Consider the following 57,671-nt stretch of genomic DNA (forward strand, 5'->3'; position numbering starts at 1 on the left):
GACAGTCGCACCGTCGCAGGTGGCTCTGGCAACTCCGCTGAACACGTGAGGAGCTAACCCACGCCAACATCGGAGGCCAGCCCAGTCATACTTTCTAGGGCGCCAACGACCATTCTCTTCGGTCAAGAGGTCGATGCAAGTATATCTCGAGAGCAAACTGGGCGCAGGTTCCTTCGCTGATATCTGGCGCGGGCGTGACGAGATAGCCCGGCCGGTGGCCGTGAAGATCGTTCGTCCGGATGATGCCTTTGGAACGCAGGCGGTAGCCCATGCGCGCGCACTGGCTCAGGTTGATCATCCCAACGTTGTCAAGGTCTTCTCGATCGAGCGTGTTCCGGATCCTGAGCGCCCGGAGAACGACGTCACATGCGTCGTCATGGAACTCATCGAAGGGGAGACTCTTGGCAATAGACTGTCCGAAGGCACATTGACCGCCGATGAAGCCGCGTCGATCGGGCGTCAGCTCGTGGAAGCGCTTCGACACATGACGACTCGAATGGTTGCTCACGGTGATCTCCATACCGAGAACATCATGCTCAGCGGCACAACCGTTAAGGTGATCGACATTCTCTATCTCTCGGGCACTGGCCAGCTGTCGGCTTCTTCTTTCGACAAGCGCGTTCGGCGAGACCTACTTAGTCTTCGCCTCGTGCTGTCCGAGCTCCTACAGTCGCTGGAGCACGGCGCTTCGGCGGCCGCGAGGTTTCACGCACTTCTCGGCGCGGACGCGGATCTGGATGGCATCGCAGGCGCATTCGATCAGGCCGCCGGCAGCCCTCGGTTCGTAGACGTTGAGCACGAAGTCTGGACGGCCCTCAATCGCATGAGTGATTCCGCCTTCGTGGATACTCCTGAGTACGCTGAAGCACTGGCCGAAGAGATTCCTAGCGAGGCGCACGGGCCATTGCTTCGACAGATCGTTGCACAGGGTACGTGCGGTCAGCCTCATCGCGCGTTCGTGACAACTCTCTGGCGGCAACTGCAGCCGAGTGCTCGGCAAGGGGTGCTTGAGGATCTTCAAGTCGCGCTGGACGAGCGACTACCCAAGGGGCGGTGGTGGCCACTCCTCCACGTGCTTGCTGCCGTTGGTGCTGAGGGCTGGTCAGGTCTCCGCACTACCACGCGCCTGAGAACTGAGAAGCTCATCGTAAACGACGTTCTCGCAGGACACGTGGACATTTACAAGCCGGGGCCGAGTCGACTAAAGGGTGGCCAGCTTGGCACATGGGCCCAAACGTTCTACCGGTATTTCTCTGATCGAGAGCGCCTTGTCAGTAACCTCGCGTCTCTGCTGCGCCAAAGTTGGTACACCCAGAACTATGTCGCGGAGTATTTCATGCACATTCTGGCATCGGTGGCGACATCAGATGCTCAGCGCAAGCTACTGATCAGTGCCCTCGTGGTGGCTGTTCGCAACGACGCACGTATCGTCATCAACAGGCTCAACCTTCTGCCCGCCGAATGGTCGCGCGCGGTTCAGAAGGAGACCGCGCCCTAACTGGCGCTGGAGCAGACAGCCGATCTACTGTGTGCTCGCTTCGCTCGCTCTATTGCCTTCGGCCGCAGCTGATACTCAACGTTGGGCGGACGATTCGGCATGCTGGGATTGCAATGCTTCACTTCCTCTTCCGTCTTGTCCCGATCGGGATCATCGCTAGCTCCCTCGCGCTGGCGGGCTGCCGTGGCGCTGCAACGATCCGATCACCCCAGGCTGGCAGCGCGCCCATCGACAGGCGCTTGGCTCATGGTACTGCTTACGCCCTATGTCTCGACTTTACTCGGGACTCGGCCGCGTTGCGATCGTCTATGGGGCGCTTGCTTGTCTTGTTCGACTCCGTACCAGCACGAGACACGCTACAATACGGCTTGAACTTGCTTGCAGAGTGGTGGCGCGATACAACTGATCGGATTCCGGCAGCTATCGGAGCATGGAGCGGCAACCCAATTGGTGGGAAGTACCAGCCCACGTATGCGGTCTATACGAGGACGGATTCGGCGCAAGTCATGATGGGCATCAACGTTGTTGATGGCAGACTCGTCGCGCTCGCGAGAGTGTACCCTCCGCACGCCACCTCTGGCAGCGGCAATGACCAGCCGCTCCTACACGGTACTCCACAGCGTTGTCGCCGCTCACCCTATGCCGCCTAACGTGCGTTGCAGCGGCCGGCGGAGCCTTGGAATGCGCGCAGGCACTCGCTCCGCTCGTCTCCAGCGCGCAGTCCTATTGGTTCCGCCGCAGCTGAACGCCATCCGTTAGGTTGCGCACGAAGGAGGGTGCACGATGAGTCTTTCGCAGCGACGCCGGTCCATCGGAGTATCGTCGCTTCTCTGGGGCGGCGCGTGGGCCGTCGCGTTCACAGCAGTCGAGTCAGTTGCTGTGCTCGGAACGGCCCCCAGCGGGTCGGCAACCACGCAGCTCGTCGACGTGCTGTCGCGTGTCGCAGCATCCGGCGCAGCCTGGGGCCTAGTCGCGGGTGCAACCTTCGGCGTCGTGTTCGGTTGGATGCAGCGCGGGCGACACCTTGCTCACCTGTCGCGAGGCAAGGCGGCCCTGTGGGGTGCGGTCGCTGGAGCCGCGGTACCTGCGCTCGAGCTACTGAACGCTCTATCGCGTGCAGCGGGACCCATCTCATTCCGATGGGGCGCGGCGGCGCTTGTTCCTTGTCTTGGCGCAATCTCCGCCGCAGCCGCCGTGCACGTGGCCACTCGTACTTCCCGCTCGTCTCCCGATCCAGACGTCCTCCCTGCTTCCCTGCGTTCCGAACTGTCCGCCGGTCTTGCGAACTTGTCCGATCTGGCGGCGAGCGCGACAGAACGACAGCCCGCGATGCGACCGCCCGCAACCTAACTCTAGTAAGGCGCGCCACGGTCGATGCGTCTGCCTCGCTCAATCTTCACCTTCCCGGGATGTGGCGTGCCATATCGTGCGGCAAGCGCAGCGACAAGAGGGGGCGTCGCGCAGTGACGGATCCGGCTATCGCGAGGTCCGATATTGCATGCACTGGCCCTCGATGCGAATGGTACGCCGCCTGGGATTCGGTTGGGCGCTTGGTAGCCTCGCAATCGCGCCGGCGTCGGTGTCCGCGCAGCGAGCACGGTACGTCGCGCTCGACGCCACCGCCGGGGTTGCGAAGGGGTTCGGGGGCGGGCCAGCGTACACCGCTCGAGACTTCCTGGCGGGAGATCTGCTGCTCTCGCTCCGGTGGCGCGGCAAATCGGGCCATTCGCCCGTGGTGGCGGTGAGTACGGGCATTGCTACGCGTAATGGTGATGAGGCGTGCGCGGTGCCGTGCCCCGTTCCCTATCCGCGTTTTCGGTACCACGCAGTACATGTGGGTTGGGAGCTGTTGAGCACACGTGGGGCGAGCCTCCGGACCCTGGCAGGAGCGAGCTGGGACGCAAACAGATACCACGTCGAGGACAGACGTCCGGGCTGGCATGTCCGAGGGGACGCCGCGAGTCCCGCCGTCGGGATCGTCTCGTTGGTCGCGTACATCCAGTCGCATGCCGCGACTAGCGGTCCGTCGGGACTCGGGATGTGGGGTGGGGGCGTCGGCCTTCGGCTTCGGTGACCGCCGAACCGGGGGGGCGGCTCACCCCGCGAGCTTTATCGAACCGCGCCTATCTGGCGTTGCAGCAGACGCCGCGTAGCTTCGGATGGCTCTCCGCTGCGCTCCGGGCGTCATTGGATGCGGCGCAGTTGAGCTTGGGCGTGACGCTGATCGTCGCTGCGGCATCACACAGCGTGCTCACCTGCGAGGCGTCGTGACTACTCCTGCCGTGTTCTGGCCGGTTCTCCTAGGCCTGGGATGTCTCATCGCCGGAATCGGCTTGGCCCGGCGACGTGGGCACGAACACGGACGGCGCGAGCCTTCCCGGCTCTCGGCCTTCGGCCCGACATTCGTCGGGGCAGCGCTGGCGGCGTTCGCGGGAGTCCACTTCACCGCCGCCGCAGCGATCGCCCAGCTCGTTCCCGCCTTCCTCCCCGCGCCGCTTGCGATCGCCTACCTCGTGGGGGTCGCGCACCTGGCCGCCGCGCTGAGCTTCGTCACCAGGCGATACGTCGTCTGGTCGTCGATCGGTCTCGCCCTGATGTTCGCGCTGTTCGCGCTGCTCATGGACCTGCCAGCAGCGATGGCGCGGCCGTCGGGTCGGCTCGGTTGGATTCTCGCGGCTCGCCAGTCGATATTCGCGGTAGGCGCGTTGGCGCTCTTTGCAACCGAAACGAAAGGACGGTGGCCACACGCGTCCCGTCAGGTAGCGATGATCGCCCGGTTCTGGACCGCAGCTGTGCTCGTTTTCTACGGCACCGATCATCTCCTGCACCCCACGCTCTCACCTGGCGTGCCCAGCACGATGCCCATCGCCGCGTGGATCCCGCTACCTCACGTGATGGGGTATGGGACGGGCATCCTGCTCTTGGCCTGTGGTATCGCCATGCTCATCACACGCTTGGCGGGCGCCGCCGCGGCGCGGTGCGGCGAGTTGATGACGCTGCTCACCGTCGTTCTCTACGTGCCGCAGTTCTATATCGCGCGTGACGTCGGGGCACGCGTGACGGCGATCAACTTCGTGTTCGACACGCTGCTGTTCGCCGGCACGGTGCTCATGATCAGCAACGCGATTCTCGCGACGAAGGTGCATGACACCACGGACGCTTAGCCGGACCCTATGGGACGCCTGACCATTCGCCGCCAGATGACGCTCGACCGTGGCGGCGACCATCAGAAGTAAAGCGCCGCCAACGAGACGCACGCCTTCTTCACTCGACTGATGGACCTGAATGGGGCGATGTTGTGCGGCGGCGTCACTTACGAGATGATGAGGAGCTACTGGCCGGCGGGCACCCGCGGCGACGAGGGCACGCGCCGCCCGCGATGTGCGAGCGGGCGGTCACGCTTGACGCCACGCCGAAGTACGTAGTGTCATCGACGCGAGCCGTCGTGCTGCTCGGGAACGGCAAGCTCGAGACTGCACTGGACAGGTTGGATGTGATCGACGAATGATGGGTCGTCGCGGCGGACGCGGACCACGGCAGTCGGCAGGTCCGGGGGCAACTCGCTCCGCCTGAGAAAGCGTGACGCGGAAGTGCAGCCTAACCGATGGAGTCGTTGCAGCGAGGGCATCGAGATGCCGGAGCCATCAGGACCTGCTGACCATCCATTCCGCGGTCGGGCCCCTACCAGTCACGAGCGGCTGGCGGGACGCCCGTGGGACGCGTCGTATCAAGAGGGAACGCCGCCATGGGAGATTGGCCAGCCGCAGCCCGCAATGGTTCGTTTGGCAGCTCGGGTCCGATTCGCCGGCCCCGTCCTCGATGCTGGCTGCGGGACCGGTGAGCACGCGCTCTACGTGGCGTCGCTCGGACTCGCGGTGTGGGGCGTCGATGTGGCCGAGACCGCGCTGGAAGTCGCGCGGAAGAAAGCGCATGACCGTGGGCTGCAATGTACGTTCGCGCTGGTGGACGCGCTTCACTTGGAGCGATTGGGGCGCGAGTTCAAGACGGTGCTGGACTGCGGACTCTTTCACACCTTCGACGGCGAGGAGCGACTGCGGTACGCTGCGAGTCTCGCCTCGGTGACGGCGCCTGAGGGAACCCTCCATGTGCTGTGCTTCAGTGACGAGGGTCCCGATCCAGGCCCGCACCCCATCAGTCAGGAAGATCTGAGAACGGCGTTCTGTCCCGGCAAGGGATGGCATGTGGCCGAGGTCGAGCCGGAGCGAATCAAGACGCGGGATCCTGGCAACCGCGGCGCGCCGGCTTGGATCGCGACGATCCAGCGAGTCTCGACCGAGGATGCTGCAGAACGGGTTGGCGGATGAACGAGCGTGTGCGGCCTGGACCGCAGACGGTGTAGAGTGGACCCGACTTGATGGACGCCGATCGACCCCTGCTTTGGGAGGGGCGGCAGTCCATGAGCAAGCGGCGGAAGCCGGCCAGCGCCACGCCGTGCGAGCGGCGGAGCGTCACGGACGCGTTCGAGCAGGAAGCCGTCCGCCGGCTGCATGAGCGGCGCGCGGAGGGCGGGACCTTGGCCGACGTGGCGCGCGAGCTGGATCTCGGAGACAGTCTGCTCCGGGGCTGGGCCCAACCGTTCACCGCGGCGGACGATACACTGGCGGCGCTCGGGAGGGTGATGGTGCGGCGTCGACCACCGGCGGGACTGAGCCATCACTCCGACCGCGGCGGACAATATGCGTGCGGGGCATACCAGGCGATGCCGACGCGGCACGGGATGCGGGCGAACATGAGCCGCAAGGACGATTGCTGGGACACTGCGGTGGCGGAGAGCTTCTTCGCTACCCTGGAGAACGAAGTGAGCCCGCGGCGACATTGGGGGACCCGCCGCGACGCCCGGCAGGCGATCTTCCGTAACATCGAGGACTGGCACAATCTGCAGCGGCGGCATGCGACCTTGGGCTATCTCAGCCCTGCGGTCTACGAGGCGCAGCGGGGCGTGACCATCATCAACCCGGTGTCCACCGAACCGGGTCAAGTCCACATGCGGCCTTCGGCCGCACTCTATTGCCCTCTGCGGCAGCTCTTCCAATGCACTAAGCACCCCCTTCCTATACACTCACACCCATGCCCAAGACCTTCGTCAACATCGGCCTCAGCCTCGATGGCTACATGGCACCGAAAGGCATGTCCCTCGAGCACTGGAGTACTCCTGACCACGAGAACTGGGGCGCCAAGTGGGGGGCGCTCATGGCCTGGATCCTCAGCCAACAGTACTTCCGCGAGACGCTCAAGTTCGGGACCGGGGGAGAGACGGGTCCGGTCAATGACATGGTGCGTCACACGATGGAGCGCACCGGCGCCAACATCATGGGCAAGCGAATGTTCGAGCAGGGCGAGATCTCGTGGCCCGAGGAAGCCCCGTTTCACACCCCGGTCTTCGTCCTCACCCACGAGAAGCGCGAACCCTGGGTCCGGCCGGGGGGGACGACGTTCTACTTCGTCAACGACGGCCCGGCGCGCGCCCTGGAGCTGGCCAGGGAGGCGGCGGGCGGTCGCGACATCCGCATCTCGGGCGGTGCGGACGTGATCCAGCAGTACTTGAACATGGGTGTCGTCGAGGAGCTGGAAATCGCCCTGGCACCGGTCTTGTTCGGCGGCGGGCGGCGGCTCTTCGAGAATCTCCGCGAGCCCGGGCCGCAGTTTCGCATCGACCGAGTGCTGGATGGACCAGCCGCGACGCACGTGCGCTATGTGCGCCAGTGACGGCGGCCGAGCCACCGAATGCAGCTGACGGTCCCTGGCGCACCCGCCGATGCACCCGTGGCGACGGAAGCGGACACTTCGTGGTGGCCGCGCCGGGCCAGGTTTAGAGCCGCGTTAGGCTTCGAGAGGCGAATGGTGATGCTGAAGCGATCCCTATCCCTGCTGTCGCTCGCCCTCTGCTTCGGGGCGGGCTTCGCCCCGCCCGCCCCGGCGCAAGGGCGGATCGTCGTCGAGACGCTCCACGCCCAGGCGCTTGAGGGGAACGGGATCGGCGACACGCCTGACCGCAAGATCACCATCTACCTGCCGCCCAGCTACGATCGCGACGCCACGAGGCGGTATCCCGTCGTCTACCTGCTGCACGGCGTCACGTCGGACCCGAACGAATGGCTGGACGGCACGTATCAGGGGCTGAATCTCGGCGAGGCGCTCGATGAGCGCGCCGGCCTTGCCGAGTACATCGTCGTGATGCCGTTGGCCGACAACCGCTTCGGCGGAACGTTCTACGTGAACTCGGCGGCATTCGGGCGATGGGAGGACTTCATCGCGACGGAGTTGGTGCGCTTCGTCGACGCGCACTTTCGCACCTTGCCGGTGCGGCAAAGCCGCGCCCTGGCCGGCCAGTCCATGGGTGGGTTCGGTGCCCTCTACCTGGCCGGTCGCCATGCCGACACCTTCGGTCACGTCTATGCGATGAGCCCCTGCTGCCTGGGGTTCGTCGGTGATCTCGCGGCCGAGAGCGACAGATGGCGAGGGCAGCCGCGTGGATTGCTGCGGACGATGGCGACCGCGTTCGCACCGGATCCTCTTCCGGACTCGGTAGCCGCCCCTGTGCCGTTCGTCGCCGGTCCAGACGGTCGGATGCGGGAAGTCGGCGCGGTCGCCCGCGCGTGGCGCGAGTTTCTGCCGCTGTATCGGCTCATGCGCGACCCCTCGCCGTATCGTCGCCTGTGCACGATCGCGCTCGAAGCGGGGCGGGAGGATGAGATTCCCCACGTCCCTCTTGGCACGGCGGACTTCTCACGCGAGCTGACGCGCGCCGGCATCGCGCACACACTGGACGAGTTCACAGGAGGGCACACGAATCGGACTCGCGAGCGGTTCGAGACGGCTGTGCTCCCATTCCTGGCCCGCGTGCTCGCAACGCAGGATCGTCGAGGGGCGTGCGATCGGAGCTAGGGCGCCGACCATGGCCGCGCCGGGTGCGCGCGCTTGCCACGGGCCGCAGCTGCAGCGCAACGTTGTGCACGCCGGAACAGTCTCCCACCTGCGCGAGTCCCCCACCCCGCATCGCTCGGAGCCCAGCATGTCCCTCAGCGTCGCAACGCACCTCATGTTCGTCGGCGTGGCCACCCAGGCCATCGAGCTCTATCGCTCGGTGTTCCCCGAGTTCGTCGTCGAGCGCATGGCCCGGTATGCCGCAGGCGAACCCGGCGCACCGGGGACGGTGAAGCGCGCCGACGCGACCTTCGCTGGCCACCGGCTCGTGATCATCGACAGCCCGGTGAAGCATGCCTTCAGCTTCACTCCCTCCGTGTCGCTCTTCGTCGATTGCCCGGATGCCGATGCGCTCGATCGCGCGTTCCAGGCCCTCTCGGCCGACGGCGCGGTCCTCATGCCGGTCGCCGACTACGGGTTCAGCCAGCGCTTTGGCTGGTGCACCGATCGCTTCGGCGTCTCCTGGCAGCTCAACCTGCCGTAGCGCACGGCAGCAGGATCCTTGCGGCCGCCAACGGCATCTTGGCGGAATCCTTGCGGCTCCCTGCCGTACGTTAGGCTCCGAGTACACTCCAGGGAGATCCCCATGCGCGATGATCAGACGGCCCCCGAGACCAGAGGCGTCACCGTGCAGCCGCTCGCCACCGTCGACCTCGGCCCCGAGATCGACGGCATGGCGGGTCGCCAGCTGCGAATGCGCCTGGTGACCATAGAACCGGGAAGCGTCTTCGGCCCGGTCCACGACCACAAGGACAGGCCGGGGATCGTCTACATCCTGCAGGGGACGATCACCGACCATCGCGACGGGATCGCCACGGACTACGGCCCCGGCGTGGGTTGGCCGGAGGACCGGAACACCCTACACTGGTTGGAGAACAGGGGGACTGTGCCGGCGGTGGAGATCTCGGTCGACATCGTCAGGCAACCGTAGGTGCACCCCCCGACCCCCGACACGACCGGACCCGACGTGATCGCACAATTCCAGCGCCTCGCCAGGCACGGCGCCTGGGCCGACGCCCGCCTCCTCGCGGCCGCCCGACGGGCCGAGGGCGACCGTTCCACCGTGCTCCGCGAGCTTGCGCACGTGCGCGGTGCGCAGGAGACATGGCTCGCTCGCATCGAGGGACGGCCGTCGACGCTCCCCGTCTGGCCGACGCTGAGCCTCGCGGAGCTCGAGACGGTCGGCCAAACGGTCGACGCCACGATGCACGCCGTCCTGGCCGGGCTCACAGCGACCGCGCTGGCAGGCGAGGTGGCGTACACGACCTCGGCGGGAGTCGCCCATCGCACGCCGCTGGTCGACGTCCTGCTCCAGCTCTTCACGCACGGCCAGTATCATCGCGGCAAGGCCAACGCCGCGCTCCGCGCGATCGGGGCAGAGGCGGCGGGCGTGGACTTCATCAGCTGGGCGCGAGAGGGCGAACCCAGCGCACGCCCTCCTGCGCCGTCCCGCTAGCCGCGACCCTGGTGACCTGCGTTCCTGCCGTCGTCATCACCCAGATCTCGCCATTGCGGTAGAAGACGATCCAATCGCCGAGGGGGGTGACGTCGGCGATGAAGTCGTCGTGGCCGGTGTCGATCGAGATCGGCGTGAGGTTGGTGCCGTCGGCGTCGATGCGGTAGATGCCAAAGGTCGTGCTCGTACCGACCTTGGCCGACAGATAGAACTGCGTGCCGTTGGGCGCCCATGTGATGCCGGCGCCGGCGGGGAGTGCGGTCACCAGCCGCTGGTCGGTGAAGTCGGTCCTCACGGTGTAGGCGTTGCCGCCGGCCGCAAAGAGGATGCGATCGCCGAGGGGTGACCAGCGGGGGGCTATGGACGTGCAGTAGCTGGAGTTCACTCCAATGATCCCTGCCCCGCTCGCGCTCGCGATGGCCAGCGGGTGACCGCCGGGGCAATCGCCATACATGAGCGTGAGGCGCGAGCCGTCTGGGGAGAGGTCCGGAAGGTACGAAGGTCCCGCTCCGACGATCTGCCGCTTGTTGGCCCCGGTGCTGTCCATGGCATAGATGACGTTCTCGCCGAAATACCCGCCGCGAGCGAGCATGATGTTGCCAACCACCGACGGCGCGATCCCGGTCTCGAGGTAGGTCGGGCTCGCGCCGTCTCCCCGCATCTTGTAGATGCGCGACGCCGAGCCCTCCCACCACGAGGCGACGAGCGCCAGCGACGTGAGCGGGACGGGGTTGACGTTCACGACTGCCGACCCGCTCACCCCCTCGCTGGTTGCGGTGATCGTCGCCCCCTGGCCGAGGGAGACTGCGTTGACCAATCCGGCCGCGCTCACGCTGGCGACGCCGGGCGTGGCGGCGCTCCATGTGACGGTGCGGCCGGTGAGGACGTTGCCGCGCGCATCCCTCAGCTCGACGCTGAGCTGCCGGGTCGCACCGATGGTCAGGTCCACGCTCGCCGGCGCCAGGGTGACCGATGCGACGGCGGCTAGGCTCACGGTGACCTGCCCAGTCGCCTGGAGCTTGCGCTTCCCCTTGCCGCTGACGGATGCGGTAACGGTCACCGGACCTCCCGCCGACACCCCGGTCACGACCCCGGAGTCCGAGACGGTGGCCACCGTGTAGTTGGGGGTGACCCCCCAGGTGACGGCGCACGGTGCGATGTCGGCCCCGGCTTGGTCTTTCACCGCCAGCAGTCGGGTGGCACCCACCTCGACGGTCAGTGCGGACGGGGAGAGCGCGATGCTCGTGGTCCACTTCGGGAGGGCGGGGCATGCACCGGGGCGACGGGCCGCCTCCATCGCCAGCGAGGGCTCCAGACGGGTGGGTGACGGTACTGTGGGCTCTGTGCACGCGGCGGCTGCAACGACGCAGGCGGCGAAGGCGACGGTAATGTGGCGGTAGTTCACGATGGCCCTGGAGGATGAAGGTCTTGGCCGGGGAACAACCCGCGTGGGTGCCGACAGGCGAATGCCGCCGGTGTCGCGAGTCGCGTCGAAAGAACGGACGGAGACGCTAGGCCACACGCGTCTATCGGGCGTTATGGCTGGGCATGCCACCCGCCCCGCTGGCGATTCCCCGATCCGATCGGCCCCGCACCCTGATTGCCGGCACGTACCCCCGCTGCCACGATTGACGCTCGGGACCAGCGGATGCACGCGCGCCCCGAACGCCACGGCCGGACACCATGTCGTACGAGTTGAGCGCCCCACCCAGCGTCCTCGACGCCACCCCCGCCGTCCCCACGACGCACTGGCACACGCTCGACGACGGCCGCGTCCAGTGCGACATCTGTCCCCGTGCCTGCAAGCTGCACGAGCAACAGCGCGGCATGTGCTTCGTCCGCGCCCGACTCGGCGGCGAGATCAGGCTCACCAGCCATGGCCGCTCGAGCGGCTTCTGCATCGATCCCATCGAGAAGAAGCCGCTCTCCCACTTCCTCCCGGGGACCCCGGTGCTCTCGTTCGGCACCGCCGGCTGCATGCTGGCCTGCAAGTTCTGCCAGAACTGGGACATCACCAAGTCGCGCGATGTCGACACGCTGGCCGATGCCGCCACGCCGGAGCGGATCGCGGCGGTGGCGGTCGAGCTGGGGTGCCGGAGCGTGGCCTTCACCTACAACGACCCGGTCGTCTTTCACGAGTACGCCATCGACGTCGCGCAGGCGTGCCGGGACCGTGGCGTGCGCACGGTGGCGGTGACGGCGGGGTACCAGAATGCGGCGCCGCGCGCCGAGTTCTACCGCCACATGGACGCCGCCAACGTGGACCTCAAGGCGTTCACGGAGTCGTTCTATCACGACGTCTGCGCGGGGCACCTGCGGCCGGTGCTCGATACGCTCGTCTACCTCACGCACGAGACGAACGTCTGGCTCGAGATCACGAACCTGGTGATCCCGGGGCTGAACGACGCGGACGCCGAGATCGATGCCATGACGCGGTGGATCGCCGAGGAGTTGGGCCCGGACGTGCCGCTGCACTTCACGGCCTTCCACCCGGACTGGAAGATGATGGACCGTCGGCCGACGCCGTCGGCCACGCTCGCGCGCGCCCGGCAGATCGCCATGGACAACGGGGTGCGCTACGCCTACACGGGGAACGTGCACAACCCCGAGGGCGAGACGACGCGTTGCCACGAGTGCGGCGCGGTGCTCGTCGAGCGCGACGGCTACACGATCGGGGAGTGGCACCTGGCGCCTGGCGGCCGCTGCGCGAACTGCGGCGCGCGATGCGCGGGGGTCTTCGAGGACCTCCCCGGAAGCTGGGGAGCGCATCGCCGCCCGGTGCGGATGAGCGTCACGGCGTGAGGCTCGTGGCTCGACCCCGGAGCGCCGCCCGCTGGATGCGGGGAGGCAACCGTGCGCCGTCCGTCCGTTGCGCGGGTGTGGCCGCGTTCCATGCGCTACAGCATTGTACGAGCCCTTCCCGCGCCGACGCCCACGAGTCTCGGCGCCAACACCGCCGGCTCCAGGTGGGCGGTCCTCGCCTTCCCCGTCAGAGGCAACCTGCCTTGCGCTCGCCTGTACGCCATCTCGGTCACCGCGCGCGAGTGCCGACCTCGGCAGCGCGTACGCCCGCGGCCGGCTGTAACGCCTGCGCAAGGTGCCGCCTGCAAGTTGAGGATGCACGGCCGCTCCGGTCAGCCCTCCGCTGACTCGCTGTACCGTCCGCTCCTGTCGTGGGTGCTCGACGATCGCAGGAGACTCATGCTCCCCTCGCGCCTCCAGTGGACCCCGGCGTCGCTCGTCGCCGCTGCCCTGCTCTTCGGTACCATCGCCGCGATCGCGCAGGGCGATGGTCGGGGTGTACCGCCCGACACGAGCGCCATCACTGAGGGGATGATTGCGGAGGGACGGGCCATCTATCGCGGCCATGGCGGCTGTCTCGTATGCCATGGGGCGAAGCTCGAGGGAGGCGTTGGCCCCACACTCCTGGCGCACCGGTGGAAGGACGCCGAGCGCGGCGAATACGCCGCCATCATCCGAGTGCTTTCCCGGGGTGTCCCGAATACGGTCATGGTGGCGCGCCCCAACGGCATCTCCAATGCCCAGGTCGTCGCGGTGGCGGCTTACGTGTGGGCGGTCAACCACGGCAGGGCCTCACCGTGATGCTGCCGCGCGTCTGGTGAGGCGGCCGGCCTGACGCCCCGGAAGGGAACGACCGCACGGCGCTCTTTCCAAGGAGGGATACGATGTCAGCCGCACCATCCTCAGCCGCTTCCGTCGCATCCGTCGGGCTCGCACGGTGGCGATACCGGCGCCGTTCCACGCGTCTCGACGTGATCCTCATGGCGCTGTGCGCCCTCCCGGCCGTGGCGCCACCGGCCGCTGCGCTCGCGCGCGGCGATGCCCCTCGCGCCCGAATGCTCGGGCCGTTCCTCGCCCACACCGTGTCGGCGACTCCGCGGCACTTCGCCACGACGTTGCTGCTGGTCCCCAGCTTCTCCCGGCAGACCGGTCTCGCCTGCAGCGCCTGCCACTTTCAGTTCCCGCAGCTCACTCCGTTCGGTCGCCTGTTCAAGCTCAACGGCTACACGATGACGGGGCTCAAGACGATTCCCGCCTCCGGCGATTCCTCGGCGCGACCGTCGCTCTCACTCTCGCCGATCCCGCCCATCTCGGCGATGCTGGTGGCCTCGGTCTCGCACGTGGGCAAGACGCCGGCCGGAACCCAGAATGAGGGAGCGGCACTTCCGCAGGAGGCGAGCCTCTTCCTGGCCGGCGCGCTCACGCCGAAGCTGGGCGCGTTCCTGCAGTACACGTACAGTGGCACGGAGGCGTCGTTCGGCATGGACAACATCGACATCCGCTTCGCCTCGCACGCGACGCTTGCCTCGCGCGATCTCCTCTACGGGCTGACCCTCCACAACAACCCAACCGTGCAGGACGTCTGGAACACGGTCCCGGCGTGGGGGTGGCCGTTCATGCAGTCCGAGCAGACTCCGGCCTCCCTTGCCGCCCCCGTGCTTGCCGACGCCTACTCGCAGAATGTCCTCGGCCTCGGCGCCTACGGGCTCTGGAACCAGGCGCTCTATGGGGAGATCTCGATCTACCGCTCGGCGTTGCAGGGCCGGGAACTGCCGCTGGACGGCAACGCCTCCGGCGTGCTCAAGGCGGTCGCACCGTACTGGCGCGTCGCGCTGCAGCGCGACGTGGGCAGCGGGCACGTGATGATCGGGAGCTATGGCATCGACTCTCGCTCCTTCGGGAGCGGCGTGTCCGGGTTGACCGACCGGTACACCGACGTCGCCGGCGATGCGCAGTACGAGAGCCGCGTCACCGGCGAGCAGGTCCTGCTCGTGCGCGGGAGCGTGATCCGCGAGCGACGCCACCTGACGTCGATGGTCGACGCAGGTGGCGCCGACAAGCTGCGCCAGCACCTCACCGCGCTGCAGGCCAATGCCGCGTACCAGCCGAGCGGACGGGGGTCCGTGTCGTTAGGCTACTTCGCCACGACGGGCACGCGTGACGGGACGCTCTTCGCGCCGGCCGCGGTGGACGGGAGCGCCAACGGCAGGCCGGACACGGCGGGGCTCATGGGCGAGGTGACGCTGAACCCGTGGCAGAACACCCGGATCGGCCTCCACTACACGGCCTTCACGAAGTTCAACGGGGCGTCGGCCAACTACGACGGGAGCGGACGACGCGCTCGCGACAACAATACGCTCTACCTCTATACCTGGCTGGTGTTCTGAGTCCGGTGTGGCGCGCACACGGGGATCGCCGTCGTGGGATGCGGACCCCGCGACGGCGATCGTCGCCAGGCACCCGGCGGGGGTGTCCCGGCCGTTCGATGCCTCACGGCGTGAACGTCGCGTACCCCTGAGCCGCCAGCACCGCCCGCGCCATCGTCGCCGAGTTGGCGACCTTCACGAACGGGAGCAATCCCTCGCGCGGCACCTTGCGATTGATGAGCGCCTGCCCGCAGACGATGATCTGCACGCCGGCCGCGTTGAGCGCCTCCAGCAGCGGGATGCTCTCGTTCTCCGCCCCGGTGGCCGCCTTGTAGGCCTCGCGGTTCAACAGCGACTGCGTCGCCGTCCCGTGCACGATGATCGCCAGGTGCACGTTGCGCCTGGGAACGCCCTCCTGCTCGGCCATCACGAAGAAGTTGGCGGGCACGCGGAACCCCGAGACGAGCTGGCCGGGCTTCTCCGGACCCTGCGTGACGTCCCACGACACGCGGTACTGGATCGACTTGTCGGCGGGGAAGGTGATGTTCGCGATCGGGTTGTTGGCCCCGAGCTTCTTGATGAGCGCCTCACCCGTCTGGGCAAGGGCGGCGGTGGGGGGGGCGAACGGCGCGGCGAGCAGCGCCGCGAACGCGAGGCGGGCGACGGGGCGAATCATGATCCCTCCGGGAGGTGCGGGATGGGTCGGCGACGGGCAACCGGGCGCGGGGAGCGGCCATGGCACGCCCCCGCGCTGCAATCTGCGAACTCCAGAGAGAGGATGCGAGGTTCGTGATCGGGAGTGGACAGCGAGCGCCACGGCGACGTGAACGGTAGCCGCTGGCAGGCGCCGCGGCCCGGCACACCTGTCGGCGGCGCCGGAACGTAGGTCATCACCAGCAGGCTCAGCGCGCTACGGCACCAGATGACCCCGAAGAGGGGAGGGCGAGGAAGCGCTGCGCCCGTCAGCGCATGGTCGCCGCCGATCATCGCGATGCGAATCCCCGCGAGCCCCTCGGGCGTTGCCCCTGCCACGCCTGCGGCGCGGGTCCGGGCCCTCCCGCCTTCCCCGATCCGCTCACCGTGTCAGGGGTTCTACGATGCCGCGAGCGCGCCGGCACGGCGAGCTTGCCCGGACGGAGGAGACGATGATCGCACCAGACGCCCCGCTCGACACTTCGAAGCCGCCCGACCTCACCCCCCTGCTGGCGCCGCGCACCATCGCCGTGATCGGCGCCTCGCAGCGCGCGGGGAGCATGGGGCATCAGGTCCTGGCGAACCTGATCGACTTCGGCTTTGCCGGGACGGTCTATCCCGTGAACCCGCGGGCGCCGTCGGTGCGCTCGGTCCGCGCGTATCCGACCATCGGCGACGTGCCGGAGGCGGTCGACCTGGCGGTGATCGTGGTCCCGCGGGACCACGCGGTGGCGTCGGTCGAGGCGTGCGGCGAGGTGGGGGTGAAGGGGGTCATCGTGATCACCGCCGGCTTCCGCGAGGTGGGGGGAGACGGGGTGTCGCTGGAGCAGCGGCTGATGGACGTGGTGCTGGGGCACGGGATGCGGATGATCGGTCCCAACTGCATGGGAGTGATCAACGCCGACCCCGCCGTCTCGATGAACGCGACCTTCGTCCCGATCATGCCTCCCTTCGGGCACGCCGCCTTCGTGTCGCAGTCGGGGGCGCTGGGGTTGAGCGTGCTGGACTACGCGCGCGAGTACGGCATCGGCATATCGCAGTTTGTCTCCATCGGGAACTCTCCCGACGTCTCCAGCACCGACCTCCTGGAGCAGTGGGAGGACGACCCGGCGGTGCGCGTGATCCTGATGTACGTCGAGAACTTCGGCGAGCCGCGCCGCTTCCTCGACTCCGCGTCGCGCATCACCAAGCACAAGCCGATCATCGTCGTGAAGTCCGGGCGCTCGCGCGCCGGCGCGCGCGCCGCCTCGTCGCATACCGGGGCGCTGGCCGCGAGCGACACGGCGGTGGACGCGATGCTGTCGCAGGCCGGGGTGCTGCGCGCCAACTCCATCGAGGACCTGTTCGACATGGCGATGGGGTTCGGGGTGAAGGCGCGCCCGCGCTCGCGGCGCACGGCGGTCCTCACGAATGCGGGCGGTCCGGGGATCCTGGCCGCCGATGCGCTCGAGACGCAGGGGCTGGAGCTCGTCGACCTGAGCCCGGAGACGGTCGAGGCGTTGCGCCCGCTCTTCCCCCCCGAGGCGTCGATCCGGAACCCGCTGGACATGATCGCCTCGGCGACCCCGGCGGGGTACAAGGCGGCGCTCACCGCCTTCCTCGCCGATCCCCACATCGACGCCGTCGTCCCGATCTTCGTCCCGCCGTTCGGGGTAAGGCAGGAGGATGTGGCCGAGGCGATCGTGAGTGCGTCGCAGGTGCGGCCGGACAAGCCGATGCTTGCGGTGCTGATGGGGCTCAAGGGGCTCCCGCAGGGGCGCTCGGAGCTGCACACCGCCGGGATCCCCGCCTACATCTTTCCCGAGAGCGCGGCGCGCGCGCTGAACGCGCTCAATCGCCAGCGCGAGTGGGAGGAGCGCACCGCCGCCGGGGAGAGTCACCGGCAGGTGCAACGCGCCGCCGCCGAGGCGATCGTGAACGCGGTGCGCGCCGCGGGGCGCGAGCAGCTCACCCAGGAGGAGTCGATCGCCCTCCTCGAGGCGTACGGCATCCCGGCAGCCGGCGTCCGCCTCGTCGCCGCGAGGGAGGAACTCCGGGACGCGGCGCAGGCCATCGGCTATCCGCTCGCGATGAAGCTCTCCAGCCCCGACATCACCCACAAGACGGACGTGGGCGGGGTGCAGGTCGGCATCGGCGACGACGAGGCGCTGCTGCGCGCGTACGACGAGATGCTGGCGCGCGTGCGTGCCGCGGCGCCGGCGGCGCGCATCGACGGCGTGGTGTTGCAGCACATGGTGCAAGGGGGGCGCGAGACGATCGCCGGGGTCACGCGCGACCCGCGCTTCGGTCCCCTGCTGATGTTCGGCCTGGGCGGCGTCTTCGTGGAGGCGCTGCAGGACGTGATCTTCCGCGTGGCGCCGGTGGACGATGCGCAGGCGCTCGACATGGTGCGCGGCATTCGCGGGGCGCGGGTGCTGCAGGGAATCCGCGGTGCGCCGCCGTGCGACGAAGGGGCTTTGGTCGATGCGCTGTGCCGGCTGGGGCAGCTGGCGGCGGACTTCCCGGCCATCGCCGAGCTCGACGTGAACCCGCTGATGGCGCTGACGCACGGAGTGGTGGCGGTCGACGCGCGGGTGAGGCTCGAGTCGAGCTGAGCGCGTGCCGGGACGCACGCGTAACGCCCGAGCGCCTGACCGCGGTGTGCCTCCCCGGCGGCGTTCGCTCGTGAGTAAGTTTCTCGCCTGATGAGCGACTGCCGACGAATCCTGGTCGTGGCGGCGACCGAGCGCGAGCTCGCGGTGCCGGACGGGTGGCGCACCCTGGCCTGTGGAGTCGGCCCGGTGGAGGCCGCCATCCGCACGGCGATGGCCATCGCCGCCGAGCCCCCGGATGCGATCCTCCACGTCGGCATTGCCGGCGCGCGGCGCGGCGCCGGACTCGATGCGCCCGCCCTGGTGATCGGAGAGGCGGCGGTGCACTGCGATTCGGGGGTCCCCGCGGAGTGGACGCCGAGGGTTCTTGCCGCCACGCCGAGCCTGGTGGCTGCGGCGCGGCGCGCCCTTCCCGGTGCGGCGGTGCGCCTGATCGGGACGAGCGGACGCGTGGGGGGAAGCTCGGCGTGCGATCCCGCCTGCGACGTCGAGGCGATGGAAGGGTTCGGGGTGTTGCGTGCTGCGCAGCTGGCGGGGGTCCCCGCGCTGGAGGTCCGTGCCGTCTCCAACGAGATCGACGAGCCCGACCGCGCGCGCTGGCGCTTCGACGATGCCCTTGCCGCGATCACCGCGGCCACGCCACGCCTCGTTGCGGAGGTCGCCCAGTGCGTACGCTGACCTTCGGCTACTCGCCGTGCCCCAACGACACCTTCGCCTTTCACGCGCTGTCGCACGGCGTCCTGGAGCTCCCCTTCCGCATCGAGCCCGTCCTCCTCGACATCGAGGAGCTGAACCGGCGCGCCCACGCCGGGGCGTTCGACCTCACCAAGCTGAGCGTGGGTGCCTTTGCCGGGGTCGGCGATCGCTATCGCATGCTGCGCAGCGGGGCCGCCCTGGGGCATGGCGTGGGGCCGCTGGTGGTGGCGCGCACGCCGGCGGCGCTCGCCGAGGCGGTGCGCGGGCGCATCGCGATCCCCGGGCGCGAAACGACGGCCGTCCGGCTCTTGCGCCTGGCGGCCCCCGCGCTGGGTGAGGTGGTCGAGATGCGATACGACGGGATCCTGCGCGCGGTGGCGGAGGGGGAGGTGGACGCCGGGCTCATCATCCACGAAAGCCGGTTCACCTACGCCGAGCATGGCCTGGTGAAGGTCGCGGACCTTGGCGAGTGGTGGGAAGGCGAGACGGGGCTCCCGGTGCCGCTGGCCGGCATCTGTGCCCGCTCCGACCTCGACGCCGCGACCGCGACGACAGTGGAGCGGGCGATCCGCGACTCGGTGCAGTACGCCTTCGACCACCCCGAGGCAAGCCGCGCCTACGTGCGTGCCCACTCGCAGGAGCTCTCGGACGAGGTGTGCGACGCGCACATCAGGCTCTACGTGAATCGCCTGAGCCTCGACGTGGGCGACGAAGGGGTGCGGGCGATCGCGCGATTGGTGGCAGCAGGCAACTAGTGGGGCGCAGCGACAGGGCCCCGCGGGAGGCGCAGCGGCAGGGCGCCCTCCTCCACGTTCACCCTTGAGCCGGCAACACATGACAGCGTCCTTGTCACTCACCGTCGCGCGCGAGATGTCGCTGCCCGCGGAGGCGCTGTATCGTGCCTGGACCACCGGCTGGGGCGAGTGGCTCGCCGAGCCCGGGTCGGTGCGCGCCACCGCGGAGGCCGGCGCCCCGTTCTTCTTCGAGCTGGCGGAACGCCACGACGACGGCCGCCCCGTGGTGATGCACCCGCACTACGGGCGGTTCTTGCAGCTGGAACCCGGGGCACTGGTCTCGCTCACCTGGGTGACGGGGGCGAGCGGGACGGCTGGCGCCGAGACGGTGCTCACCGTGCGCCTCGACCCCATGCCGTCCGGGACGAAGGTGACGCTCACGCACGAGGGGTTCCTCACCGCCCAGGCGCGCGACGCGCACGCGAACGCCTGGCCCAACGTGCTCGAGCACCAGGAGCGCGCGCTCGCATCGCGCGCCGGCGCGGCGGGCGCGGGGACCGGTACCGCGCGTGCCGACTCCGCGCGTGCCGACTCCGCGCGTGCCGACTCCGCGCGTGCCGACTCCGCGCGTGCCGCCGCGCGTGTCGCGCTGCCAGACAACCGCTCCATCCCCGAGGCCACCGTCATCCCGGTTCGTAGCTACCCGGACCTCGATGCCGCGGTGGCCTGGATGCGCGACGCCCTCGGGTGCCGCGAGCGGCTGCGGATCCCCGGGCATCGCGTGCAATTGACCGTGGGGAACGGCGCCGTCGTGGCCGTGGCGTGGGACCCGGCGACCGCCCCCTCGGCGGGGCGTCCGCCGGCGACGCTCATGCTCCGCGTTTCCGATGCCGATGCCACGTATGCCCTCGCCCTCCAGCTCGGCGCCACCGGGGTGGCGGAGCCGACCGATTTCCCCTACGGCGAGCGGCAGGCGGTCCTGCGCGACCCGTTCGGCCACTCCTGGACGCTGACGCAGACCATCGCCGACGTCGATCCGGCCAGTTGGGGTGGGGAGCTGGTGGGCGAGGGCAACCGCTGAGCGGCGGCTACGGAGGGGAGGCGGAGGGACGTCCGGCCGGCAGACAGTTTGTAGACAGGGGAGGTGTATCGTGCGCGTGGCATCCCAGACAGGATCCGTGACTCATGCGCCACTCCCTCGCTCTTTCTCTTCGATTTGCGCTGGCTGCGCTGGCCGCTCTCGTCGCCCTCGGGTGTGACGCGAGCGACGGGACCACGGCGCCACGAACCGTGAACTCGCCGCCGCCTGCGCCGCCCGCGCCACCCGCGCAACCCGTCGCCCCTCCCCCGACGGGAGACGTGGTCGCGATGGTGCGCGTGCAGGTCGACACCGTGGCGGCGTTCATGGGGATGCAGCGGACTGTGGTGGTCCTGGCCTTCGATGCGAAGGGGGCGCCGATGAACTCGGGCGACGCGATCGTGACGATCTCGGATCCGGACGCCGCCGCCGAAGTCGGGCGTATGGTCGTCCCCGTCGTCGTCGGGGCGACGGGGCGAAGGTTCACGGAACTGCAGCTCTCGCTCCAGCTGATCGGCGAGGGCGAGGTCAGTATACAGGCCTCCGTCGGCGCCGCCAGCGGCCAGGCGGTGCTGCACATCAGGACGCAGCCGCCCATCACCGCGGCGCTGGTGGTCGACACCTTCACGGTGGTCGAGTATCACGCGACGTGCGCCTGGGATTGTCCGTATCTCTACTACGCCCCGCTGCTGAAGCTGCGCGAGCCGACGGGGAGCGCGTGGGCCACGGTGGAGGGGGTCGAGATCACCATTCCGGGGAAGACGACGGGGATGTGCCGCGGGTCGGTGCCGTACCGTCCCGGACAGTCGCTGTACGTGAGCTACGTCGATCCGTATCCCTGGAGCAACGACCTGTTCTTCGTGAGCCTGGACGGGAAGCCGGTCCCGGATGGACTGGCGACCGCTCGCGTCATCGTGCGTGACGTGCGGGGGGCATACGGCACCATCGAGGCGAGCGCTCCGATCCAGCGCATGGTGAAGGATCCGGTGTTTCCCGCTCCATCAGAGGCGGCACCTTTCGGATGGGAGTGCTACTACGGCAACTAGGAGATCGGCGCGGAGCGTCGAGGAGGTGCTGGCCGCAGGCGTTACCCGGTGCATGTCCCCGCCCATGTTGACTGGGCGGTGCCCGTTGTGCACGATTAGGATTGTCCGCTCCTCCTGTCCGGGGCGGGGGCAGCTGCTCGCACTTTGGGCGGCGCCCACGATCCACCGTCGTCCCGACCTGGCACACGCTGCGGCCCCTCGATCAGTTCTCCCTGCACGTCCTTGGATCGGTGACGGTTCGGCACAACGACGATGCGCCGACGTCGTCGCGCATCACCCAGCCCCGGCAGCTCGGGCTCCTGTGCTACCTCGCCCTGGCCCGTCCGCGAGGGTTGCACGCGCGCGACACGCTCATCGCCCTCCTCTGGCCCGACCACGATGCCACGCGCGGGCGTCGTGCGCTGCGCAACGCCCTCCATGGCCTGCGCCAGCAGCTTGGCGCCAACGCCATCATCTCGGTCGGCGACCACCTGGTGGGGCTCGACCCGGCGTACATCTCGTGCGACGCCATCGAGTTGGAGCGTGGCGGCGCGGTCGCGACCGCGGAATTGTCGCCGCCGGAGCCGCTGCATGGCTTGCACGTCGAGGGCGCCGGCGAATTCGACCGCTGGATGTCGGAGGAGCGCACACGCCTGCGAACGCTGATGGCGCAGCGCCGCCAGCTGCATGTCGCCAACGCACCGCTGGCGCCCCTGGTCGCGCTGCGCCGTCCGCACTCGCCCGATGCGGCCGCCATGTACGCCCGCGGACACTACCTCTTCCTGCGCACCGCGCATGGTGGCGCCCCGGAGGAACTGCTCCGCAGCCGCGACTACTTCGAGCGTGCCCTCGCGCTCGACCCCACCTTCGCCCCCGCGGTGGCCGGACTCTCGAACTTCTATGCCGTCGCCGCGCGCCGGGGCGTCCTGGTGCCGTTTCACGAGCACTTCGCCCAGGCCATCGCCCTGTCGCACCAGGCGCTGGGGATGGACGAGACGCTGGCGATTCCCCACGTCCACTTCGCCGCGCAGGCGCTCTACCTCGACGACGACTGGGACCGGGCGGGGCGGGAGTTTGCGACGGCCGTGGCCAAGGACCCCGAGTACGCCGAGGGGCATCGCTTCTACGGCGTCTGGCTCGGGATGGTCGGGCGGGACGCGGAGGCGCTGCAGGAGATGGAAGAAGCGGTCCGGCTGGAGCCCGACATCGCACACATGCAGAGCTCGCTGGGCGCCGCGCGGCTGGCGGTGGGCGATCGGGCCGGCGCGGAGGAAGCACTACGGCAGACGCTCGCCATCGACCCGCGCCACGCGCCGGCTCGCGGACGCCTGGTGCGGCTGTTGGAAGAGGATGGACGGATAGACGAGGCGCTCGCCGAGCGGCGTCGCCCCCCGGCCCTGCTTGGGGCGGATGCCTTCGCCGCCGCGCACGCCGACGCGGGGAGCGATGGATATCGGCGCGTGCTCCTGGAGACGATGCGCGCCGAGGCGGCGGCGATCGAGACGAGACTGGTGGAGCGGCACCCCACCACCGTCAACGATATCTACTCCCCGCCGATCGTGCGCCTGGTCTCGCTCTACGCGCAACTCGGCGACCGCAAGCGGGCGCGCGAGTGGCAGCTGCAAGGAATGGCCGAGCGGCCGGCGCTGGCCCGGTGGTTCGCGTCGATCCCGGAGTTGCGAGTGCCGGCCGGCGCGGAGCTCAGAAGTTCGCGATGACGTGCACGAAGTACGTCTTGAGGTCCGGGGCCCGGCTCCCGTGCTTCGGCTCCTGCGTCTGGTAGTCGAAGGTGATCGAGGTCTTCCGGTTCAGCTCCCAGGTGACGCCAGCGACGTAGAAGCGCTGGTACGGATCGGCACTCCGGTCGGGCTTCACGTCGTCGGCGCGGAAGAGGAGCGCCACCGGCCACGGATGCGCGCTGTGCGTGAAGGCGAAAGGGTGCACCGTGGCGTAGACGGAGTTCACGGCGCCGGTGCGCTCGATGGTCGCAGGCGTGGTGTCGCGCGTGGTGTCGGCCGACTCGACCACGTCGATGCGGCGTGCCAGGTGCGCACCCAACGCGAGGCGGGGGTCGTGCACCTGCACGAGGAGGCCGTAGCGGTCGCGCCGGCGCCCTTCGTCGATGCGTGCCACCGTCCCGTGCGGGCGATCGGCGAAGTCGGAGGCGCGGCGCCCGATGCTGATCCACGGCGAGATGTCGAGCCCCTTCCAGTAGCCGTGCGTCGAGGCAAGCGGCGTCAGCGTCAGGCGCGCCGCGTAGTCCTTGAAACGGTCCAGCTCGCGCGAGGCGTAGCCGGTGCCGTTGGTGATGGTGGCGTACAGCTCGCCCGCCTTGTTGGGGAGCGTGACGGTGGTGGCGATTCCGTCATCCGAGGATGCGAAGTAGCCGGCCTGCTCCACGGCCACCTGCTGGATGCCACGAGGCCACCCTTGTTCCTCGTGATCGATGATGGCGGTGTGCACCAGGCCGAGTCGCACGTTCCCCCTGAACCGGCCGGCGTCGCCGCGCAGGTAGTCGTACTGCACGAAGGCGTACTTGGCGCGCAGCGCCCACCCGCGGTAGAACGCGGACAGGGTGGTGTCGCGCTGCTGGAACACGTCGGCGGTGATGCGCCAGCTGGCGCGATCGCCGGCCTCTCCCTTGAGGGTGAGGTAAGCGCGCTCGAGGTCGAAGCGATCCTGTGCGCGCGCCCCCTTGAGCCCGCCCATCTGGAAGTTGGTGTAGATCACGCCCGAGAAGTCGAACGGGAGCGACGGGGCGGTCACCGATGGCGTGAGGCGTGCCGCGGCGGTGTCGCCTTTCTGGACGCTGGTGCTATCCTGCGCGCCGACCGTCGAGCGCGCGAGGGAAAAGGCTGCGCTGCCAACGAGGATGGAGCGAGCCAGTGTCGTGTTGAACATGCGTGCGGGAGCTCCTTGCCGGCATGCCGGGTTTTGAGGCGTCGGTTACCCGATGGAGGGTGCGCGTGCCCTGTAACGGAACGGTGACGATCCGGTAACGCGACCGTCGCTCCCTCATGCCGACGGGAGGCGGGCGGGGAGACACCGTCTGCAAATCGTCTTTTGCGTCCCGCGACGCATCGCTCCTAGCTTCGGTCTTCACGGGTTGCCGGGGCGACCATGCGGGCCCGGATGAACGCCGAGTGTGGAGGAGGGTGTTGCGATGTCGACGACGTGCGGACGGGTGGGGCCCTTGCGGGCCGTTCGGCCGATGATCTGTGGACTGGTCCTGGTACTGACCGCGTGCGGTGACGACCCGACGGGGGCTATCGCGAAGGTCCCCACCTGCGAGCCCGGCGCGTCGAGCGCGCGCCTGCTCCCGCTGGCTGAAGCCACCGCCGCCCGAACGGCCGGCGGCTACCCGACCGAACTGCTCGTGGATCCCTCGGCTCCGCGATCCGATGGCGTCACCTTCCGGCGCATAACCGACGCCCTCGACGCCGCGCGCAAGGCGCGCCAAGGAGGGAGCGCGATCGCGGGAGCAGGGTGCCGTATCACCATCAAGGTGCTCCCCGGGACATTCGTGGGGACCACGGCAAGCACGAGCGACAGCACGCGCGAACGGCTCCCGCTCCTGATCGATGTCCCCGACATCACGCTGCAAGGGAGCTACACCATGTCGCTGGACTCGGCGGGGAGGCCGGCAGGCGCGGCGCCGGCCTCCGCCGGGACCACGCTGACCGCCGATCCGCCACTCGAGGTGGTGGGGGGAACGACCCAGACGGGGGTCTCCGAGCCGCTCGTCATCGTGAACGCCGAGAACGGGGAGGGCGGGAATGGCGTGATCATCCAGGGGTTCGTCTTCCGCTCGGGGCACGCCGCCAACGACGCGGCCATTGCCGGGAAGGGGATCCTGGCGTTGCGAACCGAGGGGCTCGTGGTCCGCGACAACAGCTTCGAGGGACACTTCACCGAGCGCATCGACCTGCGTGAAGGGAGTGCCGTTGTCGAGCGCAACTTCTCCACCGGACCGGGCGATACGTGCGACATCTGCATCGCCGGGCCGGGGCAGTTCCTCGTCCGCTCCAACAAGCTGGAGCAGGGGGGCATTCCGGGGGTGCTCATCGTGCCGGCCACGGTCCTTCCGGTCCCGAGCGGCATTGCGCAGACGGTCCCGCCTGCGGCGGCGACGGTGAACGTGGAGGTCGTCGACAAAGAGGTGCGCGCACACGAGCGGACTCCCGTGGGAACGGGGTTGCGCGTCGCGGCGGTCGGCATCAACGCGCCCAACGTGGCTGGGACGAGCGTGGTGACGATGCGCGGGAACTACGTCCACGACAACCGGTTCGGGCTCATCGTGGAGGCCGGCTTCCCCGTGGCGGGATCACGCTTGCGCGGCGACGTGATTCTGGAGACCAGCGACAACCGCATCGTCGGCAGCTGCCAGGCGGACCTCCTGGTGTCGTTGAGCCGCCACACCACCGGGCTCGGCCTCGCCAACGCTCCATACCTCCGGGACTCGCACTACATGCTGACGCTGGGGAGCGATCTGCCGTGGAGCGAGGCGTGGTATGCCAGCGTGGATGGGACGGGGAACACGCTGGAGGTCAACGGGGCGGAGGTGCCGGCCGGGCGCAGGACGGCGTACGTCGGTACGCGGGTCTGTTCATGAGGCGGGGCGGCGCCGGGGCAGGGGTGCCCCGGCGCACGCCGACCCTGGGGCGCCCTAGTGCTTGTGCCCCTGCTGCGGGTGGTGCTTGCAGCTGACGTTCGGGTTGAACTGGGCGAAGATGCCGTTCGGGTTCTCGCGGTAAAGCCAGACGTGCCGGTCGTAATGCGGCTCGAACATGTGCGCTTCGTCGATCGTGGTGGCGGGGTCGTCGGCCATGTGGTCCCACGGCACTCCCTGGAAGGACGGTGGCGTCGTGTGTCCCGCCTTCTCCCAGGCGCTCTTGAAGACCAGGTTCTCCACCGCGACGAGCTCCATGGAACCGTCCTGCTGCGGCTCGTAGATGAGGATCGCGGGACGGGTGAAGTCCGTGTGCGTCCCGGTGCCGTTGACCCGCGGCGACGGCGGGGCGGTGATGCCGAGCAGGTCGGGGCGGACGTAGTGGATTCCCATGGCGCCGAGCGACGCCGGCCGCCCCATGAGCTCCGCGGTATCGCAGATGTTCATCGGGTCGCGCTGGTACCCTTCGGCGAGCGCTACCTTCACGTCGCGGAAGCGTTGCGTCGCGCGGCGCACGGCGGCCAGGTCGGGCTCGGCGGCGATCGCGTCGGCGGGGGGGGTGGCACGCACCGCCTGGGCGGCGGCGCGAGCGGACTGGGCCGGCAGGGCCGGCGCGCCGGCCACGAGGGCGACGGCGAACAGCTGGGTGGCAATGAGGGGGAAGCGCATGGTCTCTCTCCGGATCGTTGGATGACCGGCGACGGGTGCCGGCCCGCGCGCCGGCCGACGCGGGCGAGGCCCGCTCGGTGCATGCAAGCTGCACAATCCCGGCGCGGCCAACATGAGTCAATCGACTCATTCGCCAAACGGCATGATGCAGGAGCTTGCTTCGGGGCGCGGTATTGGCGCCCGTGGCCATTGTCCTGTCTTTGAACGTCCCCGGACGAGGTCCATCCATGGACCCGAAGCACACCATCGCCGCGCCTCGCGGCGGCCCGGACACCGACGCCGATCGCCGTGTCGTGATCCGTGCCATGCGGAGCGGCCTGATGATCTGGCCGTCGTTCATGCTGCTCGACGCCTTCATGTGCTTCGTCGCATACCCGGGGGCGCCGTTCGAGCGGTTCGTGATCTACCGCATCCTCGTGGAGGCAGCGTTCTTCGGCGCGTATTACGCGAGCCGCCATACCGCGACCCCCCTTCAAGCGGCTGTACCGGTGGCAGAACCTGTGCTACGGTGCGGCGGCGCTGGCAATAGCGCTCATGGCCGTGGAGATCGGTGGGATCCGCTCGCCATACATGCACGGCATCTCGGTGGTGGCCATGGTACGCGCCACGCTGGTGCCGACGCACTGGCGGCACAGCATCAAGACCTACGGGCGCATCTGGCTGTCGTTCCCCATCGTGATCGGCGTCGGCGCCCTCGTGTCGCCGTGCGCGCGGGCGGAGTGGCTCTCGGCCGACTCGCTGGTCTTCTTCGCCGCCAACCACGTCTTCGTCGCAAGCTCCGCGCTCCTGGGGCTCATCATCGGGCACACGGTGTGGAGCACGCAGCAGCAGCTGTACCAGGCGCGCCGCCTGGGGCGCTATCGGTTGCAGGCGCCCATCGGGAAGGGGGGAATGGGCGAAGTCTGGCTGGCGTGGGACCTGAACCTCAACCGGAACGTGGCTCTCAAGATCCTCCGCGTCGCGACGCCGGCCGGGCACGAGGCGGTGCGGCGCTTCGAGCGCGAGGCACACGCCGCGGGCCAGCTGCGCGGGGCGCACGTGGTGCAGATCTTCGACTTCGGCGCCAGCGACGATGGCCTGTACTACATCGCCATGGAGTACCTCCAGGGGATGGACCTCGCCACCCTCGTCGATCGCCACGGTCCCCTCCCCGCGGCGCGGGTGGCAAACGTGGGAATGCAGGCATGCCTCGCCCTCGAGGAGGCGCACGCGGCCGGGATCATCCACCGGGACATCAAGCCCCACAACCTCTTCCTGACGCGCGTGGGCGACGACCCGGACTTCGTCAAGCTCCTCGACTTCGGGATCGTCCGCCTCCGCGAGCCGACGCCCACGGCGACGACGGACCTCACGTGGACGGGGGTAGTGGTGGGGACCCCGGCGTACCTCGCTCCCGAGCTCCTGGACGGGACGCCGGCCGACGAGCGCAGCGACCTGTTCGCGTTAGGCGTGACGCTGCACGTGCTGCTCACCGGATGCTCCCCGTTCGCCGACCTCCCCGGCGGGCGGATGCCGGCCGGGATCGACGTGCGGTCGCACTACGCGGCCCGGCACGCGCAGCGCGACGCGAGTGCCCACGCGCTCGGCTCGGTCATCCTGCGCTGCCTCGAGGCCAACCCTGACCGTCGCATCCAGACCGCGCACGAGCTGTATGATGCCCTCGCCGCGTTGCACGACCCCGCGGGGTGGACGCGCGAGGACGCCGAGGCGTTCTGGATGGCGGTCGATCGCGCCCGGTACGTGACGGACGAGATGCAGGCGATGACCGAAGCCTTCCTCCCACTCGCGCCCCGCTCGCCCGCCCCATAAGATCCGCGGCATGTCGCCCCCCCAACGCGCGGAGCCCGAAGCAGCCCCCACCCCCCGCCGCTGGTGGGAGGCGGCGGGGGCCCGCACCATCGCGGGGCTCGTCCTGGGACTCGTCGTGTTCGCGTGGATGCTGGTCGTGCCGCCTCCCCGGGAGATGACGCTCCCTGCCTGGCGCACGGCCGCCGTCGGGACGTTGATGGCCATCTGGTGGGTCACCGAGGCGATCCCGATCCCCGCCACCGCCCTCATCCCGGTGGCGCTCTTTCCCATCCTCGGCGTCCTCGACGTCGACAAGGCGTCGGCCCCCTACGCCAACCCCATCATCGGCCTCTTCCTGGGGGGCTTCCTGCTGGCGCAGGCCATGACCCAGTGGATGCTGCACCGCCGCATCGCGCTCGGGATCCTGTCGCTCATGGGGGCACGGCCAGATCGGCTGGTGGCGGGCTTCATGATCGCCGCCGGCTTCATCAGCGCGTGGATCAGCAACACGGCGACGGCGGTGATGATGCTCCCCATCGGGCTGTCGGTGGTGCGCATGGTGCACGAGGCCGACCCGGCCGAGGGCCAGGCGGCGTCGGATTTTCCGACGGCGCTGATGCTTGGCATCGCCTATGCCTGCAGCATCGGCGGGCTGGCCACGCTCATCGGCTCCCCGCCCAACGCGCTCTTCGCCGGGATCATGTCGCAGCAGTTCGGGGTGGAGATCGGCTTCGCCCGCTACATGATGCTCGGCGTCCCGATCGTGCTGCTCGGCCTCCCGCTCACGTGGCTTGTCCTGACGCGCTGGAGCCACCGCGTTTCGCGTGAGGAGATTCCCGGGGCCGCCGAGCGGATCGACCGCGAGTGGCGGGCGTTGGGCCCGATGTCACGGGGGGAGGTGATCGTCGCGGTCGTCTTCGCCCTCACCGCGCTGGCGTGGATCTTCCGCCCCCTGCTGGAGCGGGCCCTGCCCGGGCTATCGGACACCGGGATCGCGATCGGGGCGGCGCTCATCCTCTTCCTCGCGCCGGTGAACCTGCGCAAGGGGGAATTTGCCCTGAGCTGGGAGTCGGCCCGTGGGGTGCCGTGGGAGATCCTGGTCCTGTTCGGGGGCGGGCTGTCGCTGGCCAATGCCGTCGCCCGCACGCAGCTGGCGGACTGGATCGGGAGCAACCTCGGCGTGGTACAGGGGCTCCCCGTGTGGGTGGCGGTACTGGTGGTGACGCTGACCATCATCTTCCTCACCGAGCTGACGAGCAACACGGCCACGGCGGCGGCGTTCATCCCCATCGTGGCCTCGCTGGCGGTGGCGGTGGGGGCGCCCCCGGTACTTCTCGCGGCGCCGGCGGCACTCGCCGCCAGCTGCGCCTTCATGCTCCCCGTGGCCACCCCGCCTAACGCGGTCGTCTTTTCCGGCGGCTACGTGACGATCCCGCAGATGGCGCGCGCAGGGCTCATCCTCAACGTCGTCTTCACGGTGCTGATTGCAGGGCCGGGGAGCTGGCTGGTCCTGCACCTGTTCCGGTAGGGCGCCTCGGGCCTTTCGCCCCTTCGCCTCACGCGTCACCTTGTACGGTGACGCGCGGGGACCTCGCGAGTCTGTCGTGCGTACGCCGCCAGTGCGCGGCGCCGGGTGACGAGACGTGCCAGGGAGGGGGAAGGGCTCTTGATGGCGCTCGCCGAATCGCCGCCAACCATCGACTCGAGCATCCAGGCCGGGCGCGACGAGGAGCGCGTGCTGGACGAGGTGCGTGCGCTCGCCCTCGAGCTGGGGGGCGACCGCGCCGCCCGAGCCGTGTCGCCCACCGCGTCACTGGAACGCGACGTCGGCCTGGGCAGCCTGGAGCGCGTCGAGTTGATGGCGCGCCTCGAGCGTGCGTTCGGGCGCGAGCTGGACGATGCCTTCCTCCTGCTCGACACGCCGCGCGAGATGGCGCGGGCCCTCCCGTTGGTGCCCGAGGTGCACCTGCCGGCGAGCGGACGGGGAGCCGCGGTCGGCCCGGCCACGGCGCTCCGCACCGAGGAGGTGGCGACGCTGGTCGACGCCCTTCGCCGGCGCGCGGCGGCCGAGCCGGCGCGGACGCACGTCCTCCTCCACCGCGACGCCCAGCTGCAGCCGGTGACGTACGCCGAGCTCTGGGATGGCGCGGCGCGCATCGCCGGTGCCCTCCGCGAGCACGGGCTGGGGATCGGCGAGCCGGTGGCGCTGATGCTTCCCACCGGGCTCGATTACCTGCAGGCCTTCATGGGGATCCTTGCGGCTGGCGGTATCGCCGTCCCGCTCTACCCCCCGGCCCGGCTCGACCGCCTGGGCGAGTACCTGCAGCGCCAGTCCCGCATCCTCGCCAACGCCGACGCGCGTTTCCTCGTCGCCATGCCCGAGGCCCTCCCCGTGGCGCGCCTGCTCAAGGGGAGCGCGCCCGCACTCGGCCGGACCCTCACGGTCGACGCCCTGCGCGGCGGCGAGCCGCTGTCCGTCCCCCCGTCCCTCACGGCGGGCGACGCCGCGCTCGTCCAGTACACCTCGGGGAGCACGGGCGACCCCAAGGGGGTCCTCCTGTCGCACGCCAACCTCCTCGCCAACATCCGCGCCATCGCCACCGGCGTCGACATGCAGCCCACCGACGTGGGGGTCAGCTGGCTTCCGCTCTATCACGACATGGGGCTCATCGGGACGTGGCTGGTCTGCATGGTCCAGGGGATCCCGCTGTCGCTCATGTCACCCCTCTCGTTCCTGGCGCGTCCCGAGCGGTGGCTGTGGGCCATCCACCAGCAGCGGGCCACGCTCTCGCCGGCCCCCAACTTCGCCTTCGAGCTGTGCGTGCGGAAGGTGAGCGACGAGGCCATCGCCGGGCTCGACCTCTCGTCGTGGCGATGCGCCCTCAACGGGTCCGAGCCGGTGAGCGCCTCCACCCTCGACCGGTTCGCCGAGCGCTTCGCGCGGTACGGCTTCCGGCGCGAGGCGCTGATGCCGGTGTATGGGCTCGCCGAGTGCTCCGTCGCCCTCTGCTTTCCTCCGCTAGGGCGCGGGCCGCGGGTCGACCACGTGCAGCGCGAGCCGTTCGCCCGCGACCGGCGGGCGCTCGGCGCCCTGCCGGGGGATGCTGGCGCGCTCTCATTCGTCTCGGTCGGGACCCCGCTCCCGGGGCACGAGGTGCGCATCGTCGACGAGGGGCGCCGCGAGGTCGGCGAGCGAGCGGTGGGGCGGCTGCTCTTTCGCGGGCCGTCGTGCATGCGTGGCTACTTCCATAACGACGACGCCACCGCGCGCGCCGTCCTGGCCGACGGGTGGATCGACAGCGGCGACCAGGCCTACGCCGCCGAGGGCGAGATCTTCATCACCGGGCGCCTCAAGGACCTCATCATCAAGGGCGGCCGCAACATCGTGCCGCAGGAGGTGGAGGAAGTCGCGGCCACCGTGGCCGGCGTCCGGAAGGGGTGCGTGGCGGCGTTCGGGATCCCCGACGAGGGGGGCGGGACCGAGCGCCTCGTCGTCCTCGCGGAGTCGCACGCCGAGTCGGCGTCGGAACGCGACCGGCTGGCGCGCGACGTGATCGCCGCCGTCGCGTCGGGTGTCGGCGTCCCGCCGGACGACGTGCGGGTGGTGCCGCCGGGGGTGGTGCCCAAGACGCCCAGCGGCAAGATCCGCCGCGGCGCCGCACGCGCGGCCTACCTCGAGGGACGCATCGCCGGGGGGCGCGTCCCCTGGCGGCTGCGGGGCGGGCTGGCGATCGGGAAGTCGTTAGGCTGGCTCCGGAGCGGGGGGCGGCGTGCCTGGCGCGGCGTCCAGGCGGCCGCCATCGTCCTGTCGTGGCTCCTTGCGCTCGTCGCCCTCGGCCCGGTCTTCCTCGTCCTGACCTACACCGTCCCTGCCGGGTTGCCGGTGCGCCGCCTGAGCCGGGCGATGAGCCGCGTCATCCTGGCCGCCAGCGGGTGCCGCCTGCGCGTGGAGGGGAATCCGCGGCTCCCGGACGGGGGGCCGCTCGTCCTCGTGGCCAACCACGCATCCTACGCCGACACGCCGGCGCTCCTGGCGGCGCTGGCTGGAGACTTCCGCTTCGTCGCCATGCGCGAGGTGCTCACGTGGCCGCTCGTCGGGGCGCTGGCGCGCCGCGGCGATCACCCGACGGTGGAGCGCTTTCTCGTCAAGGAGAGCGTCGCCAACGCGCTGGCGGTGGAGGGGCAGTTGCGGCGTGGGGAGGCCCTGCTCTTCTTCGCGGAGGGGGGCTTTCGCGCGTCGCGCGGGCTTCGCCCCTTCCGGCTCGGCGCCTTCCAGGCCGCGGTGGCGACCGGCGCGCGGGTGGTCCCGGTGGCGCTGCGCGGCACGCGCGAGGTGCTGCGCGATGGCCAGCGCATCCCGCACCCTCGCCCCATCCACGTCTGGGTGGGCGAGCCGCTCACGCCTAACGGGAGCGACTGGCGGGCAGTCGTCGACTTGCGCGATCGCACCGTGGCGGCGATCGCCGAGCACTGCGGCGAGCCGCGGCTGGCTACCGCCCCGGTGACCCGCGCGCTCCCCCCGCGCGGGTAAGGCGATGCGGCGGGTCGCCCGCCGCCCCGGCATGCGTCGCGATCCGCCGCCGCCGGCACGTCGGCCGGCGTTCAGGCCGGCGTGCCGGTTGGTCTCCCGCTACTCCTCCCGCAGCACCGTCGCCGGATCCAGGCGCGCTGCGCGGCGGGCGGGGACCCACCCCGCCAGCAACCCCACCAGCACCAGCGCCAGCGCCCCGGCGCCGAAGGAGAACGGGTCGCGCGGCGTGAGCCCGTAGAGCAACCCGCCGACGAAACGCGACAGCCACCACGAGGCCAGACTGCCCAGCACCACGCCGGCCACCACCAGCGCCGCCACGCGCGCCATGACGAGGCGCATGATCCCGGCCGGCGCCGAGCCCAACGCCATCCGGATCCCGAGCTCCGCCCGGCGCCTGGTGACGGCGTAGGCGGTCACGCCGTACAGCCCGACGCCCGCCAGGAGCAAGGCGAGGGCCCCGAAGAAGGCGGAGAGCATGGCCACCAGCCGCTCCTGCGTCAGCGATCCCTGCACCTGCTGCTCGAGCGGCGTCACGCGCAGGGAGAGGGCGGGGTCCACCTGCGCGAGGGCGGCCACGATCGCGCGTCCCAGCGTGGCTGGCGCACCGCGCTCGGCCCGCACGCTCAGCGAGATCGACGACGGCGTCCTCCCGTTCTGGGCCAGGGGGAGGTACATCGTCGGCGGGAGGGTGTCGCGCAGCCCGCCGTACACGGCGTCGCGTGCCAGTCCCACGATCTCGATCGTGCGCCCCGGCTCCCCCATGAAGCCGGGCTGCCGGATGATGCGCCCGATCGGGTTGCCGCCCCCCAGGTGCTTGCGCACGAAGGTCTCGTTGACCACCGCAACCATCGGCGCCCCCTCGCGGTCGCGCGCGTCGATGTCGCGCCCGGCCAGCAGCGGCGTCCCGTACGTCGCGAACCAACCGGGGGTGAGGACGTTGACGTTGGTCGAGCGCTCCTCCTCGGAGCGCGGCGGCATCCCGTCCACCTCGACCAGGTTGTTCCAGGTGGTCCCGCTCACCGGCGTCACCACGGAGAGCGCGGCCTGGCTCACGCCGGGGACGCCGAGTGCCGCGCGTTGCAGCCGCTCGTACAGCGCCACCCGCGCCAGCGTGTCGACCGCGCTTCGCGTGGCATCGACCCGGACGACCAGGACACGGTCGCGGTCGAAGCCCAGGCGCATGCTCGTGAGCGTGGCGAACGTGCGCAGGAACAGGGCGGCCCCGACGACGAGGACCAGCGAGAGCGCGACCTGCATGACCACGAGGCTTCCGCCGAGCCCGGCGCGCGCGTCGCCCGAGTTGCCGCGCCCCTGCTCGCGCATCGCCTCCATGGGGCGCGCGCGCGCCGCCCGCAGCGCGGGCGCCGTGCCGAAGAGCAGCGCGGTCCCGACGGCGACGGCGGCGGTGAAGGCGAAGACGCGCCAGTCCAGCGACAGGTCGAGCGCAGCCGGAGTCCCCCGGAGCGCGAGCTGCCTCACGAGCAGCCGGCTCCCCCACACGGCGAAGAAGATCCCGAGTATCGCCCCGCTCGCGGAGAGGAGCGCGCTCTCGGCGAACAGCTGCCGTGCCAGCTGCGCGCGCGAGGCCCCGAGCGCCTGGCGCACGCTGAGCTCGTGACGGCGCGCGGTGGCGCGGGCCAGGAGGAGGTTGGCGATGTTGCCGCAGGCGATGAGGAGGACGAGCCCCACCACCGCCATGATGGTGAGCAGGGGGCGCTGGTACTGGTCACGCAGCCGCGACGTCCCCGTGCTCGCCTCCATCAGCGTGTACGGATCGCGCAGGTAGCGCTCGACGTTCTCGGGACGGTAGTGCGGGGGGATGGTGGCCTCGCGCACTTGCGGCTGCATCTGGCGCAATGCGGCGTTGGCCGCGGCCAGTGACTGCCCCGACTCGAGCCGTACCATGGCCTGCAGCCACCACCACGACCGCTGGTCGAGCGCACTCTCGTTCCCCCGGATGGCGCGCTCGGTCCCCAGCGGGATGGCGACGTCGAAGCGGCGCCCCACCTCGGGGCCGAAGAAGCCCGGCGGCGTGACGCCGACGATGGTGAACGTCCTGCCCTCGAGGGTGATGCCGCGGCCGATCACGTCGCGCGCCCCGCCGTACTGGCGCTGCCAGTAGTCGTGCGAGATGACGGCCACCAGCCCGGCGTCGCCCCCGCCCCTCCGGTCGTCGGATGGGGTGAAGACCCGCCCGACGACGGCCGGGACACCGAGCACGTCGAAGATCCGCCCGCTGGCATACATCCCGTCGACCAGCTCCGCCTCACCGCCAGTTGCAAGGTTGAAGCGCTGCATCGACCACGCGAAGGCGCCGTCGAACGCCTCCTCGCGCGCGCGGATCTCCTCCCAGATGGGATTGGTGAGCGACGCCGGCCGGCCCTCGTTCGTGAGCAGCGCCAGGCGGCCGGCGTGCGGGACCGGGAGCGTACGCAGGATCAGCGTGTCGAGGATGGAGAACATCGCCGTGTTCGCCCCGATCCCCAGGGCCAGCGAGAGGATCGCGACGATGCTCACGAGCGGGGTGCGCCGGAGGGCGCGCCAGGCATCACGGAGGTTGTGCACGGGCGGGCTCGATGGAGGGGACTGCGGGTTGGATGCCGTGAGGCGAAGGATGGTTGCTCGCGTCGCGGGGCTCGTGGCGTCAGCGGTAATGGCCACGCGCCGGTGCCGGCGCGCCATCCGTGATAAGAGGACGCTAAGGGAATGGGGTGGATACCGTGGGTTGCCCGACTTGTCAGATCGGGGTCCGGGCATAGTGTGACGAGACATGCAGCTTTGCTGCGGTATCTCACTTCATGCAGGAGGAAGCGCGTGACCGTCGAGATCGTCGGCATCGTCACCTTGGTTGGCGCCATCGCCATCTGGATCATCGCGTGGGTCGTCGCCACGCGCCGCCCCATGGCGGCGATCGAGGATGTCCGCCCAGGCATCTACCGGACCAGGCGGGGCTACTTCATCGCCCTGACCGCCGTCCTCGTCGCCGCGCTCGTCATGACGCTGCGCCACACGCCGTACGCGTCGGCACAGGACGAGCCCACGGCCGTGACGCTCGTCGCCAACGGCGTGATGTGGGGGTGGCAGATCACGTCCGGCCAGGCGAGTCCAGGTGGCGGCAGCGGCATCGTCCTCCCGGTCGGACGCCCGGTGACGTTCGATGTGGGGTCGCTCGACGTGAATCACGGCTTCGGCATCTACCGGCCCGACGGATCGCTGCTCGCGCAGGCGCAGGCGATGCCCGGCTATCGCAACGAGCTGACGGTGACCTTTCCGGTCGCGGGCACGTATCGCGTCTTCTGCCTCGAGTACTGCGGGCTCGGGCATCACATGATGTTCGCATCGCTGGAGGCACGCTGACCCATGTCCATGTCGACTCCTGCCGCGCCTCACGCGGCCAAGAGGATGGTGATGGTCTGGGCCGTCACGGTGATCCTCACCCTCCTCGTGCTCATGGTGCTCGGCCTCCTGATGCGAATGAGCCAGGCCGGGGCCCTCGCCGTGCGCCCCGACTACTTCTACGCGATGATGACGCTGCACGGCCTGGGGATGGCCGGGACGCTGTTCATCGGCGGCGTGATCGCCGTCTGGTATCACGCGTTTAGGTACGTGCAGCCGAGCCTCGCGCTCTTCCGCTGGATCTACGTCCTGGTCCTCGTCGGCACCGTGGGCGTGATCGTCGCCACGCTGGTCGGGCGACACGGATCGGGGTGGTACATGCTCTACCCGCTCCCGTTCATCACGACCTGGGCCCGGTGGTCCACGTCGCTCGCCATCGTCTCGATCCTGGTGCTCGGCGTGGCGTGGCTCCTGGCCCAGCTCGAGCTGCTGCGGGCGTTCGCGGCGCGGTACGGGGCGCGCCGCCTCCTGGCGTGGGAGTACATCACGGGGGCAACGCCGCAGGAGCCGCTCCCCTCGTTCATCCTGATCGCGACCGTCTCGCTGCTTGCCGGAGCCATCACCACCGTGGTCGGTGCCGTGGTGATGATGCTGTACCTGTTCAAGTGGTTCGTGCCGGCGCTGCAACTCGACGCTCTCCTGCTCAAGGACCTGATGTTCCTCTTTGGGCACACCCTGGTGAACATCACCATGTACCTGGGGGTCGCCCTGCTGTATGAGCGTCTCCCGCTCTATACCGGCCGCGCCTGGTCGGTGAACCGCGTGGTGGCCCTGGCGTGGAATGCGACGCTCGTCTTCGTCCTGTTCGCCTTCCTGCATCACCTCTACATGGACTTCGCCCAGCCGAAGGCGCTGCAGGTGATCGGGCAGGTGGCGTCGTACTTCAGCGCGATCCCGGCGACCGTGGTGACCATGTTCGGCGCCGCGACGCAGGTGTACCGCGCCGACGTGAAGTGGAGCTTTGCGCCGATTGCGTACTACCTGGGAATCGTGGGATGGGCCGTGGGAGGACTCGCCGCCGTGCTCGACTCGACGATCGCGGTCAACGTGTACTTCCACAACACGCTCTGGGTGCCGGGGCACTTCCACACGTACTTCCTGGTCGGATACGTGCTGATGCTCTTCGCCGCCCTGCACGAGATCGTATCCCCCGAGGCACAGTCGCGCGCCAAGGCGGCGCTGGCGGTCTTCGTGGTCGGCGGGTATGGCTTCGTCACCATGTTCTATCTCGGCGGATTGGCCGCCGTCCCCCGGCGCTACGCCACCTACCAGGCAATCCCGATCAAGCAGGTGGCGGCCGCCGGACAGGCCCTGGCCGGCTACGCGGCGTGGTTCGTCGGGCTCGTCCTGGTCGGGTTGCTCCTGTACCTCGCCGCGCTCGTGGGGGAATGGCGACGGAACTGGGCCGTGGTGTGATCGACGGGCGTGCACGCCGCGCCGTGCGCGGGGTGCGCGGCGGGCTGGCGCTGGTGGGCGTCGTGGCGCTCATCGGATGGTGGACGCACGGCTTCCGGGCGTTCACCACCGACGGCGCGGCGCTCGCCGCCGCCGGCCCGCTGCCGCATGCCGCGCCGCCGCTCTCCTTCTGGCAGCTGGCGGGCGAGCGCGGCTCGCTCGAGGCCTACCGCGGACGCTACGTCCTCCTCACCTTCATGTACCTGCATTGCCCCGACGTGTGCCACCTGGTCACGGCGCGCCTGCGACAGGCGTATGGGCGGCTCGGTGACCTCGTGCCGGGACGGGTGGTGTTCCTGAGCCTCTCGATCGATCCGGCGCGGGACGACCCCGCCTCGCTCGGCGAGCACTGGCGCGCGTTGGGGGCTGGGCCGGGGTGGATCATGGGGGGCGTGAACGAGGGCGACGATCGACGCCTGGACGCGTCGCTCGCGCGGCTCGGCGTCTGGGTGACGCGCCTCCCCGACGGGCGGATCAACCATGCCGCCTCCAGCTTTCTCATCGACCCCGCCGGCCAGGTCGTGGCCGTCTTCCGCCCCGAGGTGACGGCGGACTCGCTCGTCGCCGCGTTGCGCGCCGTGGCCCGATGACGAGGCCGGTGCTCGCGTTCGCCCTGGCGGTGGTGCTGGCCATGCCGCCGCAGGCCCAGTGGTTCAGCGCCACCATGCCCCGCCACCAACTGTTGCAGGTGCCGGCCATGCTCGTCCTCGGCGCCGTTGCGGCTCACGGGTCGAGACGCCGGCGCCCCGGGAGCGCCCCGGCGTGGGATCCGGCGATCCTCGTGCTCGCCGTCGGCGCGATGATGTTCTGGATGGTGCCGCGCTCGCTCGATCTCGCCGCGTCGAGCACCGTCGCCGACCAGCTCCTGCACGTCTCGTGGTTCCTGGCGGGAGCGGCCCTCGCGCACGCGCTGCCGCGCACCACCCTTGCCGTGACGATGGCGCTCGGAATCCATGGCGTCGCGATGGTCGCCGCCATCGGGCTGGTCTACACGCTGTATCCGGGCCTCATCTGCACGGCCTACAACATGGAGCAGCAGCGCGCCACGGGGCATGCGATGCTGTACGCGGCGCCCATGCTGGCCGTCGTGCTCTGGGGGTGGGCCGTGCGGCGCATGGCGTCGCCGGTCGGGATCCCGGCGGCGGCTCCCTCATCGTCGGGGGAGCCTGCTCCCTCGGGCGGCCCCCTCACGGAGGCGCCGTGACACGGGGCGCGGCGTCCCGCCAGGCCATGAACGCCTCGCGCGACGTCATCGCCGGCCGGTAGCCGAAGACCTCCTTCAGCCGCGTGTTGTCGAGCACCGGGCGATATCGCAGGAAGGCGACCTGCGCGGGGCCGTAGCGCGTGAGGCCGAGGGGGGCGAGCACCGCGAGCGCCCCGCGCAGCAGCCAGGCCGGGATCCGCAGGACGGGCTTGTGCAGGAGCGTCGCGATCTCGTCGATCGTCACGACACCGTCACCTGCAACATTGAAGATCCCCGTCACCGGGGTGTCCACGCCCCGCACGAGGCAGCGGACGACGTCGCGATCGTGCACGAAGACGAAGGGCGATGCCGAGCCGCTGACCGCGAGGAGCCGCCGCTTCTCGAACAGGGCGGTGATCTGGTTGCTGACCGTGGCGCCAAGGATCGTCCCGACGCGGAAGACCACCTGCTCGAGGGCGGGGTGGTCGCGCCGGTAGGTGGCGAGCATCTCCTCGACCAGCCGCTTGTGCCAGGCGTAGGCAAACGAGTCGTTGCCGCGGAGGGGGTCCGTCTCACGCAGTCGCGCGGGGTTGTCGGCGTGATAGCCGTAGGCTGCCCCGCTCGAGGTCACGACGATGCGCCGGACCCGTGCGGCCACGCACCCCTCGAGGACGCGCCGCGTCCCGCCGACGTCGACCGCGTACTCGACGTCGCGGGTGCTCCCCCTGGGCGGGGTGACGATGGAGGCGAGGTGCACGACCACCGTGGTGCCGTGCGCCTGCATCACGGCCTCGAGCCCCGCGTCGCGCACGTCGTGCCTGACGAACCTCACGCCGTCGGGAAGCGCCTCCGGGGCGCGGATGTCGGCGGCGACGACCGTGCCGAAGCGCCCGGCGCGCACCCCCTCGGCCAGCTCGGCCACCAGGAGGCGTCCGATGTAGCCGGACGAACCGGTGACGAGGATCGAGGGCCGCATCATCGCGCCGGGGAGGCGTGCATCGGCATGCGCCCCCGTCACCGGGGGAGGGGGCGACGCGCCCAGTATGCCGCCAGCGACAACCCCGCGACGATGTGCCAGATCCCCCACCACGCCGCCACGATCGCCATCCCCCCGAGCCCGTCGAAGAAGGTGAAGATCAGGATCAATCCGAGCCCGGAGTTCTGGATCCCGACCTCGAAGCTCACCGCGCGCCGGTCGCGCTCCGGGAGCCCGAGGGCGGCGGCGGTCCAGTAGCCCGTGGCCAGCGCCATGGCGTTGTGCAGCGCCACCGCGACCACCACCAGCTGCACGTACGTCACGAAGTATGTCCAGTTGCCAGCCAGCGCCGCCACGAGGAACGCCCCGAACACCGCGATCGAGAATCGCTTGAGGGGGAGCCGCGCCCGCTGGGCGAACCGCGGCCAGCGGCGCGCGACCATCACGCCGAGCGTGAGCGGAATGCCGAGCAGGACGAAGATGGTGACGAACATCTCCAGCGGGTCGACCGCCACGTCCCGCAGGATGGCGCTCGTCGGCCCGTACAGCGCCCCCCAGAAGCGCAGCACCAGCGGCGTCAGCACCACCGACAGCACCGTCGATGCGGAGCTGATGCTGACCGAGAGGGCGGTGTTGCCGCCGGCCAGGTGCACCAGGAAGTTGGAGATGTTTCCCGCCGGGCAGCTGGCGACGAGCATCATCCCGAGGGCGATGCTGGGCGACGGGCGGATGAGGAGGACGAGGAGGAAGGTGAACGCCGGGAAGACCAGGAAGTGCCCGGCGAGCCCGATGAGGACCGGACGCGGGTTGGCCGCCACGCGCCGGAAGTCCTCGGCACTCAGGTCGAGCGCCACCCCGAACATCACGATCGCCAGGATCGCGTTCAGTGCATGCAGCGTCGCAGGGCTGAAGTTGAGCCGGACCGCATCGAGCTCGCTCACTTCCCCTTGGGCTCCTGGTGCATCGCCTTGAAGTGGAGGAGGCCCGGCGCCCACATGTGCGTGGTCGGGTTCACGTCGACGTGGATCACCGTCGGCCCCTGATGCCCCAGCGCCCGCGCGATCGCTTGCCGCAACGCCCGGGGGTCGGCCACGCGCTCGCCCGCGGCGCCCATGGCCCGCGCCACGGCGGCGAAGTCGATCTCCCCGAAGTCGGACCAGATGTTCTCGCCGGGATCGAGCCGCTTCCGGAGGAGCATCTTCACGGGACGCATCGCCATGCTCTGCGTCATCTTGACCATCCCCCACTGCCGGTCGCAGAGGACGAGCCAGACGATGTGCAGCCGGTGGCGGACCGCCGCCTCGATCTCCTGCGGATGCATCCCCATCGCGCCGTCCCCGGTGATGCAGGCCACCGGGTGGTCCGGGACGGCGACCGCCGCGCCTAACGCTTGCCCCATCCCGGCCCCGAGCATCCCCATCTTCATCGTGGAGAGGATGCGGGCCGGCGGGACCGCCCTGCTGTAGAACATGGTCCAGACGGCAGTGTTCCCGCCGTCGGCGACGAGCGGGCTTCCGGCAGGGAAGAGCTCGCGCACCGCCGCCGGGACGTGTGCGGGGTGCAGCGGCGCTCCCGTATCGGCCAGGGCGGCGTCGAGCCTGGCATTGAAGCGCCGGACGTGCCTGCCATATCCCTGCAGGCGCGCGCGCCGGCGGGCAAGCGCCGGCTCGTTGCGCCTGGCGGACAGGCGATCGTGCAGCGCCTCGAGGAAGGCGCCGACGTCGGCACACGCCCCGATCTCGACCGGCCTGTTGGCGCCGATGGTCGCATCGTCGATGTCCACTTGCACCGTCCGTTGCTCCGACGCCCTGCGCCAGTACGGTGCCTTCCCCCACCAGTCGGTCTCCCCCACGCGCGACCCCAGGATGAGGGCGGCATCGGCGTCGTTGCGCACCAGGGTGTTGAGCTTCACGTGCGGCATCGGGATCGCCAGGGGCGACGACTCGTCCACCGCCCCGCGCGCCGCCCAGCTCGTGGTGACCGGAGCCTGCAGCAATTCGGCCACGCGTTGCACCTGGTCGAACGCCCCGGCGTGGATCACCCCGCTCCCCACGTGGATGACGGGGAGCTCGCACTGCGTGAGGAGCGCCGCGGCGCGCGCCACGTCACCGGCGTCCGGGGCGGTCGGCGCCACCCGCCGGTACTGCGACGGCGCCAGGTACGCGACGTCGCCCGGCATCTCGCCGTTCATCAGGTTCTCCGGGACATCCAGGTGCACCACGCCGGGGCGCCCGTCCCAGCAGGCGCGCAGCGCCCCCCGCATCAGCTCGGGGATGCGCTCGAAGCCGGGCACGGCGCGGCTGTGCTTCGCGAACGCGCCCACCACCGCCGCCTGGTCGAAGCCCTGGTAGGTCCCCGTCCGCAGCGGGTACATCGCCCCCGTGCGGCGCGCACTCGTTATGCAGAGGACGCGGTTCCCCTCCGCCTGCTCCACGACGAGCCCGGGGAGGATGTTGGCCACGCCGGGGCCGTTGCTCGCCATGCAGACGCCAAGCCTGCCGGTGAGGCGCGCGTAGGCGGCGGCGGCGTGCGCGGCGCTGGCCTCGTGGCGCGGCGTGACGAGCCTGATGCCGAGCGCGTGCAACGCGCCATAGAACCCGTAATACGTCCCGTCGATGATGCCGAAGACGGTATCGACCCCTTCGGCCCGCAGCATGCGCGCGAGGACCTCGCCACCCGTGGGCATCCGTTCCCTCCTGTGGTGGCGGGAACTTACGGATGACGCGAGGGGGGCGTTAGCCGCTGCCCGGCCAACGCCCCCCGCCGCCACCATCGCGCGCGCGCCCGTTCTCCCGGGGTGCTCACCCCGGGTGCTCACCCCGGTGGCGTCTCGACGCGCTCGTAGATCCTGATCGGCGGGTTCACCACCGGGTAGTCCAGCGGCGGGCGCCGCAGCGCGTAAACGACGACAATCAATCCAGCGAGGATCAGGGGAGCGAACGGCTCCCCGGGGTGGCTGGTGTAGTCGGGAATCAACGACACGAAGCGCGGCCGGCGCTCGTGCCATCCCCGGATGATCCTCGCCACCGTCGCCGAGTCGCGCGGCGCCTTGACGTTGCCGCCCAGGTACTCGACGGCAAAGCCGGAGGTCATCCATCCCTCCATGGGAGGCTCCTTCTGCATCGAGCCGAAGAACTCGAGCCGGTCGCCCGGCTTCCCATGCTCGCGCAGCCACGCCGCCGCCGCATGCCGCGAGTCGTGCGCCATGGCCCACGTCAGGTCCACCCCGCGCAGCGACGCGAGCACAACCGCTGCTGCCGCCGCCGCGGCCCCCATCGCCCGGACCGCCGCCGCACGCGCCGCCAGCAGCTCGCGCACCGCGTAGCCGGCAAACAGCGACAGCGCGTACACGGCCGGCATGACGTAGCGCAGCTGCGCCGCGCGCGCCGACCAGAAGAGGATCGCGAGGTACGTGACGACGGTGACGGCAAACCAGGCGGCGCGTGGCGTGCGCCTGGCGGCGAGCGCGAGCCCGACTCCCCCCAGCACGAGCCCCGGCCCCGTCATGGCGTCGGCCATGAGCTGCAACAGCCGCGAGCCGAGGGCCACGTTGCCGCTCCAGCTCCTGGGATAGTACGGCATGAACGCCACCGCCCCCTCCACCGCCTCGGCGCTGCGCTCGCGGATGAAGCGGATGTGCGCCATCCAGCGGTCGGGGTCGACGATCATCCCGCTCCCCACCACGTAGGCGAGGACGACGGCGAGGGCGCAACAGGCGGCGAGTGACCACGTCTCCCTCTTCCACCATTGCGGCCGCGATTCACCCGGACGGGGAAGGAGTAGAAGCACGAAGGGAATCCCGACGAACGACGCGAATGACGGCTCCTTGGTGGCGAGCGCGAGGCCGATCAGCGCTCCCAGCCAGAGCACGCGCTTCCGCGTGACGCCCAGCATCAGGGCGCGGGCGAATGGGATGCCGGCGATCGCCGTGAAGAAGAGGACCGGGACATCGGGGTTGGATGTCCGGGCGTAGTAGAACATCGGGTAGACCAACCCGGAGAATGCGGCCCCCCACACCCCCGCGCGCTCGTCCCACAGGGTGCGCCCGGTTTCGTACGCGGCCACCACGATTCCCGCCGCCAGCAGCACACTCAGCAGGTGCGCCAGGAGCGAGAGCGTGGCCAGCGCCGTGACCGGATCGGAGAACCCGTGCGGGAAGGCCCCCGTCGGGGTTCCCAGTTCACCGGTCACCCGAAGCCACGTGACATAGGGTGCGAACGCCGCCAGCACCAGGAACGGGTGCAGCATCGGGTAGCCGAGATTCGGATTCTGCGTCGGCGCGGGATTGACGATGTCGTACAATTGCGCCAAGGGGCCGGTGGGAGGCTCGTCGTCGACTCCCCAGGCCTCCGTCCGGTTCCAGGCGGTGGCGTGCGGAGTCCCCCACGAGGCCGTCGGGACGTACACCAGTGCCGCGATGACGAAGATCAGCACGTGCCGCCGGCCCATTTGCCCGGCCAGCCTGGCGAGGACCGAGTCGTGCCACGCCGCCATCACTGGATGAGCGCCTCGGCAGGTGCAACATTGCGGGCACCGGCGCCCCGACCCTTGGTCAACCGATCGAGGAGGGTGGCATCGGTGCTGACCAGGTAGGAGCCGAGCGCGAGCACGTGCAGGTGGCTGGCGAGGTACGAGCGGATCGCCTCGTCGGGCGACCGAATGATCGGCTCCTCGTGCATATTGAAGGAGGTGTTGATCACCACCGACGACCCGGTCAGGGCCTTGTAGGCGACCAGGATGTCGTGCATTCCCGGGGCGATATCGGGCCGCACCAGCTGGGGGCGTGCGCTGCCGTCGATGTGCACGGCGGCCGGGCACTCCGTGCGCATCCGCTCCGTGCACGACACCACGAGTGTCATGAACTCGCAGGGACGCATTTCCCCCTCACGCATGTGGAAGTACTCCGCAGCGTCTGCATGAATGCACATGGGTGCGAACGGCATGAACTCCGTGCGATGCAGCTGCGTGTTGAGCCAGCTGTTCACGGTGCGATCGCCGGCGTGGTACAGGATGGAACGATGTCCCAGCGCCCTGGGGCCAAACTCCATCTTTCCGGCAAAGCGAGCGACGATCTTGTGGTCCGCGAGAGCGGCGGCGATCGCGCCGGCCAGGTCGTCGGGACGCGTGACTGTCAGTTGCGGGTAACACGCCAGCGCCGCTTCGATGTCGGCGTCGTCGTACGACGTCCCGAGGTACATATCGGGTGCGGGGCGCGGCATGCTCCCCGCCACCGTGAGCGCCGCCCCGACGCACAGCCCGCCATCCCCCATGTTGGGGTAGATGTGGATCGACGCGGGTTGCAGTTCCTGCGACAACGCCATGTTGAGCTTCACGTTCGCGAAGACGCCGCCCGCCACAACCAGGTGCAACGGGCGCCCGGCCGGCACGTGTGGCCGCACCAGCTTCACGACCTCACGCTCGAGGATGTGCTGGAAGGCCCACGCCACGTCCTCCCGCGGATAGCCGGCAAGCAAACGTTTGAGGGGCGGCTTGTAGTTCCGGTAGTCGATCCCGAGGAGCGTGTTGCGCCCCCCGTATACCCGGGCGATGTCCTTGAGCTTGAGGCGCGGGAACCCCTCGGCGTAAAACCCCTTGTGCAGCTTGAAGTCACCGTCGCGACTGAACAGGGTCGACTCGATCTTGGCCACGAGCTCCGGGTTGCGCGTCCCGAATCCGGCGAGGCCGGTGATCTTCCCCTCGTGGCGCCCTCCCTTGAAGCCGAGGACCTGGGTGCACGCGGTGTAGAACTGCCCGAAGGAGTGCGGATAAGGGAGCGCCTGGTCGCGCTGGATCAGCCCGCCACGGCCACGCCCGATGGTCACGCACAGGTCGTCGCCCACGCCGTCGGCGGTCACGACGAGCGTGTCGCTGGCCGTCCCCGTCCGGTGGGCGCACGCCGCATGCGCCTCGTGGTGTTCCACGAACCACAGCTTCGGCCGCACCCCGTACTCGCGCTCCAGGAAATCCAGCACCGTCTCGTAGCGCGACGCGCGCCACAGGTAGAAGGCGCGATACGCCAACCGACACGCGTGCGGGATGTAGTCGTTGAGGGCGTGGAACTCCCCGACGTCCCGGCGCACGGTCGCCCACAACTGCGCGAGCAGGTCGGTCCAGCGCAACCCGGCAACGGCCACGGCGTCGATCTCCGACGGCTGCATCCTCGAGAGGCGGATTACCTCACGAATCGACTGCGTCGGCGGATACGTGGTGTCGAGCTTCACCCGTGACATGCGTTCCTCGTTCACGGCGGCCACGACCACCTGGTCGCGCACGATGCACGCCCCGGTCTCGTGCGTAGTCGCGATCCCGAGGATCGTGCGCGGATTGAGGTCGGGCGCGCTCTCCGGCCACCCCGCCACAACCTCCTCGCTGGTGGTGACGTGGGGAAACTGTTCACGCACCTCGTCCAGGAGCTGGCCGACGTATTCCTCCTTCTCGTCGCCGCGGAACCAGTTGTTGGTGAAGAGCGCGAGGCGCAGGCTCTCGACGTCCTTCACTCGGTCGGAAAAGTCCGTGAGGTGGAACAGGTAGGTGAGGTAGCGCCGCCTGCGCGCGAACCGGCGCAGCTGGTCGCGATGATAGGCCCGGCGCAAGTAGAAGGCGTATGCAGGATGAAACGAAGGGAGCCAGGGCCCGACGTAGGGTAGGGGGAGTTCGATGAGGCTCCGGTCGCCGAAGAAGTCGAACGGCTCGGGCCAGACGCGCTCCACGTGCAGCCGCTGTCGGAGCGCGTAGGTCGGATGTACCGAGGAGTCGTACCGGTACCCGGCCTCCCGCAGCAGGTCGAGCGTTTCCAGGTCGATCGAGTAGCCCGGAGCGCGAAAACCATGCACCGGCACGCCGAGCGCATCCTCGAGACGCGCCTTGGACTCGAATACTTCGCGCCGCTTGCGCTCCGAGCCGGAGCGGTGCAGGACGGGGTGCGTGACGGAGTGCGACGCGATGTGATGCCCGCCGGCGACGATGCGCCGCAGCGCCGCGCGCTTCTCGGGACGTTCCAGGTCCTGGGCGATGGCGAAGTAGGTCGCCGTGATCCTCCGCTGGGCAAAGATGCGGAGGGAGCGGTCGATCGCGCTCAGATAGAAGGCGTCGCTGGTTCCCGACCAGGCGCGACCGTGGGCTCCGTAGATGGCGTCGAGCCCGTCGAGGTCCACATGGAACCAGACCCTCCGCTGCTCACTCGTCTCCCGATCCTGCATCCGAAGTATTCCTATTTCCTGTCGAGTCGGACTCCCTGGCGATCTCGCCGCGGAAGGAACTCTCCTCTGCAAGACAGAGGCCCGTCAATTCGGAGTGGTTTCGTGGTGCCTGACGCGTGCTCGACTCCGCCCGGCACTCCCTGCGGTGAATCGGGGGGAGCCCCGACCCGTCGGCTCCCAAGCTCACCGAGGCCGTGAAACGGCGGCGACGGAACCGGAGACGCCATGGCAGCGGTGCGAAACCCTGACGCTCCATGCAGATTCCCACCCCAGGCCCCCGGACCGTGCTCCGGGTGCCGCTCCCCTTCGCCATGTCCATCACACCACCGATGCGCCCGTCGTTCACGCTCGCCTCGCTCTCCCTCGCCGTCGCCGCCTGCTCCACCGCGGCCCCGCCAGCGGTGACCCCGGCTCCTGCGGCCAGCGCGTCGGCGGTGGCCCCGGCCACCCCGCTCACGCCGCGTCAGCGCGAATGGGTCGACCGTACCCTCGCCTCGCTCGACCTGCGGCAGCGCGTGGGACAGATGGTGATGGTCTGGGTCCTTGGCGACTACACCTCCACCGACGACTCCGCCTTCGCCGAGGTGCGGCGCTGGATCGTCGAGGATGGCATCGGCGGGGTGAGCATGTCGCTCGGCACGCCGATGGAGGTGGCGACCAAGCTGGATGCCTTCCAGCGCCTGGCCCGCGTCCCCCTGCTTGCGTCGTCGGACCTCGAGCCGGCGTTAGGCCGGCTGGAGGGGGGGGTCTTCTCGCACTACCTGATGGACGCCGGTGGGGCCACGGTCTTCCCGACCGCCATGGCGATCGCGGCCACCGGGCGTGACTCGGACGCCTACGACGTGGGGAACATCATCGGCCGCGAGGCGCGCGCCGTCGGCATCCACATCAACTTCGCCCCCGTCGTCGACGTCAACAACAACCCGCAGAACCCGGTCATCAACACCCGGTCCTTCGGCGAGGACCCCGCGCACGTGGCCCGCCTGTCGGCGCTCTTCGTGAAGGGATCGCAGGACGCCGGGACCATCGCCACGGCCAAGCACTTCCCCGGACACGGCGACACCGACGTCGACTCGCATGTGGGGCTCCCGGTCGTCAGCGCCGACTGGGCGCGCTTCCAGACGACGGAGCTCGTCCCCTTCCGCGCGGCGATCGGTGCCGGGGTCGGACTCGTGATGTCGGCCCACATCGCCTTGCCCGCGCTCGAGGGCGACTCGACGACGCCAGCCACCCTCGCCCCACGCATCATGACGGCGTTGCTGCGCGACTCGCTGCACTTTCGCGGCGTCGCCATCACCGATGCCATGACGATGGAAGGGGTCGGCAAGGGATACGGTGTCGCCGAGAGCAGCGTCCTGGCCGTGAAGGCGGGCGCCGACATCCTTCTCAAGCCGAGCGATCCCACCAAGGCCATCGACGCCGTGGTGGCGGCGGTGGAGCGTGGCGAGATCTCGCGCGACCGCATCGACGCCTCGGCGCGGCGCGTGCTGGAGCTCAAGGCCAGGAGCGGGGTCGCCTTCAACCGCTTCGTCTCCTTCGATTCGTCACGGCACGTCGTGGGCGCCGCGGCGCATCGCGCCACGGCCAACGACATCGCGCGGCGGGCGGTGACGCTCCTGCGCGACCGCGGCGCGCTCGTCCCGCTCACCGGCAAGCGCACGCTGGTCATCCAGTACATGCCCGAGACCGAGCTGCGCGCCGGTCGCGTCTTCGCCGCGGCCATGCGCCAGGGCGACCCGTCGGTGCGCATCATGCGGGTCTCGCCGGGCACCGTGCAGTCGCAGCTGGATGCGCTCGCGCCGGCGATCGCCGCCGCCGAGCGCGTGGTCGTGGCGGCGTACGTGCGGCGCATCGAGGGGGAGGGGCGCCCGGCCATCCCTCCGCACATCGCCTCCTGGCTGGCGGCGATTGCGGCTGCCGACTCGGCGGCGGCGCAACAGCGCGTGGTGCTGGTCGCCTTCGGCAACCCGTACCTCATCCGCCAGGTCGCCGCCGTGGGGACCTACATGGTGACGTACAGCGTCGGTGACGCGGCGGAGCGCGCCGCCGCCGGCGCGCTCATGGGACGCGCCCCCATCACCGGGACGGTCCCCGTCTCCCTCCCCGGGTTCTTCGCGCGCGGGGACGGTATCAAGCGTTAGGCAGACCTGGACATCCCGGCCCCGGCCCTCCGATTCCCCCCACTCCCGTCGGCATGCCCCGCGACGACTCGCCCCCCAGCGCGCTTCGCCAACGCCTGCACGAGGTGATCTTCGAGGCCGACACGAGGGCCGGAAAGCTCTTCGACGCCATCCTCCTGGCCCTCATCGCCGCCAGCGTGTCGGTGGTGGTCCTGGAGAGCGCCCCCGCCGTACGGGCGCGCTACGGCCCGGCGCTGCGCCTCGCCGAGTGGAGCTTCACCGTCCTCTTCACGATCGAGTACGGGTTGCGCCTGTTCAGCGTCGGCAAGCCGATGCGCTACGCCACCTCGTTCTTCGGGATCGTGGATCTCCTCTCGGTCATCCCGACCTACTTCTCCGTCCTCGTCCCCGGGGCCCAGAGCCTCCTCGTGATCCGCATCCTGCGCCTCCTGCGGATCTTCAGGGTCTTCAAGCTCTCGCAGTACCTGGGCGAATCGCGCGAGCTCTGGAGGGCGCTGCAGGCGAGTCGCCGCAAGATCCTGGTCTTCCTCTTCACCGTGCTGACGGTGGTGGTGATCGTCGGCGCCCTGATCCATGTGGTCGAGGGTCCCGAGCACGGCTTCACCAGCATCTCCACCGGGATCTACTGGGCGATCGTGACGCTCACCACCGTGGGCTACGGCGACATCTCGCCGCAGACGACGCTCGGGCGATTCATCGCGTCGGCGGTCATGCTGATGGGCTACGGCGTCATCGCCGTCCCCACGGGGATCGTGACCGCGGAGATGACGCGTGCCATGCGCGCCCCGGTCTCGACGCAGGCCTGCCCGCACTGCGCCGCCGAGGGGCACGAGCACGATGCCGCGTTCTGCCGCAAGTGCGGGGGGAAGTTGTAGTCGCTCGTGGCGCCGCGCGCCGCGCCGCGGCCCGGTGTCCCCCCGGAACCCCGCCTCGGGCCCCGGAGACGTCGCCCCTCGCCGGGCGCGGAGCTCGTCAGGCGCCGGTCACGGCGTCGCCACCAGCGACATCCGCAGCGTGCGCGGGGCGCCGGGGAGGATGTTGTTGTTGCCGTGCGACGTGGCGAAGTATGATGCGCCGAGCAGGTTCTCGATGTTCGCCTGCACCCGGAGCTGGCGCGATACGTCGATGAACAGCGCGCCATCCAGGCGCGTGAAGGCGGGGAGCGTCACGCGGTTGTCGATGGCCGCGTACATCCTTCCCTGGTGCACGATGCCGATGGCGGCGCCAACGCGCTCCTGCAGCCGCAGGCGGTTCCAGAGCGAGAGTGACTGGTGCGGCACCAGCGGGACGGTCGCGCCCGCGGCCGCCGAGGTGGTGGCCCGCCGGACCGTTGCCCGCTGCACCGCCCAGCCGCCGGCCACCTGCCAGCGCGACGTGACATTCCCCGTGATTCCGAGCTCACCACCCGTCGAGCGCTGCGCCCCCGTCTGCACGATGCGCCCCGGCGTGTCGGGATCGTTGGCGCGCGTGTTGGTGCGGTCCAGCTGGAAGATCGCAACCGTCACCGCGAGCGAACGGCTCGCGTCCCACTTGATCCCGATCTCGCGGTTCGTGAAGCGCTCGGGGGCGAGCGTCTCGGTCGTCGCATCGAGCGAGGAGAACTGGTCGCCCGAGCTGGGGAGGCTCGAGACACTATACGAGCCGTAGGCCGACACCGCGGCGACCGGCTTGAAGACGACGCCGGCGCGCGGAGAGACGAGGACGTCGGTCCTGTCCCGCGTGAGGCTCTTGCGATGGTCGTCGAAGTCCATGGCGAAGCGGTCCCACCGCACGCCGAGCGTGGTCTGCCAATGCGCGCCCAGCGCGGCCTGGTGCTGCAGGTAGCCCGAGACGACGTGCGCGAGCGCCGAGTTGTCGGCGTCGGTCGCGCTCTGACGGAAGGCGACGGGGGTGCTGATGGTCGGCGCAACGAGCGGCGTCCGGATCGACGTGGCGCTCCCATCGAAGTAACCGGTCTGCCGGAAGTTGTCCGTCTCCTGACGCCCCAACTCGGCACCGGCCAGAAAGGTGTGGCTGACCGGACCCGTGGTACGCCGGGCGACGACGTCGGTCTGGCTGAAGAGGTTCCGTCGCTGGGTGTCGTTGCGGTAGGCGGAGATCGTCACCTCCGAGCCGTCGGCGGTGATGGCTCCCGGCACGGTGTTCTGGTAGCTCTTGTCGTACGTGGTGTAGCGGAGCTGGCTGCGCACCAGGAGGGCGCTCTCGTCGCCACGCTCCACCACCGCGCTCGCCGAGCGCACGAAGGCACGCGAGCGATTGGCGTCGGGGTTGCCGAAGAAGGTACGCGTGGCGCCGGCAAGCGGGGCGCCGTTGAACGACGGAATCCCGCGGTCGATCGTGCGGCGATCCTGGAAGTGCTCGAACCCGAGGCGGAGCGAGGTGGCGCCGAACATCAAGGCGACGGTCGGGTTGAGGCCGACGCGGTCGAGGGCGATCGCGTCGCGGAAGCTCCCGGAGTGCTCCGCCACCCCTGTCAGGCGGGCCGCGGCGCGGGGCGACAGGGCATTGCCCATGTCGAACGTGCCACGCGTGTGGTTGTAGCTCCCCGCCTCGAGTGAGACGTCGCCAGAGCGCATCCACTGCGCCTCCTTGGTGACGCGGTTGACGACGCCGCCGCCTCCGCCACGACCGAAGGCAAGGGCGTTGGCCCCCTTGAGGGCCTCGACGCGCTCGAGGTTGTAGACGTCGCGCAGGTACTGCGCGTCGTCGCGGACGCCATTGACGAAGAAGTCGGCGGTGGAGCTGACGCCGCGGATGGTCGGGGCATCGCGATGCCCCTCGCCCTGTCCCATCGTCACCCCCGGGACGTAGCGCACCACGTCGCCCATGGACTGCATCGCCTGGTCGCGGATCTGCGCGCGGGTGACGACCGTTGCGGCCTGGGGGATGTCGCGGAGCGGCGTCTCCGTCCGCGTACTGGAGCGCAGGCGGGTCGCGCGATAGCCGCGGGTCGTCTCGTGTTCCCCCTTCACCCGGACGGTGTCGAGCCGGGTCGTCTGGCCGTGCGTGCCCCCCTCCTGCGCGCGGGCGTACGACGAAGCGGTGAGTGCGAGGAGGCAGACGGAGCAGGCGGCGCGTATCATGGGAGAAGCGGGACTAACTTTGTCGGGTTTAACCACAAAAGAAGCGGCGAGGATCGCCGAATCGGGGTCACGGCCGGAGGGGAGGGGGTTCCGACGATGACCGCAGGGTTAACTGAGAATGAATATCAGGTAACGCGTCGGGAGTGTACGCGGTAATCCCGAGACTGTCAATCGGGAATACGTAACGAGTGGGGGAAGCGCGCCGGCGCGGGGCGGAGGGCGCCTGCTCGAGGAGGCGGGCGCCTGCCCCGGCGGGCGTCGTGCGTCCGCGGGGGAGCCGTGGGTCGCGGGGGAGGCCGTGGATTGCCGGGGACTGCCGGGGGCGCCGTGGGGCGCCGTGGCGGGACGGCGCCCCCTCACCCGTTCCACGGCTCCAGCTCGCCTAACGTGTCACCGGCGCCAGCTTCACCAGCCCGTTGAGCATGTCCGAGGCATAGAGGGCGTTCCCGGTGAAGTGGACCCCCCAGACGAAGACGGGCGTCCCCGCGCCGGCGACACCAGTCGCCAGCACGCGCCCCATCAGTCGCAGGTCGCAGCGCCCGTCGGCGGCGCGCGGGGCGAAGCCGCACTTCGACAGGTCGCCCGCGATGTCCAGCGCCTGCACGCCGCCGTTGTAGTAGGCGGCGTAGAGGATCCCGCGCCCCTCGTCGACCGAGAAGTTGTGTGTCCCGGCACCCGGAACGTTGAAGAAGGCGACCTCCTTCGGCTGCGTGGGGTCGGAGATGTCGACCACGTGGATGTCGCCCGACGAGGAGGAGAAGAGCGTCGCCGCCCCCTCCTGCCCGACGAAGGCGTAGCGCTTGAGCCCCGTCGCCGGCTCGTGGAACCACCAGATGTTGTGCGCCTCGCCATCCTTGGTGAGGAGCCGCCCGATCTCGATCGGGTTCTGGACGGTCCCGCCCTTGCCGCCTCCGCCGATGTCCCAGATGACGACGCCATCGTTCCACAGGGCGGTGAAGAGGCGCCCGTCGCGCACGTACACGTCGTGGATGAACGGCTTCCCCATGTCGCGGAACATCACCTCGCGCGGGTTGGCCGGATCGCCCAGGTCCACGACCATCAGGCGCGACGGATGGCTGACGCCGTTGTTGACCGACAGGAAGGCGTAGAGCTTCCCGCCGACTCGTTGCAGCTCGGCGGTGTGGACTCCGCGCGTGATGTTGGGTGAGGTGAAGCGCGCGAGCGGCGACGGCCTGGCGGGGTCGGCCAGCGAGTAGATCTCCAACGAGCCGGGGCCGAGCTCGGTGGGAAAGACCAGGAGCTTCCCGTCGTCGCTCACCTGCACGTCACCGGTGGTGCGCACCGACGTCCCGTCGATGACGGGGGGGACGACGACCGAATCGACGAGTTGCGGGGCCCCGCGCACGTCCCAGACGAAGACGGCGTTCCCGGGCAGGCCGGGGTTCCCCCTGACCCCCCAGGTGCTGGTGTACGCGTAGTCCCCCTGCGCCCAGACCTCGGCGGTGTAGCGACTGGTGAGGGTTCCGCGCCCGGTAACGGTCATCACGACGGGGGTCGGGGAGGGAAGGGGATCGATGATCGGGGCGGACGGCGCGTCGTCACCCCCGCAGGCCGCAGCTGCAACCACGGCGGCGAGCGGAAGGAGCCGGCGACGCCCGGAGCGAGGCGTGGGGCGAGGAATGGGGCGACGGGTGGGGCGGGTTGCGACTGACGAGAGGGCGGGCATGGATCGAGGGTAATGGTCGGGTGGCGAGCGAGGCCCACCTTCGGACGGCCGGCCGGGCCGCGAGTTTCAGTGGGCCCGGGGGGGGGACGCGTCGCCGACATGACGCTGCGCCGCGCCGTAGCGCCCGAAGCGCGGGCGCATCGCCCCCGCATGGAGGCGCACCCCCCCCGACAGCATCCAGAGCCGCGAGGCATCATAGAAGATGCGGGGATCCATCGGCGTGGGGTGCGCCAGGGCACGCGGGGCGAGCCACGCCCCCTCGACGAACGGGGCGACGCGCGCCCCGGCCAGGCGCCTGCCCGGCGCCGACAGCTGCACGGTCACGATGTCCCACCGGGTCCGGCCGAGGATGTTGAAGTCCAGGAGGGGACGCACCGAACGATAGGGATCGTCGAGGCGATCCTCCTCGGGGCGCTCGGTACGTTCCGCGCGCGCCGCCAGCTGCACGCCGCGCAGCTGCCAGGCGCCCTCGGCCAGCAGCGACGTGAATGCGAAGCGGGGCCCCGCGCTTGCCCCCTCGCGCGTCCGCGCCCACTCGGCGAACGCATACCGCCAGGCGCCGCTCCCGCGCACCAGCCGGAGCGAGGCGCTCGCCTTGCGCTGGTCGAGCCCCTCGCCCGACGCGAACTCGGGCGACCGGACGCGTGCCGTGCTGGCCGACAGCTCGACCCCGCCCGGCGCGAAGACGGTCGTCCGCGCCGCCCACGAGTCGAGGGCGCGCCCCGCGTTGGGCCAGTCGGACGCCCCCTCGGGTTCGTCGCCGTTGAAGCGGGCCAGCTCCAGCGTCCCGCCCGGCAGCTGCAGCGCCGCCGCCACGAGCCCCCGTTCCATGAGCTGCGCGTGGTGGTGGTTCACCGGGTACTTCACGAAGGGGCGCACCATGGGGTCGTCGGTGCCGAAGGGGACGAACCCCTTCCCCGCGAAGAGCGACGCGCCCACCGCGCCGCGCGTCCCGGCCACGCCCAGCATCGCCTCGTGGAGGTAGGTATGCGGGTGGCGCCGGTCGATGTAGCCCTCGCCATAGCCGTCGGGGTTGATCTCGCCGCGCGAGAGCGTCGCGCCCTCGAAGTTGAGCGTGGCCAGCGCCGCCACGCGCCCCCCGGCCAGCTGCACGTCGCCGAAGAGCATGGGTTGCGAGACGTATCCCTCGGTCACGGGCCGGCCCAGTGCCGCCGGGTTGGCGTGCGAGCCGAGCACCACCGCCATCGCCCCCACGCGACCGCGTCGCGTGGAGTCGCTGCCGACATGGTCCCCGTGCTGCGCGAGGAGTGGCTGGGCGGTCGCCACGGCCAGGGCGACCGCGGCCCGGGCCAGCATGCCTAACGTGCGAGCTCGCGCGCCGGGCGTCCCGCACGCGGCGCAGCCGGGGCGGCGGCCGCGGGGGCCACTGCCGGGTCGGCGGCGGCGGTGGCTGGCGCCCCGTCTTCCACGACGCGCGCCGTGCGGATGAAGTCGAGCCTCGGGAATTCCTTCTCGAGGTAGGCGTTCCCCTCGCGCATGAGGCGCATCTGGTCGGGGCCGAATCCCGACGGGGGACCGTCACCGTAGCCGGCGTAGAGCGAGTCGACCACCGCCATCCCCTCGATCACCTCGCCGATCGGGGCGAACCCCATGTCGTCCAGGGAGCGGTTGTCGACCAGGTTGATGAAGACCTGCGTCGTGCGCGTCCCGGGTCCCGCCATGGCGAACGACATCCTGCCGCGCGTGTTCCCCTGGGTCACCGAATCGTCGGGGATGGCCAGGTTCTCCCATGCCGCATTGACCGCCGGATCGCCGTGCACCCCGAACTGCACCATGAAGCCCGTCACCACGCGGAAGAAGCGCGTGTTGTCGAAGAAGCCGCTCTGGACCAGCTGGTACAGCCGGTCCACTCCCTTCGGCGCCCACGCGCGGTGCGCCTCGACGACGAAGCTCCCCTTGCTGGTCTCGAAGCGCACCCGGAACGAGGCCGGCGCCGCCGACGTTGCGGCTGGCGGAAGCCCGACCTCGGACGCGGGGGGCCTGGGCTCGGAACCACAGGCGGCAAGGAGCGCCACGGCGGCGCCGGCGACGAGCGATCGACGAGCGAAAGGATGCATGTGGAGTCTGGGCGTGGCGATGTGACGGCGAGCGTCAGGACACGAGGGACGTCACGGGAGCGCGCGTGCGTCGAATCGCGCCAGGCGCCCGCCGCTCCCGGAAGCGTAGAACATACCATCCCGCGACGCGCGCACGGCGTGATACCCGGCACGATCGAAGGCGGCCCAGTGGCGGCCGCCGTCGCGCGAGAGGTCGCTCCCGCCCGGGCCGACCGCGATCCCGATGGTGCGTCCGCCGGGACGCCGCGCGAACGCGACCCCCGACCGATAGCCGCCCGGCGGGGCCCCGGTCACCGGTTGCCACGAGCTCCCGGTGGGCGACGTCGCCGCATTCCCCCGCGTCGAGTCCCCCTGCTCGTAGTGCCCGCCGACGATCACGAACCCCTCGCCCGGAACCTCGGCCAGCGAGAAGATCCCCTCCGCCGCGCCCCCCTGCCGCAGCGGCGTGTCGTACGCGACCCACCCCTTCGCGCGGCTCACGTGGCGGTGCACCCGCGCCACCGCACCGCCGGTGCCGATCCACGCCTCCATCGAGCCCGGGGCGCCCCGCAACAGGAGCGAGCTCCCGCTGGCGGCGAAGGCCGCCTCGCCCGGCGCGGCCACCGGGCGCTCGTCCAGCGGGAGGACGCGCCAGGTATCGCCGCCGTCGTTGGTGACCAGCAGGTGGAAGCGTCCGTCGATCGGATCGCCTAACGCCATTCCATGCTGGTCGTCCCAGAAATCGATGGCGTCGAGGAAGACCGCCGAGTCGCCGGCCTGGTACTGTTGCACCCACCGCCTCCCCCCGTCGGTGGTGCGCCAGATGCGCCCCGCGGTCGCCGCCACCCAGGCCACGCGGGCGCTCCGCGCGTGCACGGCGCGCAGGTCCAGCGCCTCGGCGCCGGGGATCGTGTCCACGGTCCACGTCGCCCCGCCGTCGGTGGTGTGCACCA

41 protein-coding genes and 1 pseudogene (1 of these 42 running past the window's edge) are annotated in these 57,671 nt (G+C 70.1%); 27 read left to right on the forward strand and 15 right to left on the reverse strand.

Features of this window, described 5'->3' with window-relative positions:
* The first annotated feature begins 496 nt into the window (after positions 1 to 496).
* The 8 genes from ABS52_12505 to ABS52_12540 all read left to right on the forward strand — a co-directional run bounded on the left by ABS52_12505 (position 497) and on the right by ABS52_12540 (position 9,899).
* Positions 497 to 1,498: a hypothetical protein gene (locus ABS52_12505; protein ID ODT02640.1), complete on the forward strand. Its 1,002-nt coding sequence runs from the start codon at positions 497 to 499 to the stop codon at positions 1,496 to 1,498.
* Between the two features lie 2,282 nt (positions 1,499 to 3,780).
* Complete coding sequence (locus ABS52_12510; GenBank protein ODT02641.1) at positions 3,781 to 4,662, forward strand: hypothetical protein; 882 nt, start codon at positions 3,781 to 3,783, stop codon at positions 4,660 to 4,662.
* A gap of 534 nt (positions 4,663 to 5,196) precedes the next feature.
* Positions 5,197 to 5,823, forward strand: a complete 627-nt coding sequence (locus ABS52_12515; protein ID ODT02710.1) for an SAM-dependent methyltransferase — start codon at positions 5,197 to 5,199, stop codon at positions 5,821 to 5,823.
* A 763-nt stretch (positions 5,824 to 6,586) separates the two neighbouring features.
* The gene (locus ABS52_12520) at positions 6,587 to 7,225 is read left to right on the forward strand and encodes a deaminase (protein ODT02642.1); all 639 of its coding nucleotides are present in this window, start codon (positions 6,587 to 6,589) and stop codon (positions 7,223 to 7,225) included.
* Between the two features lie 132 nt (positions 7,226 to 7,357).
* A complete protein-coding gene (locus tag ABS52_12525) occupies positions 7,358 to 8,404 on the forward strand; it encodes a hypothetical protein (protein ODT02643.1) in 1,047 nt (348 codons plus the stop codon).
* Positions 8,405 to 8,531: 127 nt separating this feature from the next.
* Positions 8,532 to 8,927 carry a hypothetical protein gene (locus ABS52_12530; protein ID ODT02644.1) on the forward strand — a complete coding sequence of 132 codons (396 nt, stop codon included), beginning with the start codon at positions 8,532 to 8,534 and terminating at the stop codon, positions 8,925 to 8,927.
* 102 nt (positions 8,928 to 9,029) lie between these two features.
* Positions 9,030 to 9,374, forward strand: coding sequence for a cupin (locus tag ABS52_12535; protein ID ODT02645.1), 345 nt, complete (start codon positions 9,030 to 9,032; stop codon positions 9,372 to 9,374).
* Positions 9,375 to 9,899 (forward strand): hypothetical protein, encoded by a 525-nt coding sequence (locus tag ABS52_12540; protein ODT02646.1) that lies wholly within the window; start codon positions 9,375 to 9,377, stop codon positions 9,897 to 9,899.
* Here ABS52_12540 and ABS52_12545 read toward each other — a convergent pair.
* Positions 9,844 to 11,196 carry a hypothetical protein gene (locus ABS52_12545; protein ID ODT02647.1) on the reverse strand — a complete coding sequence of 451 codons (1,353 nt, stop codon included), beginning with the start codon at positions 11,194 to 11,196 and terminating at the stop codon, positions 9,844 to 9,846. The genes ABS52_12540 and ABS52_12545 overlap by 56 nt on opposite strands.
* 386 nt (positions 11,197 to 11,582) lie before the next feature.
* Here ABS52_12545 and ABS52_12550 point away from each other — a divergent pair, with 386 nt between their 5' ends.
* The 3 genes from ABS52_12550 to ABS52_12560 all read left to right on the forward strand — a co-directional run bounded on the left by ABS52_12550 (position 11,583) and on the right by ABS52_12560 (position 15,088).
* Positions 11,583 to 12,701 (forward strand): AmmeMemoRadiSam system radical SAM enzyme, encoded by a 1,119-nt coding sequence (locus tag ABS52_12550; protein ODT02648.1) that lies wholly within the window; start codon positions 11,583 to 11,585, stop codon positions 12,699 to 12,701.
* Between the two features lie 399 nt (positions 12,702 to 13,100).
* On the forward strand, positions 13,101 to 13,502 hold the full coding sequence (locus ABS52_12555; GenBank protein ID ODT02649.1) for a hypothetical protein: 402 nt from the start codon (positions 13,101 to 13,103) through the stop codon (positions 13,500 to 13,502).
* A gap of 170 nt (positions 13,503 to 13,672) precedes the next feature.
* Positions 13,673 to 15,088 carry a hypothetical protein gene (locus tag ABS52_12560; GenBank protein ID ODT02650.1) on the forward strand — a complete coding sequence of 472 codons (1,416 nt, stop codon included), beginning with the start codon at positions 13,673 to 13,675 and terminating at the stop codon, positions 15,086 to 15,088.
* Positions 15,089 to 15,191: 103 nt separating this feature from the next.
* Here ABS52_12560 and ABS52_12565 read toward each other — a convergent pair whose 3' ends face one another.
* Complete coding sequence (locus ABS52_12565) at positions 15,192 to 15,743, reverse strand: hypothetical protein (protein ODT02651.1); 552 nt, start codon at positions 15,741 to 15,743, stop codon at positions 15,192 to 15,194.
* 469 nt (positions 15,744 to 16,212) lie between these two features.
* Between ABS52_12565 and ABS52_12570 the strand changes: the two genes are divergently transcribed.
* The 6 genes from ABS52_12570 to ABS52_12595 all read left to right on the forward strand — a co-directional run bounded on the left by ABS52_12570 (position 16,213) and on the right by ABS52_12595 (position 23,602).
* Positions 16,213 to 18,354, forward strand: a complete 2,142-nt coding sequence (locus ABS52_12570; protein ODT02711.1) for a hypothetical protein — start codon at positions 16,213 to 16,215, stop codon at positions 18,352 to 18,354.
* Positions 18,355 to 18,444: 90 nt separating this feature from the next.
* Positions 18,445 to 19,029, forward strand: coding sequence for a hypothetical protein (locus ABS52_12575; protein ID ODT02652.1), 585 nt, complete (start codon positions 18,445 to 18,447; stop codon positions 19,027 to 19,029).
* Entirely contained in the window at positions 19,017 to 19,802 is a 786-nt protein-coding gene (locus tag ABS52_12580) for a 1,4-dihydroxy-6-naphthoate synthase (GenBank protein ID ODT02653.1), read from the forward strand. Before ABS52_12575 ends, ABS52_12580 begins: the two co-directional genes overlap by 13 nt.
* A gap of 628 nt (positions 19,803 to 20,430) precedes the next feature.
* Positions 20,431 to 20,862 carry a hypothetical protein gene (locus ABS52_12585; GenBank protein ID ODT02712.1) on the forward strand — a complete coding sequence of 144 codons (432 nt, stop codon included), beginning with the start codon at positions 20,431 to 20,433 and terminating at the stop codon, positions 20,860 to 20,862.
* Between the two features lie 278 nt (positions 20,863 to 21,140).
* Complete coding sequence (locus tag ABS52_12590; protein ODT02654.1) at positions 21,141 to 21,905, forward strand: hypothetical protein; 765 nt, start codon at positions 21,141 to 21,143, stop codon at positions 21,903 to 21,905.
* 230 nt (positions 21,906 to 22,135) lie between these two features.
* Positions 22,136 to 23,602 (forward strand): hypothetical protein, encoded by a 1,467-nt coding sequence (locus ABS52_12595; protein ODT02655.1) that lies wholly within the window; start codon positions 22,136 to 22,138, stop codon positions 23,600 to 23,602.
* Here ABS52_12595 and ABS52_12600 read toward each other — a convergent pair.
* On the reverse strand, positions 23,586 to 24,785 hold the full coding sequence (locus ABS52_12600; protein ID ODT02656.1) for a hypothetical protein: 1,200 nt from the start codon (positions 24,783 to 24,785) through the stop codon (positions 23,586 to 23,588). The two genes, ABS52_12595 and ABS52_12600, sit on opposite strands and share 17 nt — an antisense overlap.
* Positions 24,786 to 25,095: 310 nt before the next feature.
* On the opposite strand from ABS52_12600, the gene ABS52_12605 reads away from it, so the two are divergent.
* Entirely contained in the window at positions 25,096 to 26,496 is a 1,401-nt protein-coding gene (locus ABS52_12605) for a hypothetical protein (GenBank protein ODT02657.1), read from the forward strand.
* A 54-nt stretch (positions 26,497 to 26,550) separates the two neighbouring features.
* Here ABS52_12605 and ABS52_12610 read toward each other — a convergent pair.
* Positions 26,551 to 27,087 (reverse strand): annotated as a pseudogene (locus ABS52_12610) (hypothetical protein).
* A gap of 669 nt (positions 27,088 to 27,756) precedes the next feature.
* On the opposite strand from ABS52_12610, the gene ABS52_12615 reads away from it, so the two are divergent.
* The 3 genes from ABS52_12615 (at position 27,757) to ABS52_12625 (ending at position 33,541) form a co-directional block, all read left to right on the forward strand.
* On the forward strand, positions 27,757 to 29,031 hold the full coding sequence (locus ABS52_12615) for a hypothetical protein (protein ODT02658.1): 1,275 nt from the start codon (positions 27,757 to 27,759) through the stop codon (positions 29,029 to 29,031).
* A gap of 88 nt (positions 29,032 to 29,119) precedes the next feature.
* Complete coding sequence (locus ABS52_12620; GenBank protein ID ODT02713.1) at positions 29,120 to 30,538, forward strand: anion transporter; 1,419 nt, start codon at positions 29,120 to 29,122, stop codon at positions 30,536 to 30,538.
* A 168-nt stretch (positions 30,539 to 30,706) separates the two neighbouring features.
* Positions 30,707 to 33,541: a hypothetical protein gene (locus ABS52_12625; protein ID ODT02714.1), complete on the forward strand. Its 2,835-nt coding sequence runs from the start codon at positions 30,707 to 30,709 to the stop codon at positions 33,539 to 33,541.
* Between the two features lie 99 nt (positions 33,542 to 33,640).
* On the opposite strand, the gene ABS52_12630 is transcribed toward ABS52_12625, so the two are convergent.
* Positions 33,641 to 36,106 carry a hypothetical protein gene (locus tag ABS52_12630; GenBank protein ID ODT02659.1) on the reverse strand — a complete coding sequence of 822 codons (2,466 nt, stop codon included), beginning with the start codon at positions 36,104 to 36,106 and terminating at the stop codon, positions 33,641 to 33,643.
* 249 nt (positions 36,107 to 36,355) lie between these two features.
* Here ABS52_12630 and ABS52_12635 point away from each other — a divergent pair, with 249 nt between their 5' ends.
* From ABS52_12635 to ABS52_12650, 4 genes are read left to right on the forward strand one after another with little or no spacing between them, the layout of a single operon-like run.
* Positions 36,356 to 36,898, forward strand: a complete 543-nt coding sequence (locus tag ABS52_12635; protein ODT02660.1) for a hypothetical protein — start codon at positions 36,356 to 36,358, stop codon at positions 36,896 to 36,898.
* Between the two features lie 45 nt (positions 36,899 to 36,943).
* Positions 36,944 to 38,353: a hypothetical protein gene (locus ABS52_12640; GenBank protein ODT02661.1), complete on the forward strand. Its 1,410-nt coding sequence runs from the start codon at positions 36,944 to 36,946 to the stop codon at positions 38,351 to 38,353.
* Entirely contained in the window at positions 38,326 to 38,982 is a 657-nt protein-coding gene (locus ABS52_12645; GenBank protein ODT02662.1) for a hypothetical protein, read from the forward strand. The genes ABS52_12640 and ABS52_12645 overlap by 28 nt, the downstream gene beginning before the upstream one ends.
* Positions 38,979 to 39,596 (forward strand): hypothetical protein, encoded by a 618-nt coding sequence (locus ABS52_12650; GenBank protein ODT02663.1) that lies wholly within the window; start codon positions 38,979 to 38,981, stop codon positions 39,594 to 39,596. The genes ABS52_12645 and ABS52_12650 overlap by 4 nt, the downstream gene beginning before the upstream one ends.
* Here ABS52_12650 and ABS52_12655 read toward each other — a convergent pair.
* The 5 genes from ABS52_12655 to ABS52_12675 all read right to left on the reverse strand — a co-directional run bounded on the left by ABS52_12655 (position 39,580) and on the right by ABS52_12675 (position 47,750).
* Entirely contained in the window at positions 39,580 to 40,554 is a 975-nt protein-coding gene (locus ABS52_12655; protein ID ODT02715.1) for an epimerase, read from the reverse strand. The two genes, ABS52_12650 and ABS52_12655, sit on opposite strands and share 17 nt — an antisense overlap.
* 35 nt (positions 40,555 to 40,589) lie before the next feature.
* Positions 40,590 to 41,492 carry a symporter gene (locus tag ABS52_12660; GenBank protein ODT02664.1) on the reverse strand — a complete coding sequence of 301 codons (903 nt, stop codon included), beginning with the start codon at positions 41,490 to 41,492 and terminating at the stop codon, positions 40,590 to 40,592.
* Positions 41,489 to 43,237 carry a thiamine pyrophosphate-binding protein gene (locus ABS52_12665; protein ID ODT02665.1) on the reverse strand — a complete coding sequence of 583 codons (1,749 nt, stop codon included), beginning with the start codon at positions 43,235 to 43,237 and terminating at the stop codon, positions 41,489 to 41,491. The genes ABS52_12660 and ABS52_12665 overlap by 4 nt, the downstream gene beginning before the upstream one ends.
* 128 nt (positions 43,238 to 43,365) lie before the next feature.
* Complete coding sequence (locus tag ABS52_12670; GenBank protein ODT02666.1) at positions 43,366 to 45,045, reverse strand: hypothetical protein; 1,680 nt, start codon at positions 45,043 to 45,045, stop codon at positions 43,366 to 43,368.
* Positions 45,045 to 47,750 carry a hypothetical protein gene (locus ABS52_12675; GenBank protein ID ODT02667.1) on the reverse strand — a complete coding sequence of 902 codons (2,706 nt, stop codon included), beginning with the start codon at positions 47,748 to 47,750 and terminating at the stop codon, positions 45,045 to 45,047. Before ABS52_12675 ends, ABS52_12670 begins: the two co-directional genes overlap by 1 nt.
* 329 nt (positions 47,751 to 48,079) lie before the next feature.
* Here ABS52_12675 and ABS52_12680 point away from each other — a divergent pair, with 329 nt between their 5' ends.
* On the forward strand, positions 48,080 to 49,891 hold the full coding sequence (locus tag ABS52_12680; GenBank protein ODT02668.1) for a hypothetical protein: 1,812 nt from the start codon (positions 48,080 to 48,082) through the stop codon (positions 49,889 to 49,891).
* Between the two features lie 53 nt (positions 49,892 to 49,944).
* Positions 49,945 to 50,766, forward strand: a complete 822-nt coding sequence (locus tag ABS52_12685; GenBank protein ID ODT02669.1) for an ion transporter — start codon at positions 49,945 to 49,947, stop codon at positions 50,764 to 50,766.
* 108 nt (positions 50,767 to 50,874) lie between these two features.
* On the opposite strand, the gene ABS52_12690 is transcribed toward ABS52_12685, so the two are convergent.
* The 5 genes from ABS52_12690 to ABS52_12710 form a co-directional block, all read right to left on the reverse strand.
* Positions 50,875 to 52,974 carry a hypothetical protein gene (locus tag ABS52_12690; protein ID ODT02670.1) on the reverse strand — a complete coding sequence of 700 codons (2,100 nt, stop codon included), beginning with the start codon at positions 52,972 to 52,974 and terminating at the stop codon, positions 50,875 to 50,877.
* Positions 52,975 to 53,356: 382 nt separating this feature from the next.
* Complete coding sequence (locus ABS52_12695) at positions 53,357 to 54,478, reverse strand: hypothetical protein (protein ID ODT02671.1); 1,122 nt, start codon at positions 54,476 to 54,478, stop codon at positions 53,357 to 53,359.
* Between the two features lie 249 nt (positions 54,479 to 54,727).
* Positions 54,728 to 55,978 (reverse strand): hypothetical protein, encoded by a 1,251-nt coding sequence (locus ABS52_12700; protein ODT02672.1) that lies wholly within the window; start codon positions 55,976 to 55,978, stop codon positions 54,728 to 54,730.
* 2 nt (positions 55,979 to 55,980) lie between these two features.
* Positions 55,981 to 56,598, reverse strand: coding sequence for a hypothetical protein (locus ABS52_12705; GenBank protein ODT02673.1), 618 nt, complete (start codon positions 56,596 to 56,598; stop codon positions 55,981 to 55,983).
* A 192-nt stretch (positions 56,599 to 56,790) separates the two neighbouring features.
* Positions 56,791 to 57,671 carry the 3' portion of a hypothetical protein gene (locus tag ABS52_12710; GenBank protein ID ODT02674.1) on the reverse strand. 175 nt of this gene lie beyond the right edge of the window, so 881 of the gene's 1,056 nt are visible here — the last part of the coding sequence; the start codon falls outside the window, past its right edge; the stop codon is at positions 56,791 to 56,793.

Source organism: Gemmatimonadetes bacterium SCN 70-22 (assembly GCA_001724275.1).
Classification (GTDB): domain Bacteria; phylum Gemmatimonadota; class Gemmatimonadetes; order Gemmatimonadales; family Gemmatimonadaceae; genus SCN-70-22.

What these genes read in the sequence shown, in the direction of transcription:
- ABS52_12505 (ODT02640.1), top strand. Translation starts at nt 497, where the DNA reads ATGGTTGCTCACGGTGATCTCCATACCGAGAACATCATGCTCAGCGGC.
- ABS52_12520 (ODT02642.1), top strand. Translation starts at nt 6,587, where the DNA reads ATGCCCAAGACCTTCGTCAACATCGGCCTCAGCCTCGATGGCTACATG.
- ABS52_12525 (ODT02643.1), top strand. Translation starts at nt 7,358, where the DNA reads ATGGTGATGCTGAAGCGATCCCTATCCCTGCTGTCGCTCGCCCTCTGC.
- ABS52_12530 (ODT02644.1), top strand. Translation starts at nt 8,532, where the DNA reads ATGTCCCTCAGCGTCGCAACGCACCTCATGTTCGTCGGCGTGGCCACC.
- ABS52_12535 (ODT02645.1), top strand. Translation starts at nt 9,030, where the DNA reads ATGCGCGATGATCAGACGGCCCCCGAGACCAGAGGCGTCACCGTGCAG.
- ABS52_12545 (ODT02647.1), bottom strand. Translation starts at nt 11,196, where the DNA reads ATGGAGGCGGCCCGTCGCCCCGGTGCATGCCCCGCCCTCCCGAAGTGG.
- ABS52_12550 (ODT02648.1), top strand. Translation starts at nt 11,583, where the DNA reads ATGTCGTACGAGTTGAGCGCCCCACCCAGCGTCCTCGACGCCACCCCC.
- ABS52_12555 (ODT02649.1), top strand. Translation starts at nt 13,101, where the DNA reads ATGCTCCCCTCGCGCCTCCAGTGGACCCCGGCGTCGCTCGTCGCCGCT.
- ABS52_12565 (ODT02651.1), bottom strand. Translation starts at nt 15,743, where the DNA reads ATGATTCGCCCCGTCGCCCGCCTCGCGTTCGCGGCGCTGCTCGCCGCG.
- ABS52_12570 (ODT02711.1), top strand. Translation starts at nt 16,213, where the DNA reads ATGATCGCACCAGACGCCCCGCTCGACACTTCGAAGCCGCCCGACCTC.
- ABS52_12575 (ODT02652.1), top strand. Translation starts at nt 18,445, where the DNA reads ATGAGCGACTGCCGACGAATCCTGGTCGTGGCGGCGACCGAGCGCGAG.
- ABS52_12600 (ODT02656.1), bottom strand. Translation starts at nt 24,785, where the DNA reads ATGTTCAACACGACACTGGCTCGCTCCATCCTCGTTGGCAGCGCAGCC.
- ABS52_12605 (ODT02657.1), top strand. Translation starts at nt 25,096, where the DNA reads ATGATCTGTGGACTGGTCCTGGTACTGACCGCGTGCGGTGACGACCCG.
- ABS52_12615 (ODT02658.1), top strand. Translation starts at nt 27,757, where the DNA reads ATGGCCGTGGAGATCGGTGGGATCCGCTCGCCATACATGCACGGCATC.
- ABS52_12640 (ODT02661.1), top strand. Translation starts at nt 36,944, where the DNA reads ATGGTGATGGTCTGGGCCGTCACGGTGATCCTCACCCTCCTCGTGCTC.
- ABS52_12645 (ODT02662.1), top strand. Translation starts at nt 38,326, where the DNA reads ATGGCGACGGAACTGGGCCGTGGTGTGATCGACGGGCGTGCACGCCGC.
- ABS52_12650 (ODT02663.1), top strand. Translation starts at nt 38,979, where the DNA reads ATGACGAGGCCGGTGCTCGCGTTCGCCCTGGCGGTGGTGCTGGCCATG.
- ABS52_12655 (ODT02715.1), bottom strand. Translation starts at nt 40,554, where the DNA reads ATGATGCGGCCCTCGATCCTCGTCACCGGTTCGTCCGGCTACATCGGA.
- ABS52_12665 (ODT02665.1), bottom strand. Translation starts at nt 43,237, where the DNA reads ATGCCCACGGGTGGCGAGGTCCTCGCGCGCATGCTGCGGGCCGAAGGG.
- ABS52_12670 (ODT02666.1), bottom strand. Translation starts at nt 45,045, where the DNA reads ATGGCGGCGTGGCACGACTCGGTCCTCGCCAGGCTGGCCGGGCAAATG.
- ABS52_12675 (ODT02667.1), bottom strand. Translation starts at nt 47,750, where the DNA reads ATGCAGGATCGGGAGACGAGTGAGCAGCGGAGGGTCTGGTTCCATGTG.
- ABS52_12680 (ODT02668.1), top strand. Translation starts at nt 48,080, where the DNA reads ATGCGCCCGTCGTTCACGCTCGCCTCGCTCTCCCTCGCCGTCGCCGCC.
- ABS52_12685 (ODT02669.1), top strand. Translation starts at nt 49,945, where the DNA reads ATGCCCCGCGACGACTCGCCCCCCAGCGCGCTTCGCCAACGCCTGCAC.
- ABS52_12690 (ODT02670.1), bottom strand. Translation starts at nt 52,974, where the DNA reads ATGATACGCGCCGCCTGCTCCGTCTGCCTCCTCGCACTCACCGCTTCG.
- ABS52_12695 (ODT02671.1), bottom strand. Translation starts at nt 54,478, where the DNA reads ATGACCGTTACCGGGCGCGGAACCCTCACCAGTCGCTACACCGCCGAG.
- ABS52_12700 (ODT02672.1), bottom strand. Translation starts at nt 55,978, where the DNA reads ATGCTGGCCCGGGCCGCGGTCGCCCTGGCCGTGGCGACCGCCCAGCCA.